The organism is Bacillus sp. JFL15 (assembly GCF_001184225.1).
In the GTDB taxonomy this organism is placed as follows: Bacteria; Bacillota; Bacilli; order Bacillales; family Bacillaceae; genus Bacillus; species Bacillus siamensis.
On the sequence record NZ_KQ236689.1, the window covers coordinates 3,025,280 to 3,082,950 of the forward strand.

Below are 57,671 nucleotides of genomic sequence, written 5' to 3' on the forward strand. Positions count from 1 at the left end.
TGCCAACATTGATCATATGATCACAGCGGGCGAAGAAGCCGCAGACCGCATGATCGGCCGGATTAAACAAGAAATAGAGAACTGGGAGGGCTAACTCATATGAAAGCAAAACATTTTCGCTGGGTGTTTATCATCCTGATCTTATTAATCGCTGTTACATTTATTAAGCTTCCGTTTTACATCACACAGCCGGGAGAAGCATCAGAGCTGAGGCCGCTGATTAAGGTGGACGGAGGATATCCTGAAAAAGGAAGCCTTTCCTTGATGACTGTCAAAGTAGGCCCAGCCAATCCGTATACATATCTTTGGGCGAAAGTGCATCCTTACGATGAAATCGTCCCGGATGAAAGCATAAAAGAAGAGGGCGAAACAGATTCAGACTATATGAAGCGCCAGCTGCAGATGATGAAAAGCTCTCAAGAAAACGCGGTCATTGCCGCTTATCAAAAAGCCGGCAAACAGGTAAAATACTCATTTAACGGCATTTACGCCAGCTCAGTCGTTTCCGGCATGCCGGCAAAAGGAAAAATAGAGGTCGGTGATAAAATCATCAGCGCGGACGGAAAAAAATACGAATCCGCTGAAAAGCTGATTGATTATATCAGCAGCAAAAAAGCGGGGGAGAAAGTCACGTTTCACATTGAACGGGACACGAAAGAAAAGACCGTTGACATTGGGCTGAAATCATTCCCGGATGACCCGAAAAGAGCGGGTATCGGTGTCGCGTTATATACGGATCGGAACGTGAAAGTGAAGCCCGATCTACATTTCAGCATTGAAAACATCGGCGGGCCTTCTGCAGGTCTCATGATGTCTTTAGAAATTTACAACCAGCTGACAAAACCTGACGAAACAAAAGGCTACAATATAGCCGGAACGGGAACAATCGACGTTGACGGCAAAGTCGGGCCGATCGGCGGAATCGATCAGAAAGTCGTCGCCGCAGACAAAGCGGGGAAAGATATTTTCTTTGCGCCGAACCAAAACGGTGCTGAAAACTCTGATTATAAAAATGCGGTAAAAACGGCAAAAGCTATCAAGTCCGATATGAAGATCGTTCCGGTCGACACCATGCAAGACGCACTTGATTATTTGGATAAGCTGAAAGTAAAAAGCACCTGATACAGTCAGGTGCTTTTTTTACGCATTCAAAAAACGTTTTTCGTCTTCATCATAGCGGATCGGCGCTTGTGAAAATTCCTGTTTCTCAAACCATGTGCGTTCAGGTTCTTTTATCGGCAGGCTGTAAACCCGTCCCGCCGATATGTCCAGATCCAGGGCGGGATGGGAGAAAGAAGAGAGCTTGCTGACGAGCGGCGCGGTAAGCTCTTTTTTCTTTGCCGACAGGTATGCCTGTCCTTTTTTCGTCATTCCGAGAAGACGGATATAAGGTGCGCTTGCTGGCTTTAAAAGCCGGTGCATGTCTTCTTTCTTCGTCCGTGTCAGAATGTGCGTATTCATCCGCTGCAGCCTCGTCCACGTGTAGCGTTTTGTTTTCAATAGTTCCATCATTTCCTGGTAGGATCGGGCTTGTCTGATGGTGCGCAGAATTCTGTGCTCAAGGCCTTCTTCCACTTCATAGATTCGGCTTAATTCTTCAGCAGACAGAGTGCTGAGACTGTATTTTACATATGAAAAATAGTCTTCCGTACTATGCCATAATCCGTATGAGTTTCTGTATGCGTCCAGCTCGCGCACAGACGCTTCAGGGAGAAAGCTCTTTACGGCCGCCGTTCCCTCTTCTATCAGCGCTTTTCTGATGCTTGTGGCGCTGGCTATCCGGCTGTCATCCCCGGGAAGCTCGGCGTCATGATACCCGGAAGCGACCCTGGCTGTCGTATAAGGCTTCATGGCGGAACCGGAGGCGTGTATCGCTTTGACGTAGTGAAAACCGAGAATATTATTCGGCTTAGACAAATCAAGCATGTCCTGTCCTTTGAATATGTGTGAAAAAGCTTTTGAGGCGGCGGCCGGATAGCTGAGCCCCTTTTTCAGCTCTTCTTTCAGAATCTGGCTGCAGTCAACTTCCTTTCGGCTGAACGCTTCAGCGGCTTCAATAAAGGGGTCAATCCGTCCGTTTTCACTGCCGAAAAATAAGCTGCTGCATCCTAATTGGTGAAGAAGCGAAACACTGCCGCGCGCGAATAATTCCGCTTTTTGTACGGCATATATATAAGGGAGCTCAATGACGATATCCACGCCGTTTTCCAGCGCCATTTTTGTCCGGGCCCACTTTGAGACGGCGGCCGGTTCCCCGCGCTGCAAAAAAGGGCCGCTCATTACCGCTGCCGCGACGCTGCTGTCTGTCTTGATTTTTGCTTGTTCCGCATGATAGCGGTGTCCGTTATGAAAGGGATTATATTCAACAACCAGGCCGACTGCTTTCATATTTGTTCCGCCTTTCTTGCTATGTTTTGCTTCGTATGGTACATTTGCAAATGAAGTGCATATTTTCGTCCGTTTCGTTTAGTGTATGATTAGCCTATCCGGCTGTCAACGATTGCATGACGGCGGCATTATGCTGTAAAGAAAAAATATTGACAAAAACATTCTGAAAAGCTATAATCATGTTTGTTGCTTTCCTGAGGTGATACAAATGAAATGGACGATTTATCAGCTTCATCAAATGGCGAAAAAGAGCTTTGAATTTGATGAAACAGTTGAGTTGAATGAGCTGACAAAATTGAATTCTGATATCCGCCGCATTTCTCCCGTCCGGGTGAAGGGCCGCGCGGAGATTGAATCCAAGCAGGTTTCGTTTGACTTTACGATTTCAGGCGAAATGGTTTTGCCGTGCTCAAGAACTTTAGTTGATGTGCCGTATCCATTTACAATCGCGACAAAAGAACTGTTTAGATTTCATAAGACGGATGATATAGAAGATGAGGACGTTCATATTGCTGAAGACGATACCGTCGACTTGACTCCGATCGTAAAAGAAGAGATTCTTTTAGAAATTCCTATGCAAATCTTTTGTGAAACTGAACAAAAAGAAGGGGCCGCTCCCCAAGTGGGAAAGGATTGGCAAGTGATTTCTGAGGAAGAGAAGAAAAATCAGATCGACCCCAGACTTGCGGATCTGAAAAAGCTCTTAACACAAGATGATGAATCTTAACTCTTTAAGGAGGTGGGAATAATGGCTGTACCTTTTAGAAGAACTTCTAAAATGAAAAAAAGATTGCGCCGTACACATTTCAAACTAAATGTACCTGGTATGACAGAATGCCCGTCATGCGGAGAGATGAAATTGTCTCACCGTGTATGTAAAGCATGCGGATCATACAACGGCAAAGACATAAATGTAAAAAGCAATTAATGTATGAAGAAAAGCGCGGGAATTTCGGTTCCTGCGCTTTTCTTTTTTTCTCCCTCCGGCCTGCTGCCGCCGAAAAAATTGTGAGCGCCAATAGTCTATCTAATCTATCAGCGGCATATGTATGAGGTAAATGAGCAAATATGGAGGGAGATACGATTGACGATTACGAGACAAGATGCGTGGACGCAAGATGAAGATTTGCTGCTGGCCGAGGTGGTGCTCAGGCACATACGGGAAGGCGGGACCCAGCTATCCGCTTTTGAAGAAGTCGGCAGAGCGCTGACGAGAACGGCTGCCGCCTGCGGGTTCAGGTGGAATTCTTATGTCAGGAAACAATATCAGTCAGGGATAGAACTGGCGAAAAAACAGCGGAAGGAATTAAGAAAGCAAATCGGGGTGCATTCCGCCAATCTGCCGGGAACCGTCAAGCAGCCCCCGATCCGCAGGGCGGAAGGAGAAAAAGAGCTGTCCATTGATGATGTGATTTTGTTTCTGCAACAATTTAAAGAGTCGCCGGCCGCAGCGGATGTGCGTCATGAAAAAGAAAAACTCACAGAACAGCTGACCGCGCTGCAAAAAGAAGTCGAGGATCTGCGTGAGGAAAACGAAAGCTTGAGAAACAAGCTGGAGATGACAGAAGAAGATTACAAAGCGTTAATTGATATTATGGACAGGGCGAGAAGGATGGTCAATTTGAAAGATGATGAAAGAAAATCGGCGCAGAGCCTGTAAAATCAACCGGCCTGAGGGCATTGTCCCGGCCGGTTTTTTATTATGCCGTTTCCCCGGATGTCATTTCACCATCCATATCAGGATGCCAGATGTAAGGGTTTTCTCCTTTGTCACGCGCCATATCATATTTAACGGGCTCGAAATTCATCTTATCCCAGAATTCTGCTGATTTCATGCGTGAATTCGTCCTGATCGGCATTCTGAAGGATTTTGCAAAATCGACAAGCGCTTTGCCGTATCCGTTGTTTTGATAGCCAGGAAGAACCTCAAGCTTCCATAGTTCCAAAAAGTCCTGACGCTGATCAAAATACGGATTCGCGCTTCCGCTTACCTGATATAAACTCATTCTCGCCACTAGTTTATCCCCGAAGTAAATCCCGTAAAAAGGCGAGGTGCTGTCATTTTCAATGATATTATCCTGCAGATCTTCAAGCATGGACAGCTCCTGCATCCCGTATTCTTTAAACCTTTTAAATTCTTCGAGTGTCTTAAAGTTGATGAGCAGGCGCTCTATTTTCAACACAAACTCCCCCTTTGTTGTGTTCTACTTATTATTGTAAACGCTTTAATTGAAAATTCCAACTATAATATGTTCGTCTGTCATTTTGTTCAAAACGAAATTGAAGTAATTTGCGGCGGCTTCTGCTATGATAATATGGAAAAAAGCAGATATAGGGTGTGAAAGTGTGAAAATCGGAATTATCGGCGGCGGAGCGGTGGGCCTTTTATGTGCTTACTACTTATCGTCCCGCCATCAGGTAACGGTCATCACGCGGCGGACGGAGCAGGCTGATGCGATTAACTCAGGCGGTATACGGCTGGTGAAAGACGGAAAAGAATTTACGGCGTCATGCAGAGCGCAAACAGGCATCACTTCCGGATTCGATCTCTTAATCGCAGCTGTTAAACAGCACCAGCTCAGCGTTGTTTTGCCGGATCTTGAGACAATAAAAGGGACGAATGTGCTGTTTTTGCAAAACGGCATGGGACACATACATGACATCAAAGATTGGCATACAGATCATTCGCTTTATGCCGGCACGGTTGAGCACGGGGCAAAAAGGATATCAGATCATGCCGTTGAACATACTGGGACCGGTGCCGTAAGATGGAGTGTATTCCGCGCATCCCGGCCGGAAACGCTCAATACCATCTTTTCCGGCATGCACCGGGATTTTCCCGTATATGATGAAAACGACTGGTATCAACTGTTGACGGGAAAACTGATCATAAATGTATGCATCAACCCGTTAACTGCATTGCTGCGCGTGAAAAACGGAGAGCTGTTAACAAATGCCGCTTACAAAAAATATATGAGAAACGTGTTTGAAGAAGCGGAGACAATACTTGGCCTCGCGGATAGAGAGGAAGCGTGGAACAGGGTTTGCGAAGTTTGCAGCCGGACGGAAAAAAATCATTCTTCCATGCTTGTCGATATCTTGGAGGGAAGACGGACGGAGGCCGATGCGATTATCGGCTACCTTGTGAAAGAGGCGGAGAGCCGGGGATTGCCGGCCGTTCATCTCCCGTTTTTACACCGCAGCATAAAAGCGTTAGAAAGAAACTGAAACAAAGTCTTTTGAGGTTTTCCGCTAACATGCTATACTCATTTCGGAAACCTAACTATTTATTGGAGAAAGGAAGTTCCAGACAGATGCAGCTAACTGAACTTTCCATCAAAAGTCAAAATACGTTTGTGCAGCACTATATAGATGGAGAAAACATGTCTTCATTTTTTGATTATGATATTCATTCTGAGGATGTATGGCAAAAGCGGCTTCATGACCTGTCTTCAAGGCCGTTTGCCAGAGAGGAATTAGCCGATTACCTATCCTCGTATCACGAAAAATTTAACTCCGCCGCCATGCAGGCCTCCATCAAAAAACTGAGAGATCCAAAAAGCGCAGCAGTTGTAGGCGGACAGCAGGCCGGTCTTTTAACAGGACCCCTTTACACCATACATAAGATTATCTCCATTATCGTACTTGCCAGACAGCAGGAAGAGGCGCTCAAGATTCCTGTCGTTCCGATTTTCTGGGTGGCGGGTGAAGATCACGATCTGGAAGAAATCAATTATGTGCATACGTCAACAGAGAAAAAAGGCCCGGTGAAACAGAAGCTGCCGCAGTCTTACTGGAAAAAAACATCGGCGGCCAATACCTCTCTTGACCAGGAAAAATGTGCGGCGTGGATTGATGAAGTGTTCGCTTCTTTTGAGGAAACGGATCACACAAACGCACTCCTTCAAAATGTGAAGCGATGTTTACGCTCATCAGAGACATTTACGGACTTTTTTGAACTGTTGATTGCCGGCTTGTTTCAAGAAGAAGGACTTATTCTGATCAATTCCGGAGATCCCGGGATTAAAAAGCTGGAAACGGTAATGTTTCAGCAGATTTTAAAGCACAATAATGAACTTGCCGAAGCAGTGTCAAATCAGCAGCGTCTTATGCGGGAAGCCGGTTATCACCCGATTATTGAATCGGACAAAGAACAGGCCAACTTATTTTACGAGTATGAGGGAGAGCGCTTCTTAATTGAAAAAGAAAATGGCGTTTTTGTCATTAAAGAGCTTGACCTCAAGTGGACGGACGACGAACTTCATACCCATATGGAAGAAAAACCGGAATGTTTCAGCAATAACGTTGTGACAAGGCCGCTGATGCAGGAATTTCTCATCCCGACTCTTGCGTTTATCGCAGGGCCGGGGGAAGTCAATTATTGGGGCGAGCTGAAGCAGGCTTTCTCATTAATGGGCTTTTCTATGACTCCGGTAGTGCCGAGATTAAACATTACGATTCTTGAGCGCCATATTGAAAAGAAGCTTTCGGAACGGAATATCCCGCTTCAGGAAGCGATCGAACAAGGCACCGGACATCTGAAGGAGACTTATTTTAACGAGCAGATTCCTGAAGAATTTTCTTCTGTGATGGAACAGGCGAAGTCACAGATTGAAGCCGCCCATAAAAAAGCAAGGGACGAAGCCCTTAAAGTCGATTCAAGCCTTGAGCCGCTCTTACAGAAGAATGCCGCCTTCATTCAAGATCAGCTTTTGTTTCTAGAACGGACGGTAACAAAAAGAATTGAAGAAAAAGAAGGTTTTGTGCTTCGTGACTATGAAAGAATCCAAAACAGCATCAGACCGCTCGGCGCTCCGCAGGAACGGATCTGGAATGTAATGTATTATTTGAACCGTTACGGTCCAAAATTCTTCACAACCTTCAAACATCTGCCATTTTCTTTTCAAAACCAACATCAGATTGTCAAACTTTGAAATAAAGTTTTAAAGAACCCTGAATAGTTCAGGGTTTTTTTTTATGTTTAAACAGTGTAAAATGAGGTTGTGGAGAGAAGTGGCGTATAGTGGTGAGTTTAGGGGAGAAAGTGGGGGTCCTTATCATGTTTATGGGTGAATACCAGCATACAATTGATGCAAAGGGCCGCATGATCGTACCCGCAAAATTCAGAGAAGGCCTCGGTGAGCAGTTTGTGCTGACAAGAGGACTTGACCAATGTCTTTTCGGCTACCCGATGAATGAATGGAAGCTGATCGAAGAAAAGCTGAAGGCGCTGCCGCTCACCAAAAAAGACGCCCGCGCATTTACCCGTTTCTTTTTTTCCGGTGCGACCGAATGCGAACTGGACAAGCAGGGAAGGGTTAATATTGCGTCATCTCTTCTGAATTACGCAAAACTGGAAAAAGAATGTGTTGTCATCGGGGTTTCCAATCGAATTGAATTGTGGAGTAAGGTAATCTGGGAACAATACACAGAAGAGCAAGAAGATTCATTCGCTGAAATTGCTGAAAACATGATTGGATTTGATATATAATGGATCTTCGTGCATCACAGCAACTGATAATTCAATTCATTCCTGATAAAGGTGGGACCGACACAAATGTTTCAGCATAAGACAGTACTTCTACGTGAAACCGTCGACGGTTTAAATATCAAACCGGACGGAACCTATGTGGACTGCACCCTGGGAGGCGCCGGGCACAGTACATATTTATTGCAGCAATTATCGGAAAAAGGGCGTTTAATCGCCTTTGACCAAGATGACACGGCGCTTGAAAACGCAAAGCAAACATTGTCTGAGTACAAAGGACAGCTCATTTTGGTGAAAAGCAACTTTCGTTATTTAAAAGAATGTTTACACGAACACGGCATTACGAGTGTCGACGGAATTTTATTTGATTTAGGAGTATCCTCACCGCAGCTTGATACACCGGAACGGGGATTCAGCTATCATCATGACGCACCGCTGGACATGAGGATGGACCAGTCGGCCGCCCTTACGGCGAAAGAGGTCGTAAATGAATGGCGGTATGAGGATCTTGTGCGGATTTTCTTTAAATACGGAGAAGAAAAATTCAGCAAGCAAATCGCCAGAAAAATTGAAGAGGCGAGAGAGAAATCGCCTATTCAAACAACCGGCCAACTGGTCGATCTAATAAAGGACGCGATACCGGCTCCGGCGAGAAGAAGCGGCGGTCATCCGGCCAAACGCGTATTTCAGGCGATTCGAATCGCCGTAAACGATGAGCTTCAAGTATTTGAAGAGGCTCTCTTGCAGGCGATAGAGATGCTGAAGCCGGGCGGAAGGGTATCTGTGATCACTTTTCACTCACTGGAAGACAGAATGTGCAAGACGACATTCAAGGAAAAATCATCACTTCCCGAACTGCCTCCGGGTCTTCCTGTGATACCGGAAGAATTTGAACCGGAATTAAAACTGATTACGAGAAAACCCATTACGGCATCAAAAGAGGAGCTTGAAGAAAATAACCGCGCCCGCTCAGCGAAGCTCCGCATTGCGGAGAAACGAAAATAACGGGCAGCAAATGACAACATAAAGGAGGTCATCAGCCTATGAGCAACTTAGCTTACCAGCAGGAAAAACAACAACGGCCAGTGATAAGTCCCGAAAAAAAGGTGATTGTCAAAAAAAGGGCTTCCATTACACTCGGGGAAAAGGTGCTGCTCGTCCTGTTTGCCATTGCCGTTCTCTCCACTTCAATGTTTATCGTATCAAAGGCATACGCGGCGTACCAATCCAATATTGAGGTGCAAAAACTGGAGGAGAAAGTATCAGAGAAGAATAAGCAGATCGGTGATCTCCAAAAAACGGCGGGTGATTTAAGCCAGCCGCAGCGATTGATGGATATCGCCAAAAAGCACGGTTTGAACCTGAAAGATAAAAAAGTGAAAAACATACAGGAATGATAACCCATGCCTAAAAAAAATAAGTTTATGAACAGAGGAGCAGCGATACTGAGTATTTGTTTCGCTCTCTTTTTCTTTGTCATTCTCGGGAGAATGGCGTACATTCAATTAACCGGTAAAGCTAACGGGGTGGAACTTGCAACAAAAGCGACCGAGCAGCACGAAAAAAAGCGGACGATAGAAGCGAGCCGCGGCTCCATTCTTGACCGGAACGGCAAAGTGCTCGCTGAGGACACGGCGACTTATAAGCTCATTGCCGTGCTTGATAAAAAGATGAAGCCTCAGTATGTCAAGGATAAAGAGAAAACAGCGGAAAAGCTTGCGAGTGTTATTAAACTTGACAAAAGCGAGATTCTTGACATTTTAAACAGGAATGGCGCGAAGCAGGTGGAATTCGGTTCAGCCGGCCGCGATATCTCTTATGCGAAAAAGCAAAAGATCGAAAAAATGAAGCTTCCAGGTATTTCTTTCTTAAGAGATACGAAGCGCTACTATCCGAACGGTGTGTTTTTATCAAATGTTCTCGGCTATGCCGATGTAAATGAAAAAACAAACCAGATACAAGGATCTTTAGGGCTGGAAAAAATACTGAACAGCTATCTGACGGAACGCGACGGATCCGTCACGTATGAAAGTGATAAATCCGGCTGGAAACTTCCGAACAGCAAAGAAAAAATCACCGCACCTAAAAACGGTGACAATGTATATTTAACCATTGATCAGAAAATTCAAACCTTTTTAGAAGACAGCATGACGAAAGTGGCGGAAAAATACAAACCGAAAAAAATCATGGCGGCTGTCGTAGAACCGAAAACAGGCAAAGTGCTTGCGATGGGTCAGCGTCCGAGTTTTGACCCGAATCTCAGAAACGTCACCAATTATTACAACGACTTAGTGTCGTACGCGTATGAACCGGGATCGACGATGAAGATCTTTACGCTTGCCGCAGCGATTCAGGAAAACGCGTTCTCTGCAAACGAGAAATATAAATCAGGAACATATAAAGTAGGCGGAAAACCAGTTAAAGATTGGAACGACGGAGCCGGCTGGGGCATGACAAGCTTCCATGACGGCCTCATGAGGTCGTCAAATGTTGCTTTCGCCAAGCTGGCAAATGAAAAACTCGGGTTTGACAGGTTTAATGAGTATCTGCACAAATTCGGGCTCTATCAAAAAACAGGGATTGATCTGCCCGGTGAAGTATCAAGTAAAATTAACTTCAAATATGATTTTGACAAAGCGTCTACGGCTTACGGCCAAGCATCGGCGATAACGCCGATTCAGCAGCTTCAGGCAGTCACCGCGATTGCCAATAACGGCAAAATGATGAAGCCTTACGTCATTGACCATATCGTCGACCCTGATACGAAAAAAGTCGTCAAGCAGACAAAGCCCGAACAAGCAGGCACGCCGATTTCGGCTGATACGGCCAAACAAGTCCGGGACCTGCTCGGAGAAGTCGTGACATCAGACATCGGAACGGGAAAACCTTATAAAATTGAAGGTTTTGATGTTGCGGGGAAAACGGGAACCGCGCAAATCGCGGGGACGGGCGGATATTTAAAAGGAACGAGCAACTATGTGTTTTCATTCATGGGCATGGCGCCGAAAAATGATCCTAAGCTCGTCATCTATGTAGCCGTGCAGCAGCCGCAATTAAAAGCGGGCCAAAGCAGTTCCGATCCTGTCGCGGAAATCTTTAACCCGACGATGAAAAACAGTTTGCATTATTTGAACATCGAGCCGACGGAAAAGTCAGATTCCGGCCAGGAAGAAACGAAAAGCCAAAAGATGCCTGACCTGACAGACAAGACGGTTACGAATGCTGAGAAGGAAGCGAAAAATGAACATCTCACACCGATTGTCATCGGCAGTGATGTTGCCGTAAAAGAGCAGTATCCGAAAGCCGGGGAAGATGTGATTACCAATCAGAAAATCTTCTTAAAAACAGACGGAAAGATGACGATGCCGGATATGTCCGGATGGTCGAGACGGGAAGTGCTTCAATTCAGCAAGGTATCAGGCATTCACATTGATGTGAGCGGCGAAGGTTACGCTGCCAGCCAAAGTGTCAAAAAAGGCAAAGAACTGAAGGGAAATACCGTGATCAAGGTGAAATTTAAAAATCCTGATTAACGGGACAGAGAAGTCCGCGGATGCCCGCGGGCTTCTTTTTTATGCGCGCCGTTCTATGTGTCCAAGCTGAGGCATAAAATGAAACAAGCCTAAATAAGGAGTGGACGGTCCCTTGCGCGTTTCAAATGTAACGGTTCGAAAACGTTTATTACTGGTTTTGCTTTTTGGCGTGATCATTTTTTTGATCATTGACAGCAGATTAGGCTATGTCCAATTTGTAATGGGGGAAAAGCTGACTTCGCTGGCTAAGGATTCCTGGAGCCGGAATTTGCCGTTTGAGCCTGAGCGGGGAGAGATCCTTGACCGGAACGGCGTGAAGCTGGCTACTAATAAAAGCGCGCCGACCGTCTTTGTCGTACCGCGCCAGATTCAAAATCCCATAAAAACGGGCAAGCTTCTCGCGTCAGTTTTAAATATGTCGGAAGAGAAGGTCTACAAACACATTACAAAGAAAACATCCATAGAAAAAATCTCACCCGAGGGCCGGAAAATTTCAAATAAAAAAGCGAAAGAAATCAAAGCGCTCGATTTAAAAGGGGTTTATGTAGCTGAAGACAGCATCCGTCATTATCCGTACGGAAGTTTTTTATCCCATGTTCTCGGTTTTGCCGGTATTGATAACCAGGGCCTTCTCGGACTGGAGGCTTATTATGATGATGACTTGAAAGGTGTAAAGGGCTCCGTGAAATTTTATACGGATGCCAAGGGGAAGAAAATGCCTGATGAAGCGGATGATTACACCCCTCCGAAAGACGGACTTGATATGAAATTGACGATTGACGCTAAGGTTCAGACGATTATAGAACGAGAGCTCGACAATGCAGCGGCGAAATACAACCCGGACGGAATGATTGCGGTCGCAATGAATCCGAAAAACGGGGAAGTGCTGGGAATGTCAAGCCGCCCTGATTTTGATCCGGCTGACTATCAATCAGTGGATCCGTCCGTTTACAACCGGAATCTGCCGGTATGGAGCACGTATGAACCGGGTTCGACCTTTAAGATTATTACGCTTGCGGCGGCGCTCCAAGAGCAAAAAGTAAACTTGCAAAGAGATCATTTTTATGACAAAGGATTTGCCGAGGTGGACGGCGCCCGCCTCAGATGCTGGAAAAAGGGCGGTCACGGTTCGCAGTCTTACCTTGAAGTCGTTCAAAATTCCTGCAACCCTGGGTTTGTACAGCTTGGGGAACGGCTCGGAAAACAAAAACTGTTTCAATATATTAAGGACTTCGGATTTGGAAAGAAAACAGGCATCGATCTGCAGGGGGAAGGAACGGGGATCTTATTTCCGCTTGACAGAGTCGGCCCGGTCGAACAGGCGACAACCGCTTTCGGACAAGGGGTTTCCGTCACGCCGATTCAGCAGGTGGCAGCCGTATCCGCAGCAATAAACGGCGGAACGCTTTATACTCCGTTTATCGCCAAAGAGTGGGTTGATCCCGTTACGAAAAAAACCGTTAAGAAACAATCGCCGATTGCGAAAAGACAAGTTATTTCCCAGGAAACGTCAAAGCAGATCAGATACGCTTTAGAAAGCGTCGTCGCGCAAGGAACGGGGCGGAATGCCTTTGTAGAAGGATATCGCGTCGGCGGAAAAACAGGAACGGCGCAAAAGGTCAAAGACGGCAAATATCTCGAAAACAACCATATCGTCTCCTTTATCGGTTTTGCGCCGGCTGATGACCCGAGCCTTGTCGTATATGTCGCGGTTGATAATCCGAAAGGCACGATTCAATTCGGGGGAACCGTCGCCGCGCCGATTGTCGGAAATATTATGAGAGACAGTCTGCCGGAGCTCGGCGTTAAACCGCGAAAAAATCAAATCGAGAAAAAATATCAATGGAACGACACAAAAACAATAGAGGTTCCGAATGTTGTAGGGATGTCTGTCTCTGATCTTGAGTCGCTGCTTGTCAATTTGAATATAGACTCCTCAGGAAAAGGAAGCAAAATTGTGAAGCAATCACCTGCAGCCGGAACGAAAGTAAAAGAAGGCTCGAAGATCCGTGTTTACTTGAGTGAAGAATGAGTCTTTTTGAGGCAGCCGATTGTTTTCGGCTGCCTTTTATCATAAAGAGAAAAAAAGAAGATAACTTTTAAGATTAACTGGATGTATCCTTTTATTTACGCTAAAATATGAACTGTATGTTTAAAAGCCATTCTGACTTTTATAAACAATTATCATGATAAAAGAATGAATAGAATTTCTGAGAGGTTTGATACAATGAAACTTACAAAGCTGCTTACATATTTAATGGCCGAACCTGTTCAAAATGACTTTCATGACCCTGATATAACTTCAATTGAGATGGACTCCAGGGAAGTGAGAAAAGGGAGTCTTTTTGTGTGTATAAAAGGGTATACGGTGGACGGACATGATTTCGCCCAAAAAGCGGCAGAAAACGGCGCAGCGGCCATCGTCGCCGAGAAAGAGCTTGACGTCGATATTCCTGTCATTATCGTCCGCCGGTCACAGCGGGCGCTCAGCGTTCTTTCTGACGCGTTTTACGGGCAGCCGACAAAGAAACTTCAGCTTATCGGCATCACCGGCACAAACGGCAAGACATCAACGACGCATATGGTGGATGAGATTTTCAAAAAAGCGGGAAGACAGACCGGTTTAATCGGAACGATGTACATTAAAATCGGTGATGAGACATTCCCGGTCAAAAATACAACACCCGAAAGTGTCACACTGCAAAAAACGTTCAAGAAAATGAATGACGAGCATGTTGATACAGCTATTATGGAAGTATCTTCTCACGCTCTGTCACTCGGCAGGGTTCACGGCTGCGATTATGATATCGCCGTGTTCACGAATCTGACGCAGGACCATTTAGACTATCACAAGACGATGGAAGACTACAGACAGGCTAAAAGCCTCCTGTTTTCGCAGCTGGGCGGCTCTTTCAACCATGAAAAGCCGAAGCGGGCCGTTTTAAACGCAGATGACAAAGCCAGCGCTTATTTTGAAAGAGTAACGGCGGCGCACATCCTTACATACGGAATCGAAAACGATGCCGATGTCATGGCGAAACAAATTGAGATCTCTGCGCAAGGCACAAGCTTTGAACTCGTTACGCCAAAAGGAACAAAGCAGATCACGGTTTCACTCGTCGGCCGGTTCAACGTGTATAACGTACTGGCTGCAGCGGCGACAGCGATCGCAGCAGGTCTCCCGTTCGATACGATCACAAGCGCTCTTGAAGAGCTGAAAGGTGTCAGAGGCCGGTTTGAGCTGGTGAATCACAATCAGCCGTTTCCTGTTGTCGTCGATTACGCGCACACGCCTGACAGTCTGGAAAACGTCCTGAATACATGCAAAGACATGACAGAAGGCAAGCTTTTCGTCGTCGTCGGCTGCGGCGGTGACCGGGACAAAACAAAACGCCCGAAAATGGCGGAAATTGCGGTGCGGATCGCCGACGAACCGATCTTTACCTCAGATAACCCGAGAAGCGAGGACCCGCTGGCCATATTAAGAGATATGGAAAGAGGAGTAGAAGGAACTTACTATCACAGTATCGCCAACCGCGAGCAGGCCATCTTTTTTGCCATTGCCAACGCGAAAAAGGGTGATGTGGTCCTGATTGCCGGAAAAGGGCATGAAACCTATCAGCAGATCGGCAATGAAACATTCGACTTTGATGACGCCGAAGTAGCGGGAAGAGCTATCGTTGAGCTGAATAAAAAGTAAAACAGGAAAGAGTGTTAGAATGAGGGAAATGAAAAGAATTACGGGGAAACAATGTGAATATGATAAATACGTATGTCGTTTGAACGAAACGGGAGGAGAAAAGAGCAATGCTTGAGCAAGTGATTTTATTTACAATAATAATGGGATTTTTAATCAGTGTTCTGATATCTCCGATTCTTATCCCGTTTTTAAGACGTTTAAAATTCGGCCAGAGTATCAGGGAAGAAGGGCCGAAATCACATATGAAAAAATCAGGGACGCCGACGATGGGCGGGGTCATGATTATCGTATCCATCGCCATTACGGCGATTGTCATGACGCAGAAATTTTCGCATTTGAGCGCGGAAATGTTTCTTCTGCTGTTTGTCACGATCGGATACGGCCTGCTCGGCTTTTTGGATGATTATATTAAAGTGGTGATGAAACGGAATCTCGGATTAACGTCGAAGCAGAAATTGATCGGCCAGATCATTATTGCCATTGTATTCTACGGAGTATATCATTACTGCCATTTTTCAACCGGCATCAGGGTGCCGGGAACACATCTGTCAATCGATCTCGGCTGGGGATACTTTATCCTCGTTCTCTTTATGCTTGTCGGAGGTTCAAACGCCGTCAACCTGACAGACGGTCTGGACGGTCTCTTGTCCGGTACCGCTGCTATCGCATTCGGCGCTTTCGCCATCCTTGCGTGGAACCAGTCACAATATGACGTTGCGATTTTCTCGGTTGCCGTTGTCGGCGCCGTTCTCGGTTTTCTTGTATTCAACGCCCATCCCGCCAAAGTATTTATGGGGGATACCGGTTCGCTTGCGCTCGGAGGAGCGATCGTGACCGTTGCCATTCTGACGAAGCTTGAAATTCTGCTCGTCATCATCGGCGGAGTTTTTGTTATTGAGACCTTATCTGTTATCTTACAAGTCATCAGCTTTAAAACGACAGGAAAACGAATCTTTAAAATGAGTCCGCTTCACCACCATTACGAATTGGTCGGGTGGTCTGAATGGAGAGTTGTCGTCACATTCTGGACTGCGGGACTGCTGCTTGCCGTTTTAGGAATTTACATCGAGGTGTGGTTATAAGTGGAAAACGAACTTTTTTTGCAAAAACAAAACTTTCTGGTCCTCGGACTGGCAAAAAGCGGATATGCGGCTGCGTCGATTCTTCATGAAAAAGGCATTAACGTCGTCGTAAATGATCAAAAAGTCTTTGAAGAAAACGAACCTGCCCAAAGGCTTTCAGAAAGAGGAATTGAGGTTATCTGCGGTGAACATCCGACATCACTTTTTGATCAGCATGATATAACCATTCTGATCAAAAATCCCGGAATCCCGTATGAAAATATCATGGTGGAGGAAGCGCAAAGAAGAGGCATCCCGGTCTGGACGGAAATCGAGCTTGCGTATTATATCACCAATGCAAAATTCATCGGCATTACAGGCTCGAACGGGAAAACAACAACGACGACCCTGGTTTACGAAATGCTGAAGGCTGACTCGATAAAGGCGCTGATCGCGGGGAATATCGGCACTGTCGCCAGTGAAGTGGCTTATCATGCTGACGGTGATGAATGGATCGTCACGGAGCTTTCTTCGTTTCAGCTGATGGGGACTCATGCGTTCAGACCTGAAATCGGCCTGATTTTAAATGTATTTGACGCTCATTTGGATTATCACCACAGCCGTGAAAATTACGAAAAAGCCAAGCAGAAGGTGTATCTGCATCAGCTTGAGAGCGATACGGCCATCGTGAACCAAAACGATGAAACAGTCGTGCGGCTTGCCGAAGGCGGCAAAGCCGGCACCGTTCCGTTTTCAGTTCATCAGGAACTGTCCAGCGGCGCATTCATTAAAGACGGAATGCTGATGTTCGGCGATGAAGCGATTCTGCCTGTTGATGACATCGTACTGCCGGGCGCGCACAATTTAGAAAATATTCTAGCCGCTGTAGCCGCGGCAAAAACGGCGGGCGCATCCAATAAAGCGATTCAGAAGGTGCTGACAAGCTTTACCGGTGTTAAACACCGTCTGCAGTATGTGACTGCGATTCAAAATCGTAAATTTTATAATGACAGCAAAGCGACGAATATTTTAGCCACAAGCAAAGCGCTTTCTGCGTTCAAAGCTCCGGTTATACTGCTTGCAGGCGGACTTGACCGCGGCAACGGCTTTGACGATCTGAAACCGTATATGGACAATGTCAAAGCGGTCCTTACGTTCGGCCAGACGGCGCCGAAGATAGAAAAACTGGGCAATGAGCTGGGAATACAACATGTCAAACGTGTCGATAATGTTGAACAAGCAGTATCTGCGGCGTTTGCGCTCTCAAATGAAGGAGACGTCATCCTCTTGTCACCTGCGTGTGCAAGCTGGGATCAGTTCAAAACATTTGAAGAACGCGGTGACATGTTTATAGATGCCGTGCATATGCTTAAGTAAGGGCTTGTCTCTGTTCATCGGCAGCCCTAAATGACTTATGCTTGGGGTGTCGATTGCTTTGACTACTAAAAAAACAGCGCCTGATTTGTTATTAGTTATTATTACGTTATTGCTTTTAACAATAGGATTAATTATGGTTTACAGTGCAAGTGCGGTTTGGGCGGATTATAAATTTGACGACTCGTTTTTCTTTGCGAAACGGCAGCTGCTGTTTGCGGGAATCGGCGTCATTGCCATGTTTTTCATTATGAATGTGGATTATTGGACATGGCGCACATGGTCGAAGCTGCTTCTGATCATTTGTTTTTTCCTGCTTGTGCTTGTACTGATTCCGGGAGTCGGAATGGTGCGGAACGGTTCAAGAAGCTGGATCGGAGTGGGCGCGTTCAGCATTCAGCCTTCGGAGTTTATGAAACTCGCGATGATTGCGTTTCTGGCTAAATTTCTTTCTGAAAAACAGAAGAACATTACGTCATTCAGACGCGGATTCGTTCCCGCGCTCGGAATCGTGTTTTCTGCATTTATTATTATCATGTGCCAGCCCGACCTTGGAACGGGGACGGTGATGGTGGGCACGTGCATCGTGATGATATTTGTTTCCGGTGCGCGAATCGCTCATTTCGCGTTTCTGGGACTCATCGGTTTAAGCGGATTTGCGGCGCTTGTTCTGTCCGCTCCTTATCGGATTAAACGGATCACCTCCTACTTAAACCCGTGGGAGGACCCGCTTGGAAGCGGATTTCAGATCATTCAGTCGCTCTATGCCGTAGGTCCGGGCGGTCTGTTCGGAATGGGGCTCGGCCAAAGCCGGCAAAAGTTTTTTTACCTGCCGGAGCCGCAAACCGATTTCATTTTTGCTATATTATCTGAGGAACTCGGCTTTATCGGCGGCTCGCTCATATTGCTGCTGTTCAGTATTTTATTATGGCGGGGCGTCAGGATTGCGCTCGGCGCTCCGGATTTATACGGAAGCTTTGTCGCCATCGGCATTATTTCTATGATTGCTATTCAAGTCATGATTAATATCGGCGTTGTGACGGGGCTGATCCCGGTAACAGGAATTACGCTGCCGTTTTTAAGCTACGGAGGGTCATCATTGACGCTGATGCTTGCAGCGGTCGGCGTGCTTTTAAATGTCAGCCGGTACTCGAGGTATTGATCTGTATCTTGCCTCATCACTCATGATATATTCATCATTTATAAAAAAACAGACAACATCAATAACCCTGTCCTAAAAAACAGGGTTATCGCTATGTGATTAAGGGGGACATACGAATGCGTATTGCAGTAAGCGGGGGCGGAACCGGAGGACATATTTATCCGGCTTTGGCCTTTATTAAAGAAGTTCAGCGCCGGCACCCGGACGTGGAATTTTTATATATCGGAACAGAGAACGGTCTTGAGAAAAAAATTGTTGAAAGGGAAAATATCCCGTTTCGTGCCATTGAAATTACAGGTTTCAAACGAAAACTTTCTTTTGAAAATGTAAAAACCGTCATGCGTTTCTTAAAAGGCGTGAAGAAAAGCAAATCGTATTTAAAAGAATTTAAACCAGATGCCGTTATCGGCACAGGCGGCTATGTATGCGGTCCAGTTGTATACGCGGCGGCAAAAATGGGAATTCCGACGATCATTCATGAGCAAAACAGCCTTCCGGGCATCACGAATAAGTTTCTCTCGAAATATGTTAATAAGGTGGCGATTTGCTTTGAAGAGGCAAAATCGCATTTTCCTGCTGAAAAAGTTGTTTTTACGGGAAACCCGAGAGCCTCTGAAGTCGTCTCAATTAAGACAGGCCGCTCGTTAACTGAATTCGGGCTGAAAGAAGATCAAAAAACGGTGCTCATTTTCGGCGGAAGCAGAGGTGCGGCTCCTATTAACCGTGCCGTTATTGATATGCAGGAAGAATTGAAAACGAGACCTTACCAAGTGCTTTATATTACCGGGGAAGTGCATTATGAGAAGGTAACGGCTGAGCTGAAAGGCGGAAAAGCCGCTGATAATATGGTGACAAAACCGTTTTTGCACCAAATGCCGGAGTACTTAAAATCAATTGATGTCATTGTGGCCAGAGCCGGGGCGACAACGATTGCGGAAATCACCGCACTCGGCATTCCGAGTGTGCTCATTCCGAGCCCGTACGTGACAGCCAATCACCAGGAAGTCAATGCGAAGGCGCTCAGCCAGCATGACGCTGCAATCGTACTGAAAGAAACCGAGCTCAGCGGAGAAAAACTGATCGCTGCGCTGGACAAAATCGTAATGAATGACGAAACGTTAAAAGACATGAGTGAGCGGACAAAATCACTCGGTGTTCCCGATGCGGCAGCCAGACTGTACAGTATCATGGAAGACATTAAAAAATAGAGCAAATGGAATGCGGAGGTTTACGATGGAGAACGTAATTCAGGAATTAAGAGACCGCGAAGTCGGCAAAGTGCTGGAACAAGAACCGCTCGCGAATCATACAACGATGAAAATCGGCGGTCCGGCGGACATTTTAATCATCCCCAACCGTGTGGAAGCGGTCAAAGATATTATGGATATTGTGAAGAAACATGACTTGCCATGGACGGTTATCGGCCGCGGTTCAAATCTGCTCGTGCTTGATGAAGGCATAAGAGGAGTTGTTATTAAGCTGGGAGCGGGTCTCGATCATTTGGAGATTAACGGCGATCAGGTGACAGTCGGAGGCGGTTATTCAGTCGTCCGTCTTGCGACTTCGATGAGTAAAAAAGGAATGTCCGGACTCGAATTTGCAGCAGGCATTCCAGGATCAATCGGCGGAGCCGTCTATATGAATGCGGGGGCGCATGGATCTGATATGAGTGAGATTCTTGTGAAAGCCCGTATCTTATTTGAAGACGGCACGATCGAATGGCTGACGAACGAAGAGATGGACTTCAGCTACAGAACGTCTGTATTGCAGAAAAAACGTCCCGGCGTGTGTCTTGAGGCAGTTCTAAAGCTTGAGCAAAAGGAACGGGAAGCCATCACGGCGCAAATGCAGCAAAACAAAGATTACAGAAAAAATACTCAGCCGTACTCAAGCCCCTGCGCCGGAAGCATATTCAGAAATCCGCTGCCGGATCATGCCGGAAACCTCGTTGAAAAAGCGGGATTAAAAGGATATCAGATCGGCGGAGCGAAAGTGTCCGAAATGCACGGGAATTTTATCGTCAATGCCGGCGGGGCGACTGCTAAGGACGTCCTTGACCTGATTGAGTATGTGAAAAAGACCATCCGTGAGCAGTATGATGTTGACATGCATACAGAAGTTGAAATCATCGGCGGGAATCGCTAAAAGGTTCTCTGATTTCCGTGAGCTCATGTGATATACTTTTAACAAATGTCAAACGGCATCACAGCATGCCGTTTGTTTTTCAATCAGACGAATGTCAAGCTGTTTCATTCTTAGCGAGGTGGACAGGCAGTGAACCCGAATCATGAAAGAGAAAAAATCGTAAATATTGAAGAACGGATTCCGAAAATCAAAGAGCAGCGGAAACAAAAAGCAAACCGCCGGCTGATTTCATTCATTGTGCTCTTTTTTATGATGGTTTTAATCATCGTGTATTTGCAGATGCCGATCAGCAAAGTCTCTTCTGTCACCGTTTCCGGAAACGAAAACGTGCCTGTAAAAGAGATCAGCGCGCTTTCTGATATACATAACGGACAGACCGAGTTCTGGAGTCTGAACAAGAAAAAAACAGAAGAAAAGATTGAGCAGAATAAGCTGGTGAAAAAGGCGGAGCTTTCAAAAGCATTTCCTAACAAAGTCAGAATTCACATTGAAGAATATAAGACTATCGCGTATCTGCAGCGGAATGATGTGTATTATGAAGTGCTGGAGAACGGCACCGTGCTGCCGAATGAAGTCACGCCCGATGACGCGGGTCCGATTTTGGTAGACTGGACAAACGCGAAAAAGCGGGTCAAAATGGCAGATCAGCTTGATAAGCTTTCAGGTTCGTTAAAGCAGTCGATTTCTGAAATCTACTACACGCCGGTAAAAATGGATCAGGACCGGATTAAGCTGTATATGAACGACGGATATGTGGTGACCGCTTCGATTAAAACGTTTGCCGCCCGGATGAAGACCTATCCTTCTATCGTTTCTCAGCTGGACGGCGGAAAAAAGGGAATTATCCACTTAGAAGTCGCTACATATTTTGAAGAATTTAAAAAAGGTAAATCCGGCAAGAAAAAAGAAACTGATCAATAGTTCTAAAGAACTAATTTTAAGGTGATTCAAAAGGGACTGTTACAATCAGCATGGCAGCCGATATAACCGATAGCGGAATAGTTATGACTATGTTTGTTTTTTGCCGGGGATCCGGCTGCCGGACAAGCGGAAAATTCTTAATGCAATGGGCGTGTCTTCTTCAGTGATCATTGCATTTGGAATTTTCCTCCTGTTTCTTCTTTTTTCGGATGTTTCTGGCAATATCTATCGCTTTTCTGAAGGTTCATCTTAGTGTAGACTAATGGAAAGCGGGTATATTTGCATCTGGATTGCACAGGATGACCCCTTGACAAGAAATCTTACGGTAAGGTGGGCCATCTCTAAAAAAAATAAAAAAAATGCGATATAAAAGAGGATATACATAGAATATAACGAATAGTTTCATTAAACATAAATTGTGAGAAATCAGATGAAAATTTGTTGATGCTGTTGTTTTTGTTACACACTTGTAAAGCCACATCCATTGTATTGTTGTTCCGCAAATAATAGAATAGAATTTGATCGAAATGTGAGGAGGTGCCATAGAATGAACAACAATGAACTTTACGTCAGTCTTGACATCGGTACGTCCAATACAAAAGTGATCGTCGGAGAAATGACAGATGATTCCCTTAACATTATCGGAGTGGGAAATGTACCGTCTGAAGGGTTGAAAAAAGGCTCAATCGTTGATATAGATGAAACCGTTCATTCTATAAGAAAAGCGTTTGACCAAGCTGAAAGAATGGTAGGTTTTCCGCTGAAAAAAGCCATTGTCGGCGTTAATGGAAATTATATTCATATTCAAGATACGAACGGCGTTGTCGCTGTTTCCAGTGAAAACAAAGAAATTCACGTTGAAGACGTCCGCAGGGTAATGGAAGCGGCACAGGTCGTGTCAGTTCCGCACGAGCAGCTGATCGTTGACGTTGTTCCGAAACAGTTTATCGTTGACGGAAGAGACGAAATTACCGATCCGAAAAAAATGCTCGGCGTGCGCCTGGAAGTAGAAGGCACGCTGATTACCGGCTCCAAAACGATCTTACATAATTTACTTCGCTGTGTGGAAAGAGCGGGCGTTGAAATTACTGATATCTGCCTGCAGCCGCTTGCGGCCGGTTCAGCGGCTTTGTCAAAAGACGAAAAAAACCTCGGAGTCGCCATGATTGATATCGGCGGCGGCTCGACGACGGTGGCGGTATTTGAACAGGGGCACCTGAAGGAGACAGCCGTCATTCCGCTCGGAGGCGAAAACATCACGAAAGATGTATCGATCGGATTGCGCACTTCCACCGAAGAGGCTGAAAGAGTAAAAAAACAATTCGGACATGCATTCTACGATGAGGCTTCAGAAGATGAAGTATTTGAAGTCACCGTCATAGGAACGAATCAAAAGCAATCTTTTACACAGCAGGAAATTGCCAATATTATTGAAGCAAGAGTGGAAGAGATTCTTGAGATTGCCGCAGCCGAAATTGAGCATATGGGAATTACAGATCTGCCCGGCGGCTTTGTGCTGACCGGCGGACAGGCCGCAATGCCCGGCGTGCTTTCATTGGCACAGGAAGTGCTGAGGCACAATGTTAGGGTCGCAAGCCCGAATTATATCGGTGTAAGAGACCCTCAATATATGACGGGTGTCGGCTTGATACAATTTGCCTGCCGAAATGCCAGAATTCAGGGAAGAAAAATAGGCTTTCATATGCCGGAAGAAGCCGTGCAGGAAATCGCGGTCTCTCACGAAGAAGAACATCATCAGCGGCCTGAGGCGCAGCAGCGTCCAAAAGCAAAACAAAAAACACAAGCCGAACACAACAAACCGAGCAAAATGAAAAAACTATTAAGCATGTTTTGGGAATAGATTGATAGTCATTCGGCAGATTAGGAGGATTTAGCATGTTGGATTTCGAAACAAACATAGACGGCTTAGCATCAATTAAAGTAATCGGAGTAGGAGGCGGCGGTAATAACGCGGTCAACCGAATGATTGAAAACGAAGTACAGGGTGTAGAGTACATCGCGGTAAATACGGACGCGCAAGCTCTTAACCTGTCAAAAGCAGAAGTGAAAATGCAGATCGGAGAAAAGCTGACCCGCGGTCTCGGAGCGGGAGCAAATCCGGAAGTCGGCAAAAAAGCCGCTGAAGAAAGTAAAGAACAAATCGAAGAAGCGTTAAAAGGCGCTGACATGGTGTTCGTTACAGCCGGAATGGGAGGCGGTACCGGAACGGGAGCCGCACCGGTTATTGCGCAAATCGCAAAAGACTTAGGCGCTTTGACTGTCGGAGTCGTAACAAGACCGTTTACATTCGAAGGACGAAAACGCCAGCTGCAGGCTGCAGGCGGTATCACGGCGATGAAAGAAGCCGTTGACACGCTGATCGTTATTCCGAATGACCGGATTTTAGAAATTGTCGATAAAAACACACCGATGCTTGAAGCATTCCGTGAAGCTGATAACGTGCTTCGCCAAGGGGTGCAAGGTATCTCAGACCTTATCGCGACGCCCGGTTTAATCAACTTGGATTTTGCCGATGTAAAAACCATCATGTCCAACAAAGGTTCAGCATTGATGGGTATCGGGATCGCTACAGGCGAAAGCCGTGCTGCCGAAGCCGCTAAAAAGGCCATCTCCAGCCCGCTTCTTGAAGCGGCAATTGACGGAGCGCAAGGTGTTTTAATGAACATTACGGGAGGTACAAATCTGAGCCTCTACGAAGTGCAGGAAGCAGCCGATATCGTCGCTTCTGCGTCTGATCCTGATGTGAATATGATTTTCGGTTCAGTTATCAATGAAAATCTGAAAGATGAAATCGTCGTTACCGTCATCGCGACCGGTTTTATCGAACAGGAGAAAGACGATTCAAAACCGCAGCGCCCGACTTTAAACCAAGGCTTGAAGTCTCAAAGCCAGCCTGCTGCGAAACGTGAGCCGAAACGAGAAGAAACACAGCATCAAAACACGGTAAACCGCCATACTTCACAGCCGGCGGATGATGCCCTTGATATTCCTACATTTTTAAGAAACCGCAACAAACGCGGCTGATGCAAAAAGGACAAAACCACATGGTTTTGTCCTTTTTCTTTTTTCGCTCAGTCTTCCTGCCTATCCTCATGATCTATACAATGAAAATAGAAACTTTATACCTATGACCAATTGATTGTTTTCTAGTTTCGTCCGGATTTCTGACAGAATGTGACAATATCTGAATGGAAGATTGTCTACATTTAACGTACAGCATCGAAATGACAAACCATTCCAATTGAGAGGGGAGGAATACAAATTTATATTGCGTTTCCAAATAAGGGGGGATACGATTGAAGAAAAAAATGAGAAACAGATGGACAGGCTCCGTTTTAAGCGCGATTGTCGTCAGTTCACTGCTGTTTCCGGGTGCAGCCGCAGCGGAGACCACACCGGGAACAGTTTCTGCCACCAAAGATCTTTCTTCCTCTAAGAGCATTCAGCATAAGATTTCCGATTCAGTCAAGAAGCGTTTTGAGAAAAATGATAAAGTCACATTTCTCATCAAATTTAAAGAGAAAGCCGATACGAAAAAAGCGGTTAAAGAAGCAGAGAAAAACGCCAAGTCCCAATCGCTTTCCGCAGCAAAAACAGAATATCAAAAGCGGTCAGCGGTCATCTCTTCTTTAAAAGTAGCGGCTCATAATGCACAGCAGAATATAAAAACATATTTGGAAAAACAAAAAAAGAAAGGCAAGGCGGAGCGCATCCATTCCTATTATATTGTCAACGGAATGGCAGTCACGGCTTCGAAAGAGGTGATGGAGAAAGTTGCCTCATTTCCTGAAGTAGAAAAAGTTCTCCCGAATGAAAAGCGTCAGCTTACTCAATCAAAAGCTCCTTTTCAATTGAAGAAAAAACAAAAAGAGATCAAGGCAAAGGGAGGCGTTGAATGGAACATCAGCCAAATTGATGCGCCGAAGGCCTGGGCCTCAGGATACGACGGCACCGGTACGGTTGTCGCCTCGATTGATACAGGGGTTCAGTGGGATCACCCGGCGCTTAAGGAAAAATACCGGGGGCACGATCCTGAAAATCCCGCAGCGCCGAACCATGAAATGAACTGGTATGATGCCGTGTCTAAAAAAGACACGCCCTACGATGATCTTGAACACGGCACTCATGTAACAGGCACCATGACAGGTTCAGAACCTGACGGCTCAAATCAAATCGGTGTCGCTCCGGGCGCGAAATGGATCGCAGTAAAAGCATTTTCAGATGACGGAGGAACCGATGCCGATATTTTGGATGCCGGTGAGTGGGTGCTCGCGCCAAAAGATAAAAACGGCACTCCGCATCCCGAGATGGCGCCGGATGTTGTCAATAATTCCTGGGCAGGCGGTTCAGGAATGGACGAGTGGTACCGCGATATGGTGAATGCATGGAGAGCAGCCGAGATTTTTCCGGAATTCTCTGCGGGAAATGAAGACTTATTTACACCGGGAGGACCTGGTTCAATCGCAAATCCGGCCAATTATCCGGAAGCATTTGCGACAGGCGCGACTGACATCGACAAGAAACTTGCTGATTTCTCCCTTCAAGGCCCCTCACCGTATCATGAAACTAAGCCGGATATTTCGGCTCCGGGAGTGAATATCCGTTCCTCTATTCCTGGGGGGACATATGAAGGCGGCTGGAACGGAACTTCAATGGCCGGGCCGCATGTGGCGGCGACGGCGGCTTTGTTAAGGCAGGCAAACGCTTCTATTACGGTTGATGAAATGGAAGACGTTTTGACGCGCACCGCTGAAAAGCTGACAGACTCCGTTTTTCCGGAATCACCGAATAACGGCTACGGCCACGGTTTAGTCAATGCTTTTGACGCCGTTTCTGCTGTCACAGACGGAATCGGAAGCGTAGAAGGCAAAGTATCTTCTGCGGGCGAAGATCACAATCCGCCCAGCTGGCATCATGAACCCGTCCAAGTAGCTTACAAAGGGGCAAATCTGCCGTTAACGGTTACAGCAGAAGACGATGTAAGCGTAACTGAGGTGTTACTTTCCTATCAATTTGATAAAGGAGAGTGGAAAACGATCGCCGCCGTTCAAAAAAGCGGTGATGAAAAAAAGGGACTCTACCAGGCAGAAATTCCGCACGTAACGGGCAGCACGGTAAGTTATAAATGGATAATAAAAGATTTCGGGGGTCATTCTGCAGAATCTGATACGTACCGGGCTGACGTAAAACCGAGCATTACGGCGGGGTACAAAGAAGATTTTGAATCACAGCCGGCCGGCTGGTCCAGTTACGGGACACATGACCAATGGGAATGGGGGATTCCGAGTTCAGGCCCCGGCGCTGCATTTTCCGGAGATAAAGTGTATGCGACGAATCTGTCCGGACCGTATGCCGATTCGGCCAATATGAATTTAGTGATGCCTCCGATCCAGGTTCCGGATTCAGGACGGATGTTTTTGCAATTTAAAAGCTGGCACAAGCTTGAAGAATTTTTTGATTACGGGTACGTGTTCGTTCTGCCGGAAGGAAAATCGAATTGGGAGCAGGCAGCTGTTTACAATGGTGACTCCGCAGGGTGGAATGATGAAGAAGCAGACTTATCCGCGTATAAAGGCCAAAATATAAAGCTTATGTTTAATATGCAGTCAGACGAAGTACTCAATGAAGACGGATGGTATATTGATGACGTCCGGCTTTCAAGCAGTCCTCTCGGCAAGGCGGCCAAAAAAAGTAAACACAATAGACAAACACCGCCCGGCCATCTGAAGAAAAAAGCCGTCAGTCCGAAACTGGCCAAACCGGCGGTGAAATCATCCGGAAAACCGGTGAAACGTGAAACGAATCTCCTGCCGCTCAGAGCGCAAATCAGTGTCGCCGAGACGGGGAAATCCGTGTATTCCGACCCCGCAACCGGAAGCTACAGCCTGTCTCATAAAGCGGGAAACTATACGCTGAAAGCCGAGGCATACGGATTTAAACCCGCTGCAAAACAAGTTTCTGTTCAAGCGGACAAAACCGCACAGGCAGACTTTACACTGGAGCAAATGCCGTCCGGCACGCTAAAAGGAACCATCACCAATCAGTCGACAGGCGAACCGGTGGAAGGGGCCGCGCTTTATGTAGTGGAGGACGCTGCAATTGAGCCTGCGGTGACAAATGATAAAGGGGAATATTCGCTTCGGGCGTACGAAGGCTCATACACCATTAAAGTAGCCGCAAAAGGCTTTTACAACAGCGAATTTTCTGTTGACATCAAAGGGGATGCTGAAAAAAACGCCAAGCTTAAGCCGTATATCGGCTATGAAGGGGAAATTGCCTATGATAACGGGACTGAAGAAGCCGGACTGTCCTATTTTAAGGCAGGCAGCAAATCTGCCGTTAAGATGACGCTTAAAGACGGAAAAGAACACGGTATGCTGACAGGAGGCCTCTTTAAATTTTGGGGCGCGGACTGGCCTGATCCGGGCGGTACCGAATTTCAAGCAGAAGTATATGATGCATCCGGCCCTGACGGGAGCCCGGGCAGCAAAATTGCCGGCCCGTTCCAAGCTGAAGCGCTTCGAAACGGAGAATGGACCAAAGTGGATCTCAGCTCAAAAGGAATCGAGGTCGGAAAGGATTTTTATCTTGTGCTCCGCCAGACGAAACCCGATCCTTATTCACCTGCCCTGTCATCTGACGACGGCAGTCCGTATTCGAACAGAAACTGGCAATACCTCGACGGCAGCTGGTCAAAAGCCGATAAATCAGACGGAAATTTTATGATCAGGGCTTTAGTCGACTACGAAGCTTCCGTGCCTGAGATCACGTCGCCTGATGACCGGTCATTTACAAACAAGAAGTCAATCACGGTGAAAGGAACGGCTTCGCCAAGAACCGCAGTCCGCCTGACCAATAACGGTAAAACCGCCGCTGAAACGAAAGCGGATGCAGACGGCCATTTCCAGGCTGATGTTACGCTGCGTAAAGATGCCAATCGGCTGACGGCGGCATCTGTGACGGACAAGGGATCAACCGATGAGTCACGCCCTGTCACGGTCATACTCGATCAGGATAAGCCGGATGTGACGATTGACAGTCCGGCAAACGGAGATAAAACAAATAAAGAAGCGGTGACTGTAAAAGGAAAAGCTTACGACGCCCATTTAAAATGGGTGAAGGTGAACGGCAAAAAGGCCGAGTTGAGTGACGGCTCTTATCAAGCAAGAATCCTCCTGGAAAACGGCAGCAACGAAATCAAAGTCACGGCCTCAGACGAAGCGGGTAACAAAACAACGAAAAAGACGGTGATTGATGTCAATTATCACGCTCCCGTCATCTCCGGATTGGTTCCCGGAGCGGATAAAGAATTAAAAGCCGGAGAATCAGTGAAAATCGCTTTTTCAAGCGGGAAGAAATTAGACGCCTCATTCGTGATCCGTATGCCTCTGACAAACGCCCGGGCAGGGACCCAAAACGCGACGGAGCTTCCGCTGAGAGAAATTTCTCCGGGACGATATGAGGGTTACTGGACGGCGACTTCTTCCATCAAAGCAAGCGGAGCAAAAATTGACGTTATTGCAAGAGATGACTATGGAAATGAAACGAGACAGACAGCAAAAGGAAAACTTTATATCAATGAGTAAAACAGAGCGCTGCCGGGACACGGCAGCGCTTTTTTGGCTGAGACGGTCAATAGGAAATCAATCTCTTCGATCCTCGACAAATAAAACGGTTATCCCTTAAAAATTGTACTTTCCCCTCAACATTAATTGACAGACTTTCCCACAGAGCTTGCTTTATACTTATGAAACAAGAGAGAGAAACAGATATGTAAGACAAAAGAGGAAAGGGGTCAGATGTGAAAATCTATCTGGATGTCATTTGGCTGTTGAACTTTTGTTTTGATTCTCTTTTGCTTTTATTAACCGCCTTTATTTTAAAACGCCAGGTAAAAAAAAGAAGAGTGGCCGCCGGCGGTTTCATCGGATCAGCCATTGTGCTTCTGATGTTTACGCCTGTTTCTCCCTTTGTGGAGCATCCGGCGGGAAAAATGGCATTTTCAGTTGTCATCGTGCTTACGGCTTTTGGCTTTAAACGGTTTCGGTACTTTTTTCAAAATTTGTTCGCCTTTTATTTCGCGACCTTTCTCGTCGGCGGGGGAATGATCGGCGTACATTCCCTGCTGCAGACAGAATCAATTGTAAAACACGGCGCCATGGTTACGAGCCAGACCGGCTTCGGCGATCCGATCAGCTGGATATTTGTTGTCATCGGATTTCCGGCCGTATGGTTTTTTTCGAAAAAGAGAATCGAAGACATCGAGACGAAGTCCATTCAGTACGATGAACTTGTCATGGTTCAGGCAGAATTCAGCGGACAGACAATCCGCGCAAAAGGCCTGGTGGATTCCGGGAATCAGCTGTATGACCCGCTGACAAAAACGCCGGTCATGATCCTTCACATTGACAAATTCGCTCCGATTCTCAGTGAAAAGGAAACGGACATCATCAAATCTGCCAGTCCGCTTGAAGTGATAGAGCAGCTTGATGATTCGTTCCGTCATGCGGATAAGCTGAGGCTCATTCCATACAGGGGCGTCGGCCAGGACAATCAATTTTTACTCTGTTTAAAGCCGGATTACGTCACGATTATAACGAAAGACGAGATGATTGCATGTGAAAAATGCCTGATCGGCATCAGCGCGAAACAATTATCAGCGGACGGTGAATTTGACGGAATCGTTCACCCGAAGATGCTGACCGGGAAGGCTGTGAAGCATGTATCCTGACGAAAAGTCTGTTATTCATCATACTCAAAATGCATTGTATTTAGAAGGGGGAGGAAGATGAAAAAACTTAAGCTGCGTCTGACATATTTGTGGTATAAATGGCTGATGAAACTCGGACTGAAAAGTGATGAAGTATATTACATAGGAGGAAGCGAAGCGCTGCCGCCGCCTTTGTCTAAAGAAGAGGAGCAGGTGCTCTTATTAAAGCTGCCGAGCGGGGATCAGGCGGCGCGGGCCATCCTGATTGAGAGAAACTTACGCCTTGTCGTTTACATTGCCCGCAAATTCGAAAACACCGGCATCAATATCGAGGACTTAATCAGCATCGGCACAATCGGTTTGATCAAAGCGGTAAATACTTTTAATCCGGAAAAGAAAATCAAACTCGCAACCTACGCGTCGCGATGTATTGAAAACGAAATTTTAATGTACTTGCGCCGAAACAATAAAATCCGTTCAGAGGTGTCCTTTGATGAACCGCTGAACATTGATTGGGACGGAAATGAACTGCTGCTTTCGGATGTGCTCGGCACAGATGATGATATTATTACAAAAGACATTGAAGCCAATGTGGATAAAAAACTTTTGAAAAAAGCGCTTGAGCAATTAAATGATAGAGAAAAGCAGATCATGGAACTGCGATTCGGGCTTGTCGGTGAAGAAGAAAAAACACAAAAAGATGTAGCCGACATGATGGGGATTTCACAATCTTATATCTCCCGGCTCGAAAAGCGGATTATTAAAAGACTGAGAAAAGAGTTTAACAAAATGGTGTAAAATTTTTTCCATCTGACGGTCCTTACTGCTGCAAGGATTGCCGGCGCCGGATGTTTATTTCTGTAAAATAGCGGTGCATATTTTTCCCACCCGAGGAGATACTTAACGTTGTACAGCAGCTCCTAGTGGGAGGGAAAAACGTGTCAAGAAATAAAGTCGAAATTTGCGGGGTGGATACCTCCAAATTACCGGTGCTCAAGAATGAAGAGATGAGAAAGCTGTTTAAGCAATTGCAGGATGAGGGCGATGATTCAGCGAGGGAAAAGCTTGTAAACGGCAATCTGCGCCTTGTCTTAAGCGTCATTCAGAGGTTTAACAATAGAGGAGAGTATGTTGATGACTTATTTCAGGTCGGCTGCATCGGACTAATGAAATCCATTGATAATTTTGACCTAAGCCATAATGTTAAGTTTTCAACATACGCTGTACCGATGATTATCGGAGAAATCCGCAGATATTTGCGGGATAACAATCCGATCCGCGTCTCGAGGTCGCTTCGCGATATCGCATATAAAGCGCTTCAAGTAAGGGAGCGGTTAATCAGTGAGACAAGCAGGGAGCCGACAGCAGAGGAAATCGCCAAAGTTCTTGAAGTGCCCCATGAAGAAATTGTGTTTGCCCTTGACGCCATCCAAGATCCGGTATCACTGTTTGAGCCGATTTATAATGACGGCGGCGATCCGATTTACGTGATGGACCAGATCAGCGATGAGCGCAATAAGGATACACAATGGATTGAGGAGCTCGCTCTGAAAGAAGGCATGAGAAGACTGAACGAACGGGAAAAAATGATTTTGCGAAAGCGCTTTTTCCAGGGGAAAACCCAAATGGAAGTCGCAGAAGAAATCGGCATATCCCAAGCTCAGGTCTCAAGGCTTGAAAAGGCAGCCATTAAACAAATGAATAAGAATATCCATCAATAACGGAGAAAGCCTTTAAACATTGTTTTAAAGGCTTTTTTCGTGCGCCGGTTTACGTTTGCGAAAAAGTGATGTATTCTAATGTGTAAAAGTTTTAAGAAAATTGAAACAAATAAACGGGGGAACTGCAATGATTTTACAGCTGGACAATGTGTCATTAAAAAGAAACGGCCAATGGATTTTGAAAGATATCAACTGGCGCGTTGAGAAAAACGAAAATTGGGTGCTGTTCGGACTGAACGGAGCCGGAAAAACAGCCTTGCTGAATATGTTATGTTCTTATTACTTTCCCACTACAGGAGAGATGCAGGTGCTCGGCCATCAATTCGGCAAAACAGAGCTCGGTGACAGGCTCAGAAAAAAAATCGGTCTTGTTTCAGCGGGTCTGCAGCACAAATTATATGCCGCGGATTCCGCTTTTGAAATCGCCCTCAGCGGCGCGTACGCTTCAATCGGGCTTTATGAAACACCGAGTGAACAAGTGAGGGAAAAAGCGATCGGTCTTCTGAAGGATTTAGGCGCCATTAGTTTCGCGGACAGACGGTATGAAACGTTATCTCAGGGGGAAAGGCAAAGAGCGCTGATTGCGCGGGCGCTTATGGCTGATCCGGAACTGCTGATTTTGGATGAGCCCGTGACGGGTCTCGATTTTATGGCAAGAGAGCAGCTGCTGGACACGATAACGTCGATCGCTGAAAAAGAAAATTCGCCGTCCATCCTTTATGTCACTCATCATGCTGAAGAAATTCTGCCGGTATTTGATCAGGCGCTGCTTTTAAAACAAGGCGAGGTGTTCGCTGCCGGGAAAATCAAGGACATGCTTTCTGACGAGCGGCTTACAGCATTTTTCGATATGCCTGTCAATGTCTTATGGAACAACGGCCGTCCATTTTTAACGCGTGCAAAAGCGGCATCATCCGTCAAATAAAATCAATTCACCCTGGGGGTGCTGCTTACATGCAGCTGAGAGAGACGTTGGTCTCAACCCTTACGGACCTGATCCGGATCATGCCGGCGGAGGGAAGCGGTGAAAAAAAGCGGAGGAAAATCCGTTTTTACCCGTTTCATTTGATGAAACGGGTTTTTTTAATACAGCAAAAGGAGAGATGTTCAATGAACCAGCTTGACATGCTGCTGCAGCAGGCGGATAAACGGCGGGACGATTTAATACATATTGCTGAAAGGTTGATTGCCTTTCCGACACCGGCTCCGCCTGCAAGAAATACAGCAGAAGCTCAGAAGTGGGTGGCCGGATTTTTAAAAGAAATGGGCTGCTCGGTCGATATGTGGGATGTGTACCCGGAAGACCCGAACGTAGTCGGTGTTTTAAAAGGGACAGATTCAAGCGGGCATCAAAGCCTGATTTTAAACGGACACATTGACGTAGCCGAAGTCAGGGATGAAGACTGGGACTCTGACCCGTTTCAGCCGCTCGTTAAAGCCGGCATGCTGATCGGAAGAGGCGCCGCTGATATGAAAGGCGGATTGGCGTGTGTTCTATTTTCTCTGAAGCTGATACATGATGCAGGCATTGAGCTTGCGGGCGACCTCATTGTACAGTCTGTGATCGGAGAAGAAGTCGGCGAGGCGGGGACGCTGGAATGCTGCAAACGCGGCTATCACGCGGATTTTGCGGTTGTCGCGGATACGAGCAGCCTGCATATTCAAGGGCAGGGCGGAGTCATCACCGGCTGGATAGAATTGAAAAGCAAACAAACATTTCATGACGGCATGAGGCGCAATATGATTCATGCGGGCGGAGGCACATTCGGAGCGAGCGCAATCGAAAAAATGGCGAAAATCATCACTGCCTTGGGAGAGCTGGAACGCCACTGGGCGGTAACGAAAAGCTATCCCGGCTTTGCGCCAGGCACCAATACGATCAACCCCGCCGTTATTGAAGGGGGAAGGCACGCAGCGTTTGTCGCCGATGAATGCCGATTATGGATTACCGTCCACTTTTACCCGAACGAAACGCACGAACAAGCTGCTGCAGAAATCGAAGACTATATCAATCGTGTCTCTGACGGTGATCTGTGGCTCAGGGAAAACAGGCCGGTGTTCAAATGGGGCGGATCTTCCATGATTGAAGACAGAGGAGAGGTGTTCCCGGCGCTGGAAATCGACCCGGACCATCCGGCCGTTTCTGTTCTGGCGGAATCGCACTCAGCCGTCAAACAACAGGAGCCCGTCATTGATGTTTCCCAAACCGTAACAGACGGAGGATGGCTTTATCATGCCGGGATTCCGAGCGTCATATACGGCCCCGGCGATTTAAAAAACGCCCATTCCGTAAACGAAGAAGTATCCGTCGATGAGCTGATGGACTATACGAAAATCATGCTGAGATTTATCCACACCTGGTGCAGCCGCAAAAAAGATTGCCCGATGTGACAAGGTTCAGCCCGGCCGCTCATATAATAGGAAAAAGAACGGGCAAAGGGCGTGATACAAATGATCAGCATATCTGAATTTCAAATAAAAGATGTAGTAAACGTGTCGAACGGAAAAAAACTCGGAAGCATCGGTGATATTGATATTAACGTGACAACGGGAAAAATTCAGGCGATTATTTTAGGCGGCAGCGGAAAAGTTCTCGGTTTTTTCGGAAAAGAAGAGGAAATGATCATTCCTTGGCGAAATATAGTTAAAATTGGGGAAGATGTCATCTTAGTGCGTGTAAACGAACCAAAGGGGGGAGCATAAACCTCCCTTTACTTGTAAAAAGCCGGAAATCTCAATGTTTCCGGCACATTTATTTATCTCATTTTTCAATCAGCCGCTAAACGTATGCTTAAAATTGTGTTAAAATGAGTGGGAAATTCGCTTTTTAATGTTTGTCGAAAGGTTGGATCTTCATGAATACATATCACCCGTTTAGTTTTACCACCCCCTCGGCACTCATGATAGAAGACTGGAACCGTGTGAATCAGCATAACACAAAGGTCATCGCCGGATTCACAACGAAAAACGGCGGTGTCAGCAATCCTCCGTATGAGTCATTAAATACCGGATTGCACGTCCGGGACGAAGCTCATGATGTTGTGAAAAACCGTGAAATCATAGCGTCCTTATGCGGTACTGATCTGGATTCCTGGGTATTCGCCGATCAGACACATGAAAACCGCATCCGATGCGTGACAGCGGGAGATAAAGGAAAAGGGGCGAGAGACTATTCCTCCGCATTCCGCGGGACGGACGGGCTCTATACGAAAGATACGGATCTTTTTTTGGCCCTGTGTTTTGCAGACTGTGTGCCTTTGTATTTTTATGACCCGGTGAAATCCATGATCGGCGCTGCCCATGCCGGATGGAAGGGGACGGTCAGACAAATCGGGCGCATCATGACGGAACGCTGGGTAACCGAAGAAGGCTCCCGCTTAACAGATATTCAGGCCGTCATCGGTCCGTCCATCAGCGCGGACAGCTATACCGTCGACGACCGCGTCATCAATGAAGTCCGGGCGCTGCCGTTTTCCGCAGAATCCGCCATCCGCGAAACGGAAAAAGGCCGGTATCAGCTTGATTTAAAAGAGGTCAACCGCCTTCTTCTGATACATTGCGGCATTCCGGAAGAAAACATTTCAGTCAGCGGTTTATGCACCGAACAAGAGCGTGAACTATTCTTTTCACATCGCCGCGACAAAGGAAAAACGGGACGCATGATGTCCTTTATCGGAATGAAGGAGGCTTAAGTTATCTTGCGTGTTGCTGATCAATTACGACATATAAACGAAAGAATAAACGAAGCATGTAACAGATCGGGCCGAAGCCCCGAAGATGTAACTGTCATCGCGGTTACAAAATACGTATCAGCCGAAAGGGCTCAAGAGGCCGTGGATGCCGGTATTACAAGTCTGGGAGAAAACCGGGATGCCGAGCTTATCCGTAAGCAGGATGTCATTAAAGGCAGCCCCGTGTGGCACTTTATCGGCAGTCTTCAGTCCAGAAAGGTGAAGACCGTCGTTGACCGTGTATCTTATATACATTCCTTAGACAGACTGTCATTGGCTAAAGAAATTGAAAAACGGGCGCAGCATGCGGTTCGCTGTTTTGTGCAGGTGAATACTTCGCTTGAGCCGTCTAAGCACGGTTTGAAAACAGAGGAGGTCATCCCCTTTATCAGAGAGCTTTCTGAGTTTAGAAACATTTCTGTAGAGGGCCTGATGACGATGGCTCCCCTGACAGACGATACAGAAACGATCAGAGCCTGTTTCCGGCAATTGCGTGATCTGAGGGACCAGGTGCAGGAGCTGAACCAGACAAACGCACCGTGCCGGGAACTGTCAATGGGCATGTCAAATGATTATGAAATCGCTGTTGAAGAGGGCGCTACTTTTATCAGAATCGGCTCTTCATTAGTCGGAAATGAAACGGGGGGTGTAAACAAATGAGCATGAAAAATAAACTGAAAAACTTTTTCTCGATGGATGAGGAGGAGTACGAATACGAATACATTGAAACGGAGCAGGATCGTCCGGAAGAGCATGAACAGCAGAAAGATAAACAGAATGCCTACGCTCAGAAGCCTGCGGGCAAACAGAACGTAGTAAGCTTGCAAAGTGTTCAGAAATCCTCTAAAGTGGTGTTGAGTGAACCGCGTGTATATGCGGAAGCGCAGGAAATCGCCGATCATTTAAAGAACAGGCGGGCGGTTGTCGTCAATCTTCAGCGCATCCAGCATGATCAGGCGAAAAGAATCGTCGACTTTTTAAGCGGAACCGTCTATGCCATCGGCGGCGACATTCAAAGAATCGGTTCGGATATTTTTCTGTGCACGCCTGATAATGTCGATGTTTCCGGCACGATTTCGGAGCTTATAAATGAAGACGAACATCAGAGGTGGTAAAGCAGGATGATTCTTTATCAAATTTTTTCCGTTCTGAGTTATTTAATTTACATCTACTCGTTTGCCCTGATTATCTACATCTTTATGTCATGGGTGCCGAGTACGAGAGAAACGGCGGTCGGACGGTTTCTCGCATCGATTTGCGAACCGTATTTAGAGCCGTTCAGAAGGATCATTCCGCCCATTGCCATGCTGGATATATCCCCGATTGTAGCGATTATCGTGCTTCGGTTTGCCACGACGGGACTTTGGGGCCTATACCGCATGATCGCAATGTATACTTGAATGCGACAGTTTGATACGGGCTTGGCACCAGCCAAGCCTCTTTACATAGAAAGGAAAGAACATGAGCGATATTTACCAGCACTTCAGACACGACGAGCGGCCTTTTATCGACCAGGCGCTTGAATGGAAAGAGATTGTCCTGGACCAATATCGGATGAAGCTGACCGATTTCTTAGATCCGCGGGAACAGGTGATTGTAAAAGCCGTCATCGGCGATGCGTGCGGTCTTGCCTTTTTCGGGGGATATGACAGAGCTGAGCGCAAACGCGCGATTTTATACCCTGAATATATGGAACCTGGACAAGATGATTTTGAGCTTCAGGCCTTTGACGTTCAATACGCTGAAAAATTCGTCAGCATCGATCACCGCTCTCTTCTCGGATCATTAATGGGGATCGGGTTAAAGCGGCAGAAATACGGCGACCTGATTTTCTCAGAGGAAGCCGTGCAGCTTATCGTTTCCGGTGAAATCGCTGATTTTGTCGGCACTCAGCTGACCAAAGCGGGCAAAGCGCCGGTAAAGCTTGAGAAAATCGCACTTTCAGCCCTTCACATTCCCGCTTCAGATGTCGAAATAAGGGATGACACGGTTTCTTCATTGCGCCTCGACGCCGTCTGCGCTTCAATGAGCAGGCAATCCCGGCAGAAAGCGCAGACCCTTGTGAAGAACGGGCTCGTTAAGGTGAATTGGAAAGCCGTTGAGGATCCGTCCTATCAGGTTGCTGAAGGGGACATGCTCTCGATTCGGGGCTTCGGACGATGCAGTTTGACAAAAGTAGACGGAAAAACGAAAAAAGACAAATGGAAAGTCACATTCGAACGGCAAAAATGAGTCGTTTTTTCAGATTTTTTCTCCATCTATGGCCGTATTTGTTTTATAATGTGAACTAGATAACCGTACTGAAATGTAAAAATGGAGGTGGCAATATGCCATTAACACCGAATGATATCCATAACAAAACGTTTACAAAAGGTTTTCGCGGATATGATGAAGATGAAGTAAATGAATTTTTAATGCAGGTCAGAAAAGATTACGAAATCGCACTCCGTAAAAAAACGGAGCTTGAGGCGAAAGTGAACGAGCTGGATGAAAAAATCGGCCACTTTGCCAATATTGAAGAAACGCTGAATAAGTCAATTCTCGTAGCTCAAGAAGCGGCAGAAGACGTAAAGCGCAATTCGCAGAAAGAGGCGAAGCTGATCGTCCGTGAAGCAGAAAAAAATGCTGATCGAATCATCAATGAGTCGCTTTCTAAATCAAGAAAAATCGCAATGGAAATTGAAGAGCTGAAAAAACAGTCTAAAGTGTTCAGAACGCGTTTCCAAATGCTGATTGAGGCGCAGCTCGACCTGCTGAAAAACGATGATTGGGATCATCTGTTAGAATACGAAGTCGACGCGGTATTTGAGGAAAAAGAATAATTTTCAGATTTTCTTGACATTCTCCGGCCCGTTCGAATATAATACGTTCATAAATTCAGATGAAAAGACGATGAAAGGGACCGGCGTGACTCAAAGCAGGCCATAAAGCGAACCGGGGAAGGTGAAAGCCCGGGATGGCCGGAATCATGCAGATCAGCCCTTTAGTTTCCTTTCTGAACCGAGAGTAGGAAAGGACGTTCCATCACGTTACGATGTTCGAGAGGAAAAGACGGATGATCCGTTTTTTCTAAAAGGGTGGTACCGCGAGATAAGCTTTCTCGTCCCTTATGGGATGAGAGGGCTTTTTTTATTTTCTGAAAAATGTTGTGGAGGAATGAAAATGGATTACAAAGATACGCTGTTAATGCCGAAAACAGATTTTCCGATGCGCGGAAATCTGCCGAACCGTGAGCCGGACATGCAGAAAGAATGGGAGGAGCAGGATATTTACCGTCTTGTTCAAGAACGGACGAAAGACCGCCCGAAATTCGTACTGCATGACGGACCTCCTTATGCAAACGGAGACATCCACATGGGTCATGCCCTGAATAAAATCCTGAAAGATTTTATCGTCCGCTATAAATCAATGAGCGGCTACAACGCACCGTATGTGCCGGGATGGGACACGCACGGTCTGCCGATTGAAACGGCACTGACAAAAAACAAAAAAGTGAACCGGAAAGAAATGTCCGTAGCCGATTTCCGCAAGCTTTGCGAAGAATATGCATGGCAGCAGATCGAAAGACAGCGCGAACAATTCAAGCGTCTCGGCGTAAGAGGCGATTGGGAAAACCCTTATGTTACGCTTCAGCCTGAATTTGAAGCGCAGCAGATCCGCGTTTTCGGCGAAATGGCGAAAAGAGGCTATATTTATAAAGGCCTGAAGCCAGTCAACTGGTCGCCTTCAAGTGAATCTGCCTTAGCAGAAGCGGAAATTGAATATCAGGACAAACGTTCGGCATCCATTTATGTTGCATTTAAGGTGAAAGACGGTAAAGGTGTTCTCGAGAACGGAGAAAGCTTTATTATCTGGACGACGACGCCGTGGACAATGCCTGCCAACCTCGGAATTTCCGTTCATCCTGATCTTGAATACAATGTCATCAAGGTTGGAGACAAGCGTTATGTAGTAGCGGCTGAATTAATCGAAAGCGTAGCGGAGGCATGCGGCTTTGAAAATCCTGAAGTTGTCGCATCGTATAAAGGCAGAGAGTTAGAATACATCACTGCAGAACATCCGCTGTACGGCAGAGATTCACTCGTCATGCTCGGTGACCACGTCACAACCGATGCCGGAACAGGCTGTGTTCATACGGCTCCGGGGCACGGGGAAGATGACTTTATCGTCGGCCAAAAGTACGGCTTAGAAGTACTTTGCCCTGTCGATGAAAAAGGCAACATGACCGACGAAGCGCCGGGCTTTGAAGGAATGTTTTACGATAAAGCCAATAAACCGATCACGGAGAAGCTTGAAGAAAACGGCGCGCTCTTAAAGCTCGAGTTTATTACACACTCTTATCCGCATGACTGGAGAACAAAAAAACCGACTATCTTCAGAGCGACAGCGCAATGGTTTGCGTCAATTAAAGATTTCAGACCGGAGCTGCTTGATGCCATCAAACAAACGAAGTGGGTGCCGGAGTGGGGCGAACAGCGCCTTTACAACATGGTGCGTGACCGCGGCGACTGGTGTATTTCAAGACAGCGTGTCTGGGGCGTTCCGATCCCGGTATTTTATGCTGAAAACGGTGAGCCGATCATCACCGACGAAACGATTGAACACGTTTCTGAGCTGTTCAAACAGCACGGCTCAAACGTCTGGTTTGAAAGAGAGGCAAAAGACCTTCTGCCGGAAGGATTTACACATCCGGGAAGTCCGAACGGAATCTTCACGAAAGAGCAAGACATTATGGATGTATGGTTTGATTCAGGTTCTTCTCATCAGGCCGTTCTTGAGGAACGTGATGATCTCGTCCGCCCGGCTGATTTATACCTTGAAGGCTCTGACCAATACCGTGGCTGGTTTAACTCATCTCTTTCAACCGCCGTTGCAGTCACCGGCAAAGCGCCGTATAAAGGCGTATTAAGCCATGGATTTACACTTGATGCAAACGGCCGTAAAATGAGTAAATCACTCGGCAATACGATTGAGCCGACAAAAATCGCAAAACAGCTTGGAGCTGAAATTCTGCGTTTATGGGTTTCTTCCGTAAACTATCAGGCCGATCACCCGGTTTCTGAAGATATTCTGAAGCAGGTCGCGGAAGTATACCGGAAAGTCCGCAACACGTTCCGTTTCCTTCACGGCAACCTGTTCGATTTCGATCCAAGCGTCAATGCCGTTGATGTAAAAGATCTTCGTGAAGTGGATCAATATATGCTGATCAAGCTGAATAAGCTGATCGATAAAGTGAAAAAAGCGTACGATGAATACGAATTTGCGGTTGTTTATCACAGCATTCATAATTTCTGTACGATCGAGCTCAGCTCTTTCTATCTTGATTTCGCAAAAGATGTCGTGTACATCGAGCATGCGGATCATCCGGACCGCCGCAGCATGCAGACCGTCTTTTATGAAACGCTGCTGGCGTTAGTGAAGCTGACTGCGCCGATTCTCCCTCATACGGCGGATGAAATGTGGTCTCACTTATCATTTGTTGAAGAAGCGAGCGTGCAGCTTACAGATATGCCGGAAACCATCTCTGTTCCGGACAGTCAAGCGACAGAAGAAAAATTCGACCGCTTCATGGAGCTTCGCAATGACGTGCTGAAAGCTTTGGAAATGGCCCGTAACGAAAAAATTATCGGAAGATCATTGGAAGCGAGTCTGACTTTGTATCCGAACAAAGAAAACCGCGACCTCTTGTCATCCATTAAAGAAAATATCGCACAGCTGTTTATCGTCTCGGAACTGACAGTAAAAGACGAAAGCGAAGCGCCGGAAAACGCGCAAAGCTTCACAACAGGAAAAATGACCGTAGAAAAAGCGGAAGGTCAGATGTGTGAGCGGTCCCGCGTGATTTCTAAAGATGTCGGCGCCAATCCGAAGTATCCGACATTATCACTGCGCAATGCGGAAATCGTTGAAAAATATTATCAAAATTAATGAATGAGAAAGCGCCCGGCTGACAGCCGGGCGTTTTTTTTTACATGCCACTAATGTCATCGATTAGAACGATAGGAAAAATCTTATGGGCTTCAAATGGCGCTCTGGGGGCAACAATAAAGCTATAAATCAAGAGCAGGAGTTGTGATGAATGAATGATCAACTGACCGCAATCCACACGGAGCTTCTCATGATGAAAGAAGAACTTCAATCAAGATTATTCGAATATTCTTGCTTTCAAATGTCAGCATCTGTTGAACCTTCAATGAACGACCAAGAAGCAACTCTGATCTATCATATAAAAGAAGAACTGCAGGATGTTCTTCTTGCCCTGTCTAAGTTTGAAAACAATACGTACGGTTATTGTGAAAAAACAGGCGACCCCATTCCGATTGACAAGCTTGCGGTATTGCCGACGGCCAGAACCGCTGATGATTTTTATTATCCCGCTCAATTTGAAAAGAAAACCCTTCCATACTGGGTACCCGGAGACTATGCATATGATCAGGCGCTGTATGAGTGACAGCGTCTGTCTTCATGCCCTTATGATCTGCCTTTACTCCGGCATCTTTTACTGATAAAATTCATAAAGGATAAAAGTAACTGTATACTGGAGGAACGTGTGTGCTTTATTATCTTATCGCTCTTTTTATTATTATTGCCGACCAATTAACCAAATGGCTTGTCGTCAGCCATATGGAATTGGGACAAAGCATACCTGTCATCGATCAGGTGCTTTATATCACCTCTCATCGCAACACGGGAGCGGCATGGGGAATTTTAGCCGGCCAAATGTGGTTTTTCTACGTCATTACCATCGCCGTGATTATCGGAATCGTTTATTACATACAGCGTTATGCAAAAGGGCAGATGTTACTCGGAATTTCTCTCGGCTTAATGCTGGGGGGTGCAGCCGGAAACTTTATCGACCGGGCAGCACGCCAGGAAGTAGTCGATTTTATTCACGTCATCATCGTGAATTATCACTATCCGATTTTTAATATCGCGGACTCCTCACTGTGCGTCGGCGTCATACTTTTATTTATTCATATGCTGTTTGACAGCGGGAAAAAGAAGGAGCAATAACATGAATCAATTTGAGATAACCGTTCAGCCTGAACAAAAAAGCGAACGGATTGATAAATTTTTGGCCGCAGCAGGAGAAAACTGGTCACGCACTCAGGTGCAGCAATGGGTGAAAGAGGGACTGGTAACCGTTAACGGCAAATCCGTCAAAGCCAACTACAAAATGCAGCCCGGCGATCAGGTAACCGTCACCATTCCTGAACCGGAAGAACTGGACGTGCTTGCAGAGCCGATGGATCTGGATATTTACTATGAGGATCAGGACGTCTTGGTTGTGAACAAACCGCGGGGCATGGTCGTACATCCGGCGCCCGGCCATGTGACAGGGACGCTCGTAAACGGACTGATGGCTCACTGCAATGATCTTTCAGGCATTAACGGCGTCATGCGCCCGGGAATCGTCCATCGTATTGATAAAGATACCTCCGGCCTGTTAATGGTCGCCAAAAACGATATGGCGCATGAATCACTCGTTAATCAGCTCGTCAATAAAACCGTGACGAGAAAGTACACAGCGGTTGTGCACGGGTTGATTTCACATGATGACGGAACGATTGACGCTCCGATCGGAAGAGATAAGAAAGACCGTCAAAGCATGACCGTAACAAGAGAAGGCAGCAAAAACGCCGTCACGCATTTCCACGTGCTTGAGCGTTTTCAGGACTTCACGCTCGTAGAGTGCCGTCTTGAAACCGGAAGAACGCATCAAATCCGCGTTCATATGAAATATATCGGGTTTCCTTTGGCAGGCGACCCGAAGTACGGACCGAGAAAAACCATTGATTTCAACGGTCAGGCGCTTCATGCCGGAATATTAGGTTTTGATCATCCGCGGACGGGCGAATACATGGAGTTTGAAGCGCCCCTTCCTGAAGATATGAAAAAACTCATTGAACATTTGAGAAATAGCCATTGACAGCGACTTTCTTTTCTGAAATAATAAAAACAAGCTGAATAGATTCTTTAACACAGTCCAGAGAGGCTGAGAAGGATAACGGAAAGGACAGAAGAGATACGTGTGTGTCTTCGTCCTGGAAAGGAACCCCTCTATGCTCTGGCAGGAGGGGTTTTTTCTTCTTATATACGAATGGAGAGGTGTCACGAGTGAATCAAAAAGCTGTTATTCTCGACGAACAGGCCATCAGAAGGGCGCTCACAAGGATAGCCCATGAAATGATCGAACGGAATAAAGGAATGAATGACTGCATTCTTGTAGGGATTAAAACAAGAGGCATTTATTTAGCAAAGCGGCTGGCGGAACGGATCGAACAGATTGAAGGAAATCCGGTCACCGTCGGAGAAATTGATATTACCCTTTACCGTGACGATCTCACAAAAAAAACGAGCAATGAGGAACCGCTTGTAAAAGGCGCGGACATTCCGGCTGATATCACAGACCAAAAGGTCATTGTGGTCGATGATGTGCTTTTTACCGGCCGGACGGTGAGAGCGGCGATGGATGCACTCGTTGATGTCGGACGGCCGTCATCGATACAGCTTGCCGTGCTTGTTGACAGAGGGCACCGGGAGCTGCCGATCAGAGCGGACTATATCGGGAAAAACATCCCGACTTCAAAAGCTGAAAAAGTGATGGTTCAGCTGAGCGAAGTTGATCAGACTGATATGGTCGCCATATACGAAAATGAATAATCACCCTTTTTAAATGCATTCCAGAGAGTCTGCAAAGAGGATTTTAAAACACAAAGCCGGGCGGATCGACGCGGCCGGGTTTTGTATGCCTCTTTGCGTATAAGCAAAGAGGTTTTTTTATACCATTTGAAAGTCAACCGGGAGGAAAACGCCATGAGTAAGAAAAAAGTAAACCTGGGAGTCAGGGACGTCCCCAATCCATTGTCCTGGCTGTCATTCAGCCTGCAGCATTTATTCGCCATGTTCGGCTCAACCATACTCGTGCCGAAACTGGTCGGAATGAGCCCGGCAGTGGCGCTTGTCACGAGCGGAATCGGGACACTCGCCTATCTCTTGGTGACAAAAGGGCGGATTCCCGCTTATCTCGGCTCATCATTCGCTTTTATATCACCGATTATCTTGGTGAAAGCGGCGGGAGGGCCGGGGGCTGCCATGGTCGGCGCCTTCCTGGCGGGAATTGTGTACGGCCTGATCGCACTGCTCATCAGGCAGCTTGGAACGGGGTGGCTGATGAAGCTGCTGCCCCCGGTGGTCGTCGGACCGGTCATCATCGTCATCGGCCTCGGATTGGCGAGTACAGCCGTCAATATGGCAATGTATGCCGATCCGAATGCGAAGGAACTCGTCTACAGCCTGAAACATTTCAGTGTAGCCGGCGTCACTTTGGCCATCACCATTATCTGCGCCATCTTTTTACGGGGATTTTTAAGCCTGATTCCGGTACTGATCGGCATTATAGGCGGCTATCTGTTTGCGCTGACACAGGGCATCGTCAATTTCCAGCCGGTCATTGATGCAAAATGGTTCGCCGTTCCTGAATTTATCATCCCTTTCAAAGACTATACGCCGTCAGTGACGTTGGGCATTGCGGCTGCGATGGTGCCGGTCGCTTTCGTGACAATGTCAGAACATATCGGCCATCAAATGGTGCTGAGTAAAGTTGTCGGACAGGATTTCATTAAAAAGCCGGGACTGCACCGCTCCATAATGGGGGACAGTGTTGCGACGATCATCGCTTCGTTAATCGGCGGCCCGCCGACGACGACATACGGTGAGAACATCGGAGTACTGGCAATTACGAGAGTGTTCAGCGTCTTTGTCATCGGCGGCGCCGGCGTGATTGCGCTGTGCTTCGGATTTATCGGCAAAGTTTCGGCGCTGATCAGCTCTGTTCCCTCAGCGGTTATGGGAGGCGTTTCCTTCCTGCTCTTCGGAATCATCGCCTCCAGCGGCTTGAGAATGCTGATTGACAACAACATTGATTATGAAAACAAGCGAAATTTAATTATCACATCCGTCATCCTCGTGATCGGCGTCGGCGGTGCGTTCATTCAAGTATCAAAAGGCGGGTTTCAAATATCCGGCATGGCGCTTGCGGCAATCGTCGGAGTCATTCTGAACCTTGTCCTGCCGCACATAAATGACGAAGAAACGGACGTAACGGAAAAACAAAATCATATGTAAACCTTTTAAAGAAAGTCCAGAGAGGCTTGGAAGGGTTATAACGGGAAGAAGCTGTACGCCGCTTCTCTCTTTAACCGCACCCCGAGTCTATAGACCGGGGTGTTTTTTACGGCCTTCAAGCGGAAACGGAGGAGAAAAAACATGAATCATTTAACGGCGATGTCTGAACTGAGCGCGGCTGAAATTACAGAACTGCTGCGTGAGGCAAAAGCGATAAAAGAGGGTACAGTCCGCCCTGATCTCGCGGGAAAATTCGTTGCGAATCTGTTTTTTGAACCGAGCACGAGAACGCGGTTCAGCTTTGAAGTGGCGGAAAAGAAACTCGGAATGAACGTGCTCAGCTTAGACGGCACGAGCACAAGCGTTCAAAAAGGCGAGTCCTTATACGACACGGTCAGAACACTGGAATCAATCGGAGCGGACGCCTGCGTCATCAGGCACAGCACGGATGAATATTACAAAGATCTGATAGACAGAGTCAATATTCCGATCTTAAACGCAGGCGACGGCTGCGGCCAGCATCCGACTCAGTCATTGCTCGATTTAATGACGATTCAAGAGGAATTTGAGACCTTTCAGGGCCTGACGGTTTCTATTCATGGCGATATCAAACACAGCAGGGTGGCAAGGTCAAATGCCGAGGTGCTGACAAGGCTCGGCGCACGCGTGCTGTTTTCAGGGCCGCCGCAATGGCAGGATGAGAAAAACGCCTTCGGCACCTGTGTACAGACGGATGAAGCCATACAAGCTTCAGATGTCGTCATGCTGCTCCGCATTCAAAATGAAAGGCATCAGACAGAAGCCGACCAAAAAGGCTACCTGGGAGCATACGGGCTGACCGCAAAGCGGGCGGAAAGCATGAAGCGGCATGCCATTATCATGCATCCCGCACCGGTGAACAGAGGAGTCGAAATTGACACAACATTAGTAGAATGCGAAAAATCAAGAATCTTTAAACAAATGGAAAACGGTGTGTATATCAGAATGGCAGTCTTAAAAAGAGCACTGCAAACCAATGCGAAAAGGGGAGAAGCGGCTTATGTCTTATCTCATTAAAAACGGCTGGATGTTAAATGAACAGGGAGAAAAAGTGAAACAGGATATCCGGGTAACAGGAGAAATCATTGCGGAAACCGGCATTCTGACCGCGCAAGACGGAGAAACGGTGATTGACGCTGACGGACTGTTCATCTCACCGGGACTCGTGGACCTTCATGTGCACTTCAGAGAACCGGGCGGCGAGAAAAAAGAAACCATTGAAACTGGCTCTAAAGCTGCGGCGCGCGGCGGTTTTACCACAGTCGCCGCCATGCCGAATACAAGACCCGTGCCGGATACGAAAGAGCAGATGGAATGGCTGCAAAACCGGATCAAAGAAACCTCATCTGTCAGGGTTCTTCCTTACGCATCCATTACGATCAGACAAACCGGCCAAGAAATGACAGATTTTAAGGCGCTTCATGAAGCGGGCGCATTCGCCTTTACCGATGACGGCGTCGGCGTTCAGACGGCCGGAATGATGTATGAAGCCATGAAACGGGCGGCTTCAATAAATAAAGCGATTGTCGCTCATTGTGAGGATAACTCACTTATTTACGGCGGAAGCGTGCATGAAGGCTCTTTTTCAAAAGCGAACGGCCTAAACGGCATACCTTCCATTTGTGAAGCGGTACATATCGCCCGTGACGTGCTTCTGGCGGAAGCGGCGGGCTGCCATTACCATGTGTGTCATATCAGCACGAAAGAATCCGTCAGAACCGTAAGAGACGCAAAAAAAGCGGGAATCCGCGTGACAGCCGAAGTGTCGCCGCACCACCTGCTGCTTTGTGACGAAGATATCCCGGGGCTTGATACCAATTTTAAAATGAATCCGCCGCTTCGCAGCAAAGAGGACAGAGAGGCGCTGATCGAAGGGCTTTTAGACGGCACGATTGATTTCATCGCCACTGACCATGCGCCGCATACAGAGGAAGAGAAAAATACGGACATGAAGCTTGCGCCTTTCGGTATCGTCGGTTTAGAAACAGCCTTTCCGCTTCTGTACACACATTTTGTGAAAAACGGGACGTGGACGCTGAAGCAGCTGGTTGATTTCATGACAACAAAACCTTGCGAGGCGTTCGGTCTTCCGTACGGAACGCTCGCACAGGGGGCGCCGGCTGACATCACCCTGATTGATCTGGAAAAAGAAGCGGCCATTGACAAAGATACATTTTTATCTAAAGGAAAAAATACGCCATTCAACAAGATGAAGTGCTTCGGCTGGCCTGTTGCAACGATGGCTGCCGGTAAGCTTGCATATGAAGAAGGGAGACTCGTCAAATGAAAAGAAGACTAGTGCTGGAAAATGGAGCGGTATTTGAGGGTGAAGCATTCGGGAGCCTGGAGCATACCGCGGGTGAAGTTGTATTCAACACGGGAATGACCGGTTATCAGGAAATTTTATCAGACCCTTCCTACTGCGGGCAGATCGTGACGCTGACGTATCCTCTGATCGGCAACTACGGGATTAACAGAGATGACTTTGAATCCATCACTCCTTTTGTAAAAGGGCTGATCGTAAAAGAACTGTGCGAGCTGCCTTCCAACTGGAGATCTGCTTACACGCTTGACGAGTATTTAAAAATGAAAAATATCCCCGGCTTACAAGGGATCGACACGCGAAAGCTCACAAGAATGATCCGCACGGCCGGTGCATTAAAAGGAACATTTGCATCTTGCGAGGAGGATGTCGAAGCGGTTCTGACACGTCTGAAAGAAACGGAACTGCCGAGAAATCAAGTCGCTCAAGTATCGGCGAAAACGGCTTATCCAAGTCCGGGCCGCGGCAAACGCATCGTACTCGTTGATTTCGGCATGAAGCACGGCATTTTAAGAGAATTAAACAAACGAAAATGTGATGTCATCGTGGTGCCGTACAATGTAACCGCGGAAGAAGTGCTCCAGCTGAAGCCGGACGGCATCATGCTATCTAACGGACCCGGAGATCCGAAAGATGTACCGGAAGCGATTGAGATGATAAAAGGCATACTCGGGAAGGTGCCGTTATTCGGAATCTGTCTCGGCCATCAATTATTTGCGCTGGCGTCAGGAGCGGATACGGAAAAAATGAAATTCGGACACAGGGGCTCCAACCATCCGGTTAAAGAGCTTGCGACAGGGAAAGTCGCTTTAACCGCTCAAAACCACGGATATACAGTTTCTTCTATAGATGAGACGGAGCTTGAAGTGACACATATTGCGATCAATGACCAAACGATCGAAGGCCTCAAGCATAAAACATTGCCGGCATTTACGGTTCAGTACCACCCCGAAGCTTCACCGGGGCCGGAAGATGCCAATCATTTATTTGACAGATTCATTGACTTGATCGAAACAACTGAGAAAGAAGGGGAAGCGGTATGCCAAAACGCATAGATATTAAAAAGATTTTAGTGATCGGATCAGGCCCGATTATTATCGGACAGGCGGCGGAATTTGATTATGCGGGCACACAGGCGTGTCTCGCTTTAAAGGAAGAAGGCTATGAAGTCATTCTCGTCAACTCAAATCCGGCAACGATTATGACGGATACGGAAATGGCCGACCGGGTATACATCGAACCGCTGACGACGGAATTTCTCACGCGTATCATCAGAAAAGAGCGGCCGGATGCCATCCTGCCGACCCTTGGAGGGCAGACCGGACTGAATCTTGCCGTCGAGCTGTCTGAACTCGGGGTTCTCGAGGAATGCGGAGTGGAAGTGCTCGGCACAAAACTGTCCGCCATCCAGCAGGCGGAAGATCGCGACTTATTCCGTACACTGATGAATGAGCTGAATGAACCGGTGCCGGAAAGCGAGATCATCCGCACTTTGCAGGAAGCCGAGGAATTTGTCGGCCGGATCGGGTTTCCGGTTATCGTGCGCCCTGCTTACACTTTAGGCGGAACGGGAGGAGGCATCTGCTCGAATGAAGCGGAGCTGAAAGAGATCGTCGAAAACGGATTAAAACTAAGCCCCGTCCATCAATGCCTATTGGAAAAAAGTATCGCCGGCTACAAAGAGATCGAATATGAAGTCATGAGAGACAGCAGAGATCATGCGATCGTCGTCTGCAATATGGAAAATATCGACCCGGTCGGCATCCATACGGGCGACAGCATCGTCGTTGCTCCGAGCCAGACGCTTAGCGACCGGGAATACCAGCTTTTGCGCAATGTTTCATTAAAGCTGATCCGCGCGCTCGGCATAGAAGGCGGCTGTAATGTTCAGCTCGCGCTCGATCCCGACAGCTTCCAATATTACATTATCGAAGTGAATCCGCGGGTGAGCCGCTCATCTGCCCTCGCTTCAAAAGCGACGGGTTACCCGATCGCAAAGCTTGCGGCGAAAATCGCAGTCGGGCTTTCTCTTGATGAAATGATGAATCCCGTAACGGGAAAAACATATGCGGCTTTTGAGCCCGCGCTTGACTATGTCGTTTCTAAAATCCCGCGCTGGCCGTTTGATAAATTTGAGTCGGCAAACCGCAGACTCGGAACGCAGATGAAAGCCACCGGAGAGGTCATGGCTATCGGACGCACTCTTGAAGAATCGCTGTTAAAGGCGGTCCGCTCATTGGAAGCTGATGTCTATCACCTGGAACTGAAGGATGCGGAAGAGATTTCTGACGGACTTTTGGAAAAACGGATCAGAAAGGCCGGAGATGAACGGCTGTTTTACCTTGCAGAAGCGTTCAGAAGAGGCTACACAGTCGAGCAGCTTCATGAGTTTTCCGCAATTGACGTCTTCTTTTTGCACAAGCTCTGTAAGCTGGTCGCTTTTGAAACTGAGCTGAAAGCGGAAAAAGGAAGCCTCACCGCCCTGCAGACAGCGAAGGAACTCGGTTTCTCTGACAAATACATCAGCCGGGAATGGAATATGCCGGAACAAGAGCTGTACCAAATGAGAAAAGAAGCAGCCATCAAGCCTGTATATAAAATGGTGGATACGTGCGCGGCGGAATTCGAATCAGAAACCCCGTACTTCTACAGCACATATGAGGAAGAAAATGAATCTGAAGTGACATCAAGAAAAAGCGTCGTCGTCCTCGGCTCCGGTCCGATCCGCATCGGACAGGGCGTCGAATTTGACTATGCGACCGTTCACTCTGTCTGGGCGATCAAGCAGGCAGGCTATGAAGCGATTATTATCAACAACAACCCTGAGACAGTGTCAACTGATTTCAGCATTTCAGACAAGCTGTATTTTGAACCGCTGACGGTTGAAGATGTCATGCATATCATTGATTTGGAACAGCCGGAAGGCGTCGTCGTCCAATTCGGCGGCCAGACGGCGATCAATCTTGCGGAAGAATTGAGCGCCCGCGGCGTCAAGATTCTCGGCACATCACTTGAGGATTTAGACCGTGCGGAAGACCGGGATAAGTTCGAGCAGGCGCTTGAGGCGCTGAACGTGCCGCAGCCGCTCGGAAAAACCGCTGTGTCGGTGAATGAAGCGGTCAAAATTGCCGCATCCATCGGCTATCCGGTACTTGTCCGCCCTTCATATGTGCTCGGCGGCCGGGCGATGGAGATCGTCTATCACGAAGAAGAGCTGCTTCACTATATGAAAAATGCGGTCAAAATCAACCCGCAGCATCCGGTGTTAATCGACCGTTATCTGACGGGGAAAGAAATCGAAGTCGACGCCGTATCTGACGGCGAAACAGTCGTCATCCCGGGAATTATGGAGCATATCGAGCGGGCCGGCGTCCATTCAGGGGATTCAATCGCCGTCTATCCGCCTCAGTCTTTAAGCGGAGACATTAAGAAAAAAATCGAACAATACACTGTAGCCTTGGCAAAAGGCCTCAACATCGTCGGTTTGCTGAACATCCAATTCGTCCTGTCGCAAGGTGAAGTGTATGTGCTTGAAGTAAATCCGCGGTCAAGCAGAACCGTGCCGTTCTTAAGCAAAATCACAAAGATTCCGATGGCGAATCTGGCGACAAAGGTCATTCTCGGCCAAAAGCTTGCTGATTTCGGCTATCAAGAGGGACTGCAGCCTGAACAGCAGGGGGTATATGTGAAAGCGCCTGTCTTCTCATTCGCGAAGCTGAGAAGAGTGGATATTACATTAGGGCCTGAAATGAAGTCGACGGGAGAGGTCATGGGCAAAGATTCAACTCTTGAAAAAGCGCTCTATAAAGCACTGATTGCCTCTGGCATTCAAATTCCGAATTACGGCTCGGTGCTGTTGACCGTTGCTGATAAAGATAAAGAAGAAGGACTTCTGATCGCGAAGCGGTTCCATGCTATCGGCTATAACATCATGGCGACGGAAGGAACGGCCGCTTATTTGAAAGACGCTCAGATTCCGGCTCAGGTTGTCGGGAAAATCGGCGAAGAAGGGAAGAATCTCATCGACGTCATCAGAAACGGAGAAGCGCAATTTGTCATCAATACGCTGACAAAAGGAAAACAGCCGGCCAGAGACGGCTTCAGAATCCGCCGTGAATCCGTTGAGAACGGAGTCGCCTGCCTGACATCTTTAGATACGGCCGAAGCCATTTTGCGGGTGTTGGAAAGCATGACATTCCGGGCGGATCATATGCCGGCATCTGAAACCAATCAAAAGGCGGCCGTTACGGTATGAAGAAAGCGCACTTGACTGTTCAATCCAACTCAGAAATTGCCGACCGGATTTATAAGATGGTGCTGAAAGGAGAGCTTGTCCGGCACTTTACCGAGCCGGGACAATTTCTTCATCTGAAGGTAAGTGACGCGGTCACGCCGCTATTAAGAAGGCCGCTTAGCATTGCGGACGTCAATTTCGCCGCGGATGAAGTATCCGTTATCTACAGAGCTGACGGTGAGGGGACGCGTCTTTTGTCTGAGAAAAAAGAGGGCGGCAGGATAGACGTTCTCGGCCCTCTCGGCAACGGATTCCCCGTCCGCCGGATAGAATCCGGCAAAACCGCGCTGTTAGTCGGAGGCGGAGTCGGGGTTCCGCCTTTGCAGGAATTGTCAAAGCGCCTGACGGAAAAAGGCGTAAACGTTATTCACGTGCTTGGGTTTCAATCAGCAAAGGATGTTTTTTATGAACAGGAATGTCTCGCATACGGAGATACCTACGTGGCGACGGCTGACGGAACATATGGAGAAAAAGGATTTGTCACCGATGTCATCCGCGAAAAGCAGCTCGAATTCGATGTCCTGCTCAGCTGCGGGCCGACACCGATGCTGAAAGCGCTGAAGCAGCAGTACGGCCATAAAGAGGTTTACCTTTCGATGGAAGAGCGGATGGGCTGCGGAATAGGGGCCTGCTTCGCCTGCGTGTGCCGTACGGGCGAAAGCGATACGTCGTATGTAAAAGTCTGCCTTGACGGGCCGGTATTTAAAGCTGAAGAGGTGGCGCTGTAATGTTAGAGGTGAATCTGCCGGGTCTCCAATTGAAAAACCCGATCATCCCCGCTTCCGGATGTTTCGGTTTCGGGAAGGAATATGCCGGATTTTACGATTTATCATGCCTCGGAGGCATCATGATTAAAGCCACCACGAACGAAGCCCGCTTCGGAAATCCGACACCGAGAGTGGCGGAGACAAGCGCGGGAATGCTGAATGCCATCGGACTGCAAAATCCCGGTCTGGAGCATGTGCTCAATCATGAGCTGCCTTGGCTCGAACAGTTTGACACGCCGATTATCGCAAACGTCGCGGGTTCTCAGGTGGAAGACTATAAAGAAGTAGCCGAACGCATCAGCCAAGCGCCGAATGTGTATGCGCTTGAGCTGAACATTTCGTGTCCGAATGTCAAAACGGGCGGGATTGCTTTTGGAACTGATCCCGTCATGGCGGCCGATCTGACAAAAGCGGTGAAAGAAGTTTCCTCAGTGCCTGTGTATGTGAAGCTTTCTCCTAATGTCGCAAACATAACCGAAATTGCGAAAGCGATTGAAGCGGCCGGTGCTGACGGGCTGACGATGATTAATACACTCGTCGGGATGAGGCTTGATCTTAAGACGGGCCGGCCGATTTTAGCAAATAAAACGGGCGGACTGTCAGGCCCGGCGATCAAACCGGTCGCCATCCGGATGGTATACGAAGTCAGCCAGGCCGTTGAAATTCCGATTATCGGGATGGGCGGCGTCCAGACCGCAGAAGATGCATTAGAATTTCTTCTCGCCGGAGCGAGTGCGGTTGCCGTCGGGACGGCCAACTTCGTCAATCCGTTCGTCTGCCCGGAAATCATTGAACAGCTCCCTCATGTGCTGCGCCAATACGGTTATCAATCTGTAAGTGAATGCATCGGAAGGAGCTGGAAACATGCAAAACAACCTGCCCATCATCGCGCTTGATTTTGCATCAGGAGAAGAAACTTTAGCGTTTTTAGATTTGTTTGAAAAGGAAAAGCTGTTTGTCAAAACGGGGATGGAACTTTTTTATCAGGAAGGACCCGCCATCATTCACCAATTAAAAGAACGGAACTGTGATATATTTTTAGATTTGAAGCTTCATGATATTCCGACTACAGTCAATAAAGCGATGAAGCGGCTTGCGGGCCTCGGCGTTGATCTCGTCAATGTACATGCCGCAGGGGGCGGACGCATGATGCGCGCAGCTCTTGAGGGGCTTGAAGAAGGCACCCCGGCAGGCAAAAAACGCCCGTCATTAATCGCAGTCACCCAGCTGACGAGCACTTCAGAGCAGATGGCGAAGGAAGAGCTTCTGCTGCAAAAGCCGCTGTTAGAAACGGTTGTGCATTACGGCAAAATGGCTGAAGAGTGCGGGCTGGACGGCGTGGTATGTTCGGTTCATGAAACAAAAGCCATTTATGAAGCGGTCCGGCCGTCATTTCTGACAGTCACGCCGGGCATCCGCACGGCCAATGACGCCGCTGATGATCAAGTCCGGACGGCGACTCCGTCATTTGCGAAAGAAAACGGTTCGTCTGCCATTGTCGTGGGCCGTTCAATTACAAAAGCGGAAAACCCCGTTAAAGCATATGAAGCCATTAAACTGGAATGGGAGGGCGTTCGCCGATGAAACAGGCTATCGCAAAACATCTATTACACATTGAAGCTGTCTTTTTACGCCCGAATGAACCGTTTACGTGGGCGAGCGGCATTTTATCGCCGATCTATTGTGACAACCGTCTGACATTGTCGTATCCAAAAGTGAGAAATGATGTGGCGGACGGGCTCGGCAAACTGCTGAAAGAGCATTTCCCCGAGGCGGAGATGATCGCGGGCACTGCAACGGCAGGCATTCCGCATGCTGCGCTTCTCGCGGACCGTACAGGTGCTCCGATGTGCTACGTCAGAAGCAAACCGAAAGCGCACGGCAAAGGAAATCAAATAGAAGGCGCCGTTAAAAAAGGACAAAAAACAGTCGTGATTGAAGACTTGATTTCTACCGGGGGCAGCGTGCTTGAAGCTGCGGCGGCCCTTCAAAGAGAGGGCGCGGAAGTCCTCGGCGTCCTTTCTATTTTTACATACGGACTGCCGAAAGCAAGAGAAGCCTTTAAAAAAGCGGGTCTGCCGTACTACTCGTTAACAGATTATGACACGCTGATTGAAGTAGCGCTTGAAAACGGAACGATACATTCAGATGACATTGAGAAACTGAAATCATGGAAACAAAATCCCGAGTCAAAAGATTGGTTTAAAAAATAATGACAATAAAAACAGGCCTCAGGGCCTGTTTTATTATTCCTATCAAAAAACTCGGGTTGACTTCTGTTAGAATTGTGCTAAAATTTAGTACAAATCTAAAAAGCTTATCAAGAGCGGCTGAGGGACTGGACCGATGACGCCCGGCAACCTGCGTATCATGCAAGGTGCCGCATCCAGAAAAATGCACAGCATTTTGAAGATAAGGGCTATAACGGGTCACTGTCTTTCATTCCGCTGGATTGAAAGTTTTTTATATGAAAAAAGATTGAGGGATAAGACAACCGGCAGAAAACAACAGCTGTTTGATTGTCTCCGGGAGGAGGAAAGAAAAAATGCTAACGTATGACACATGGGAGGAACCGGCGATTACATTTCCGGAAGACGATTCCTATAAAGGCGCGCTGTCCGTTTTAAAATGGGCATACGGCCACTACGGAGACCAGCTTGTTTACGCGTGCAGCTTCGGGATTGAGGGAATCGTCCTGATCGATTTAATTTCTAAAGTGAAAAAAGACGCGGAAATCGTGTTTCTCGATACAGGACTTCACTTTAAAGAAACATATGAAACGATCGAAAAAGTGAAAGAACGTTACCCGGGACTGAACATCATCCTGAAAAAGCCCAGCCTTACTCTTGAGGAACAGGCCGAGGCTCACGGAGATAAACTGTGGGAAAGAGAACCGAACCAGTGCTGCTTCATCAGAAAAATTCTGCCGTTAAGAGAAGCGCTCGCCGGGCGTCCGGCATGGCTGTCCGGTCTCCGACGCGATCAAGGGCCGAGCCGGGCGAATACGAATTTCCTGAATAAAGACGATAAGTTTCAATCTATTAAAGTATGCCCGCTGATCCACTGGACGTGGAAAGACATCTGGAGATATACATCCAAGCATGAGCTGGATTACAACATTCTTCATGATCAGGGCTATCCGAGCATCGGCTGTGAACCGTGCACTTCACCTGCGTTTACTGCAGAAGACTTGCGGAGCGGCAGATGGAACGGAATGGCGAAAACAGAATGCGGACTGCATGAATAAAGGAGCTGCACAATGGAATTAGCCGCTATTTTATTCTGCCTGTTTTTCGCCATGAATATCGGAGCCAGCGGAGCCGCGGCTTCAATGGGAGTCGCTTACGGGTCCGGCGCCGTTAAAAAGAAAACGTATGCGCTGATCATCTGCGCGGCTGGCGTCCTGTCAGGGGCGGTTATCGGCGGCGGAGAAGTCGTTAAGACGATCAGCGGCGGAATCATTCCCGAACAGACCATTACGCTCACCATTGTCTGCATTATTATCGGAGCTGCGGCGTTATCGTTATTCACGGCGAATGTGCTCGGCATTCCGCTGTCGACGAGCGAGGTCACCGTCGGGGCGATTGTCGGGGTCGGAGTCGCGTACAAAGTATTGTTTCTGCAGCATCTTTTGGTCATCGTGATTTTTTGGGTGCTCGTTCCGTTTGTCGCGTTCTGTTTCACGTTTCTCGTATCGAAGGTATCCAGTTCTCTGAATATTCGAGTCATTTCGAGCCGGAAACAGAAGGTTTTGGGGATTGTCTTGCTTATTGCGGGGTTTTGGGAAGCTTTTTCAGCCGGAATGAACAACGTCGCAAATGCGGTAGGGCCTTTAGTTGCCGCCGGCGTGCTCAGCGTGTCCAAAGGGACGCTGTACGGAGGTATCTTTGTCGCTCTCGGCGCTCTGCTTTTAGGACGCAGAGTGCTTGAAACCAACGGGAAAAAGATTACGAGATTTTCCGCCGGCGAAGGCATACTGCTTTCCGGAACCGGGGCCGGGCTTGTCATTATCAGTTCCGTGTTCGGTCTGCCGGTTCCTTTGGCGCAGGTGACATCATCATCAATCATCGGTATCGGAATGGCCAAAAACGGGCCGAACGTTTTTCATAAAGAAGTCGTGAAAACGATGCTCAAAGTATGGGTCGTTTCGCCGTTTTTGTCACTG

52 protein-coding genes, 2 riboswitches and 1 other annotated feature (2 of these 55 running past the window's edge) are annotated in these 57,671 nt (G+C 47.3%); of the genes, 50 read left to right on the forward strand and 2 right to left on the reverse strand.

Annotated elements, in window-relative coordinates; all coding sequences use genetic code 11:
* Both AD710_RS15255 and AD710_RS15260 read left to right on the forward strand, forming a co-directional pair.
* Positions 1 to 94 carry the end of a patatin family protein gene (locus AD710_RS15255; RefSeq protein ID WP_014304961.1) on the forward strand. Its footprint begins 686 nt before the window's first position, so the window shows 94 of its 780 coding nt (coding positions 687-780); the start codon falls outside the window, past its left edge; its stop codon occupies positions 92 to 94.
* A 5-nt stretch (positions 95 to 99) separates the two neighbouring features.
* Positions 100 to 1,122: a SepM family pheromone-processing serine protease gene (locus AD710_RS15260; RefSeq protein WP_016936220.1), complete on the forward strand. Its 1,023-nt coding sequence runs from the start codon at positions 100 to 102 to the stop codon at positions 1,120 to 1,122.
* An 18-nt stretch (positions 1,123 to 1,140) separates the two neighbouring features.
* On the opposite strand, the gene AD710_RS15265 is transcribed toward AD710_RS15260, so the two are convergent.
* Positions 1,141 to 2,388: a nucleotidyltransferase gene (locus AD710_RS15265; protein WP_049628422.1), complete on the reverse strand. Its 1,248-nt coding sequence runs from the start codon at positions 2,386 to 2,388 to the stop codon at positions 1,141 to 1,143.
* A gap of 208 nt (positions 2,389 to 2,596) precedes the next feature.
* Here AD710_RS15265 and AD710_RS15270 point away from each other — a divergent pair, with 208 nt between their 5' ends.
* The 3 genes from AD710_RS15270 (at position 2,597) to gerR (ending at position 4,048) form a co-directional block, all read left to right on the forward strand.
* A complete protein-coding gene (locus tag AD710_RS15270; RefSeq protein WP_016936218.1) occupies positions 2,597 to 3,115 on the forward strand; it encodes a YceD family protein in 519 nt (172 codons plus the stop codon).
* 21 nt (positions 3,116 to 3,136) lie between these two features.
* Complete coding sequence (rpmF, locus tag AD710_RS19325) at positions 3,137 to 3,316, forward strand: 50S ribosomal protein L32 (RefSeq protein ID WP_003154457.1); 180 nt, start codon at positions 3,137 to 3,139, stop codon at positions 3,314 to 3,316.
* A gap of 156 nt (positions 3,317 to 3,472) precedes the next feature.
* The gene (gene gerR / locus AD710_RS15275) at positions 3,473 to 4,048 is read left to right on the forward strand and encodes a sporulation-specific transcriptional regulator GerR (protein WP_016936217.1); all 576 of its coding nucleotides are present in this window, start codon (positions 3,473 to 3,475) and stop codon (positions 4,046 to 4,048) included.
* Positions 4,049 to 4,088: 40 nt separating this feature from the next.
* Here the strand turns inward: gerR and AD710_RS15280 are convergent, their stop codons facing one another.
* Positions 4,089 to 4,571, reverse strand: coding sequence for an N-acetyltransferase (locus AD710_RS15280; RefSeq protein WP_049628423.1), 483 nt, complete (start codon positions 4,569 to 4,571; stop codon positions 4,089 to 4,091).
* A gap of 163 nt (positions 4,572 to 4,734) precedes the next feature.
* Between AD710_RS15280 and AD710_RS15285 the strand changes: the two genes are divergently transcribed.
* The 45 genes from AD710_RS15285 to AD710_RS15510 form a co-directional block, all read left to right on the forward strand.
* Positions 4,735 to 5,616, forward strand: coding sequence for a 2-dehydropantoate 2-reductase (locus AD710_RS15285; protein ID WP_049628424.1), 882 nt, complete (start codon positions 4,735 to 4,737; stop codon positions 5,614 to 5,616).
* A gap of 86 nt (positions 5,617 to 5,702) precedes the next feature.
* On the forward strand, positions 5,703 to 7,322 hold the full coding sequence (bshC, locus tag AD710_RS15290) for a bacillithiol biosynthesis cysteine-adding enzyme BshC (RefSeq protein WP_049628425.1): 1,620 nt from the start codon (positions 5,703 to 5,705) through the stop codon (positions 7,320 to 7,322).
* Positions 7,323 to 7,447: 125 nt separating this feature from the next.
* A complete protein-coding gene (gene mraZ / locus AD710_RS15295; RefSeq protein WP_013352164.1) occupies positions 7,448 to 7,879 on the forward strand; it encodes a division/cell wall cluster transcriptional repressor MraZ in 432 nt (143 codons plus the stop codon).
* A gap of 66 nt (positions 7,880 to 7,945) precedes the next feature.
* The gene (rsmH, locus tag AD710_RS15300) at positions 7,946 to 8,881 is read left to right on the forward strand and encodes a 16S rRNA (cytosine(1402)-N(4))-methyltransferase RsmH (protein ID WP_016936213.1); all 936 of its coding nucleotides are present in this window, start codon (positions 7,946 to 7,948) and stop codon (positions 8,879 to 8,881) included.
* 38 nt (positions 8,882 to 8,919) lie between these two features.
* Complete coding sequence (gene ftsL, locus AD710_RS15305) at positions 8,920 to 9,273, forward strand: cell division protein FtsL (RefSeq protein WP_016936212.1); 354 nt, start codon at positions 8,920 to 8,922, stop codon at positions 9,271 to 9,273.
* Between the two features lie 6 nt (positions 9,274 to 9,279).
* Positions 9,280 to 11,409 (forward strand): penicillin-binding protein 2B, encoded by a 2,130-nt coding sequence (pbpB, locus tag AD710_RS15310; RefSeq protein WP_049628426.1) that lies wholly within the window; start codon positions 9,280 to 9,282, stop codon positions 11,407 to 11,409.
* A 112-nt stretch (positions 11,410 to 11,521) separates the two neighbouring features.
* Complete coding sequence (locus AD710_RS15315) at positions 11,522 to 13,441, forward strand: stage V sporulation protein D (RefSeq protein ID WP_016936210.1); 1,920 nt, start codon at positions 11,522 to 11,524, stop codon at positions 13,439 to 13,441.
* Between the two features lie 195 nt (positions 13,442 to 13,636).
* Positions 13,637 to 15,109 carry a UDP-N-acetylmuramoyl-L-alanyl-D-glutamate--2,6-diaminopimelate ligase gene (locus tag AD710_RS15320; RefSeq protein ID WP_049628427.1) on the forward strand — a complete coding sequence of 491 codons (1,473 nt, stop codon included), beginning with the start codon at positions 13,637 to 13,639 and terminating at the stop codon, positions 15,107 to 15,109.
* A gap of 107 nt (positions 15,110 to 15,216) precedes the next feature.
* Entirely contained in the window at positions 15,217 to 16,191 is a 975-nt protein-coding gene (gene mraY / locus AD710_RS15325; RefSeq protein ID WP_007409707.1) for a phospho-N-acetylmuramoyl-pentapeptide-transferase, read from the forward strand.
* On the forward strand, positions 16,192 to 17,547 hold the full coding sequence (gene murD, locus AD710_RS15330; protein WP_049628428.1) for a UDP-N-acetylmuramoyl-L-alanine--D-glutamate ligase: 1,356 nt from the start codon (positions 16,192 to 16,194) through the stop codon (positions 17,545 to 17,547).
* A gap of 58 nt (positions 17,548 to 17,605) precedes the next feature.
* A complete protein-coding gene (spoVE, locus tag AD710_RS15335; protein ID WP_003154430.1) occupies positions 17,606 to 18,706 on the forward strand; it encodes a stage V sporulation protein E in 1,101 nt (366 codons plus the stop codon).
* Between the two features lie 116 nt (positions 18,707 to 18,822).
* Complete coding sequence (gene murG, locus AD710_RS15340; protein ID WP_016936207.1) at positions 18,823 to 19,914, forward strand: undecaprenyldiphospho-muramoylpentapeptide beta-N-acetylglucosaminyltransferase; 1,092 nt, start codon at positions 18,823 to 18,825, stop codon at positions 19,912 to 19,914.
* Positions 19,915 to 19,939: 25 nt separating this feature from the next.
* Complete coding sequence (murB, locus tag AD710_RS15345; RefSeq protein ID WP_049628429.1) at positions 19,940 to 20,851, forward strand: UDP-N-acetylmuramate dehydrogenase; 912 nt, start codon at positions 19,940 to 19,942, stop codon at positions 20,849 to 20,851.
* A gap of 129 nt (positions 20,852 to 20,980) precedes the next feature.
* On the forward strand, positions 20,981 to 21,772 hold the full coding sequence (locus tag AD710_RS15350; RefSeq protein ID WP_047475117.1) for a cell division protein FtsQ/DivIB: 792 nt from the start codon (positions 20,981 to 20,983) through the stop codon (positions 21,770 to 21,772).
* A 547-nt stretch (positions 21,773 to 22,319) separates the two neighbouring features.
* Entirely contained in the window at positions 22,320 to 23,633 is a 1,314-nt protein-coding gene (gene ftsA, locus AD710_RS15355) for a cell division protein FtsA (protein WP_003154425.1), read from the forward strand.
* A 35-nt stretch (positions 23,634 to 23,668) separates the two neighbouring features.
* Entirely contained in the window at positions 23,669 to 24,817 is a 1,149-nt protein-coding gene (gene ftsZ, locus AD710_RS15360; protein WP_013352177.1) for a cell division protein FtsZ, read from the forward strand.
* 272 nt (positions 24,818 to 25,089) lie between these two features.
* On the forward strand, positions 25,090 to 29,379 hold the full coding sequence (locus AD710_RS15365) for a S8 family peptidase (protein WP_049628430.1): 4,290 nt from the start codon (positions 25,090 to 25,092) through the stop codon (positions 29,377 to 29,379).
* Positions 29,380 to 29,594: 215 nt separating this feature from the next.
* Positions 29,595 to 30,524: a sigma-E processing peptidase SpoIIGA gene (gene spoIIGA, locus AD710_RS15370; RefSeq protein ID WP_016936201.1), complete on the forward strand. Its 930-nt coding sequence runs from the start codon at positions 29,595 to 29,597 to the stop codon at positions 30,522 to 30,524.
* 57 nt (positions 30,525 to 30,581) lie between these two features.
* Positions 30,582 to 31,301 (forward strand): RNA polymerase sporulation sigma factor SigE, encoded by a 720-nt coding sequence (gene sigE / locus AD710_RS15375; RefSeq protein ID WP_016936200.1) that lies wholly within the window; start codon positions 30,582 to 30,584, stop codon positions 31,299 to 31,301.
* Between the two features lie 140 nt (positions 31,302 to 31,441).
* Positions 31,442 to 32,224 carry an RNA polymerase sporulation sigma factor SigG gene (gene sigG / locus AD710_RS15380; protein ID WP_013352181.1) on the forward strand — a complete coding sequence of 261 codons (783 nt, stop codon included), beginning with the start codon at positions 31,442 to 31,444 and terminating at the stop codon, positions 32,222 to 32,224.
* A 127-nt stretch (positions 32,225 to 32,351) separates the two neighbouring features.
* Complete coding sequence (locus tag AD710_RS15385; RefSeq protein WP_049628431.1) at positions 32,352 to 33,149, forward strand: ABC transporter ATP-binding protein; 798 nt, start codon at positions 32,352 to 32,354, stop codon at positions 33,147 to 33,149.
* 4 nt (positions 33,150 to 33,153) lie between these two features.
* Positions 33,154 to 33,261, forward strand: a riboswitch (TPP riboswitch).
* Positions 33,262 to 33,334: 73 nt separating this feature from the next.
* Complete coding sequence (locus AD710_RS15390) at positions 33,335 to 34,615, forward strand: acetylornithine deacetylase (RefSeq protein ID WP_049628830.1); 1,281 nt, start codon at positions 33,335 to 33,337, stop codon at positions 34,613 to 34,615.
* Positions 34,616 to 34,675: 60 nt separating this feature from the next.
* On the forward strand, positions 34,676 to 34,927 hold the full coding sequence (locus AD710_RS15395; RefSeq protein WP_003154415.1) for a YlmC/YmxH family sporulation protein: 252 nt from the start codon (positions 34,676 to 34,678) through the stop codon (positions 34,925 to 34,927).
* A 152-nt stretch (positions 34,928 to 35,079) separates the two neighbouring features.
* A complete protein-coding gene (pgeF, locus tag AD710_RS15400) occupies positions 35,080 to 35,916 on the forward strand; it encodes a peptidoglycan editing factor PgeF (RefSeq protein WP_049628432.1) in 837 nt (278 codons plus the stop codon).
* A gap of 6 nt (positions 35,917 to 35,922) precedes the next feature.
* Positions 35,923 to 36,615, forward strand: coding sequence for a YggS family pyridoxal phosphate-dependent enzyme (locus tag AD710_RS15405; protein WP_049628433.1), 693 nt, complete (start codon positions 35,923 to 35,925; stop codon positions 36,613 to 36,615).
* Positions 36,612 to 37,070 carry a cell division protein SepF gene (gene sepF / locus AD710_RS15410; protein ID WP_045926086.1) on the forward strand — a complete coding sequence of 153 codons (459 nt, stop codon included), beginning with the start codon at positions 36,612 to 36,614 and terminating at the stop codon, positions 37,068 to 37,070. The genes AD710_RS15405 and sepF overlap by 4 nt, the downstream gene beginning before the upstream one ends.
* Positions 37,071 to 37,076: 6 nt before the next feature.
* On the forward strand, positions 37,077 to 37,355 hold the full coding sequence (locus AD710_RS15415) for a YggT family protein (protein WP_016936193.1): 279 nt from the start codon (positions 37,077 to 37,079) through the stop codon (positions 37,353 to 37,355).
* Between the two features lie 61 nt (positions 37,356 to 37,416).
* Positions 37,417 to 38,187, forward strand: a complete 771-nt coding sequence (locus AD710_RS15420; RefSeq protein ID WP_049628434.1) for a YlmH family RNA-binding protein — start codon at positions 37,417 to 37,419, stop codon at positions 38,185 to 38,187.
* A gap of 95 nt (positions 38,188 to 38,282) precedes the next feature.
* Positions 38,283 to 38,777 carry a septum site-determining protein DivIVA gene (gene divIVA / locus AD710_RS15425; RefSeq protein WP_003154406.1) on the forward strand — a complete coding sequence of 165 codons (495 nt, stop codon included), beginning with the start codon at positions 38,283 to 38,285 and terminating at the stop codon, positions 38,775 to 38,777.
* Positions 38,778 to 38,838: 61 nt separating this feature from the next.
* Positions 38,839 to 39,066 (forward strand) — a binding site (T-box leader).
* Between the two features lie 51 nt (positions 39,067 to 39,117).
* Positions 39,118 to 41,883 carry an isoleucine--tRNA ligase gene (gene ileS / locus AD710_RS15430; protein ID WP_016936191.1) on the forward strand — a complete coding sequence of 922 codons (2,766 nt, stop codon included), beginning with the start codon at positions 39,118 to 39,120 and terminating at the stop codon, positions 41,881 to 41,883.
* A 151-nt stretch (positions 41,884 to 42,034) separates the two neighbouring features.
* Positions 42,035 to 42,406, forward strand: a complete 372-nt coding sequence (locus tag AD710_RS15435; protein ID WP_049628435.1) for a TraR/DksA family transcriptional regulator — start codon at positions 42,035 to 42,037, stop codon at positions 42,404 to 42,406.
* 101 nt (positions 42,407 to 42,507) lie between these two features.
* Positions 42,508 to 42,969 carry a signal peptidase II gene (gene lspA / locus AD710_RS15440; protein WP_016936189.1) on the forward strand — a complete coding sequence of 154 codons (462 nt, stop codon included), beginning with the start codon at positions 42,508 to 42,510 and terminating at the stop codon, positions 42,967 to 42,969.
* 1 nt (position 42,970) lies between these two features.
* A complete protein-coding gene (locus AD710_RS15445) occupies positions 42,971 to 43,885 on the forward strand; it encodes an RluA family pseudouridine synthase (protein WP_016936188.1) in 915 nt (304 codons plus the stop codon).
* A gap of 188 nt (positions 43,886 to 44,073) precedes the next feature.
* Positions 44,074 to 44,619 carry a bifunctional pyr operon transcriptional regulator/uracil phosphoribosyltransferase PyrR gene (gene pyrR / locus AD710_RS15450; protein ID WP_049628436.1) on the forward strand — a complete coding sequence of 182 codons (546 nt, stop codon included), beginning with the start codon at positions 44,074 to 44,076 and terminating at the stop codon, positions 44,617 to 44,619.
* Positions 44,620 to 44,772: 153 nt separating this feature from the next.
* Entirely contained in the window at positions 44,773 to 46,083 is a 1,311-nt protein-coding gene (gene pyrP / locus AD710_RS15455) for a uracil permease PyrP (protein ID WP_049628437.1), read from the forward strand.
* Positions 46,084 to 46,224: 141 nt separating this feature from the next.
* Positions 46,225 to 47,139, forward strand: a complete 915-nt coding sequence (locus AD710_RS15460; protein WP_049628438.1) for an aspartate carbamoyltransferase catalytic subunit — start codon at positions 46,225 to 46,227, stop codon at positions 47,137 to 47,139.
* A complete protein-coding gene (locus AD710_RS15465) occupies positions 47,123 to 48,409 on the forward strand; it encodes a dihydroorotase (protein WP_049628439.1) in 1,287 nt (428 codons plus the stop codon). Before AD710_RS15460 ends, AD710_RS15465 begins: the two co-directional genes overlap by 17 nt.
* The gene (locus tag AD710_RS15470; protein WP_049628440.1) at positions 48,406 to 49,500 is read left to right on the forward strand and encodes a carbamoyl phosphate synthase small subunit; all 1,095 of its coding nucleotides are present in this window, start codon (positions 48,406 to 48,408) and stop codon (positions 49,498 to 49,500) included. The genes AD710_RS15465 and AD710_RS15470 overlap by 4 nt, the downstream gene beginning before the upstream one ends.
* Positions 49,485 to 52,700, forward strand: coding sequence for a carbamoyl-phosphate synthase (glutamine-hydrolyzing) large subunit (gene carB / locus AD710_RS15475; protein ID WP_049628441.1), 3,216 nt, complete (start codon positions 49,485 to 49,487; stop codon positions 52,698 to 52,700). The genes AD710_RS15470 and carB overlap by 16 nt, the downstream gene beginning before the upstream one ends.
* The gene (locus tag AD710_RS15480; protein WP_045926094.1) at positions 52,697 to 53,467 is read left to right on the forward strand and encodes a dihydroorotate dehydrogenase electron transfer subunit; all 771 of its coding nucleotides are present in this window, start codon (positions 52,697 to 52,699) and stop codon (positions 53,465 to 53,467) included. The genes carB and AD710_RS15480 overlap by 4 nt, the downstream gene beginning before the upstream one ends.
* Positions 53,467 to 54,402, forward strand: a complete 936-nt coding sequence (locus AD710_RS15485) for a dihydroorotate dehydrogenase (RefSeq protein ID WP_049628442.1) — start codon at positions 53,467 to 53,469, stop codon at positions 54,400 to 54,402. Before AD710_RS15480 ends, AD710_RS15485 begins: the two co-directional genes overlap by 1 nt.
* Positions 54,371 to 55,090 (forward strand): orotidine-5'-phosphate decarboxylase, encoded by a 720-nt coding sequence (gene pyrF, locus AD710_RS15490; RefSeq protein ID WP_049628443.1) that lies wholly within the window; start codon positions 54,371 to 54,373, stop codon positions 55,088 to 55,090. The genes AD710_RS15485 and pyrF overlap by 32 nt, the downstream gene beginning before the upstream one ends.
* Complete coding sequence (gene pyrE, locus AD710_RS15495) at positions 55,087 to 55,719, forward strand: orotate phosphoribosyltransferase (RefSeq protein WP_049628444.1); 633 nt, start codon at positions 55,087 to 55,089, stop codon at positions 55,717 to 55,719. The genes pyrF and pyrE overlap by 4 nt, the downstream gene beginning before the upstream one ends.
* A 101-nt stretch (positions 55,720 to 55,820) precedes the next feature.
* Positions 55,821 to 55,925: riboswitch (SAM riboswitch) on the forward strand.
* A gap of 126 nt (positions 55,926 to 56,051) precedes the next feature.
* Positions 56,052 to 56,753 (forward strand): phosphoadenylyl-sulfate reductase, encoded by a 702-nt coding sequence (locus AD710_RS15505; RefSeq protein WP_047475086.1) that lies wholly within the window; start codon positions 56,052 to 56,054, stop codon positions 56,751 to 56,753.
* A 12-nt stretch (positions 56,754 to 56,765) separates the two neighbouring features.
* Positions 56,766 to 57,671: the 5' portion of a sulfate permease gene (locus tag AD710_RS15510; protein WP_016936176.1), read on the forward strand. The gene runs 159 nt beyond the window's last position; only the first 906 of its 1,065 coding nucleotides appear in the window; the start codon lies at positions 56,766 to 56,768; the stop codon falls past the right edge of the window.

What these genes read in the sequence shown, in the direction of transcription:
- AD710_RS15260 (WP_016936220.1), top strand. Translation starts at nt 100, where the DNA reads ATGAAAGCAAAACATTTTCGCTGGGTGTTTATCATCCTGATCTTATTA.
- AD710_RS15265 (WP_049628422.1), bottom strand. Translation starts at nt 2,388, where the DNA reads ATGAAAGCAGTCGGCCTGGTTGTTGAATATAATCCCTTTCATAACGGA.
- AD710_RS15270 (WP_016936218.1), top strand. Translation starts at nt 2,597, where the DNA reads ATGAAATGGACGATTTATCAGCTTCATCAAATGGCGAAAAAGAGCTTT.
- rpmF (WP_003154457.1), top strand. Translation starts at nt 3,137, where the DNA reads ATGGCTGTACCTTTTAGAAGAACTTCTAAAATGAAAAAAAGATTGCGC.
- bshC (WP_049628425.1), top strand. Translation starts at nt 5,703, where the DNA reads ATGCAGCTAACTGAACTTTCCATCAAAAGTCAAAATACGTTTGTGCAG.
- mraZ (WP_013352164.1), top strand. Translation starts at nt 7,448, where the DNA reads ATGTTTATGGGTGAATACCAGCATACAATTGATGCAAAGGGCCGCATG.
- rsmH (WP_016936213.1), top strand. Translation starts at nt 7,946, where the DNA reads ATGTTTCAGCATAAGACAGTACTTCTACGTGAAACCGTCGACGGTTTA.
- ftsL (WP_016936212.1), top strand. Translation starts at nt 8,920, where the DNA reads ATGAGCAACTTAGCTTACCAGCAGGAAAAACAACAACGGCCAGTGATA.
- pbpB (WP_049628426.1), top strand. Translation starts at nt 9,280, where the DNA reads ATGCCTAAAAAAAATAAGTTTATGAACAGAGGAGCAGCGATACTGAGT.
- AD710_RS15320 (WP_049628427.1), top strand. Translation starts at nt 13,637, where the DNA reads ATGAAACTTACAAAGCTGCTTACATATTTAATGGCCGAACCTGTTCAA.
- mraY (WP_007409707.1), top strand. Translation starts at nt 15,217, where the DNA reads ATGCTTGAGCAAGTGATTTTATTTACAATAATAATGGGATTTTTAATC.
- murG (WP_016936207.1), top strand. Translation starts at nt 18,823, where the DNA reads ATGCGTATTGCAGTAAGCGGGGGCGGAACCGGAGGACATATTTATCCG.
- murB (WP_049628429.1), top strand. Translation starts at nt 19,940, where the DNA reads ATGGAGAACGTAATTCAGGAATTAAGAGACCGCGAAGTCGGCAAAGTG.
- ftsA (WP_003154425.1), top strand. Translation starts at nt 22,320, where the DNA reads ATGAACAACAATGAACTTTACGTCAGTCTTGACATCGGTACGTCCAAT.
- ftsZ (WP_013352177.1), top strand. Translation starts at nt 23,669, where the DNA reads ATGTTGGATTTCGAAACAAACATAGACGGCTTAGCATCAATTAAAGTA.
- sigE (WP_016936200.1), top strand. Translation starts at nt 30,582, where the DNA reads ATGAAAAAACTTAAGCTGCGTCTGACATATTTGTGGTATAAATGGCTG.
- AD710_RS15385 (WP_049628431.1), top strand. Translation starts at nt 32,352, where the DNA reads ATGATTTTACAGCTGGACAATGTGTCATTAAAAAGAAACGGCCAATGG.
- AD710_RS15390 (WP_049628830.1), top strand. Translation starts at nt 33,335, where the DNA reads ATGAACCAGCTTGACATGCTGCTGCAGCAGGCGGATAAACGGCGGGAC.
- AD710_RS15395 (WP_003154415.1), top strand. Translation starts at nt 34,676, where the DNA reads ATGATCAGCATATCTGAATTTCAAATAAAAGATGTAGTAAACGTGTCG.
- pgeF (WP_049628432.1), top strand. Translation starts at nt 35,080, where the DNA reads ATGAATACATATCACCCGTTTAGTTTTACCACCCCCTCGGCACTCATG.
- sepF (WP_045926086.1), top strand. Translation starts at nt 36,612, where the DNA reads ATGAGCATGAAAAATAAACTGAAAAACTTTTTCTCGATGGATGAGGAG.
- AD710_RS15415 (WP_016936193.1), top strand. Translation starts at nt 37,077, where the DNA reads ATGATTCTTTATCAAATTTTTTCCGTTCTGAGTTATTTAATTTACATC.
- AD710_RS15420 (WP_049628434.1), top strand. Translation starts at nt 37,417, where the DNA reads ATGAGCGATATTTACCAGCACTTCAGACACGACGAGCGGCCTTTTATC.
- divIVA (WP_003154406.1), top strand. Translation starts at nt 38,283, where the DNA reads ATGCCATTAACACCGAATGATATCCATAACAAAACGTTTACAAAAGGT.
- ileS (WP_016936191.1), top strand. Translation starts at nt 39,118, where the DNA reads ATGGATTACAAAGATACGCTGTTAATGCCGAAAACAGATTTTCCGATG.
- AD710_RS15435 (WP_049628435.1), top strand. Translation starts at nt 42,035, where the DNA reads ATGAATGATCAACTGACCGCAATCCACACGGAGCTTCTCATGATGAAA.
- AD710_RS15445 (WP_016936188.1), top strand. Translation starts at nt 42,971, where the DNA reads ATGAATCAATTTGAGATAACCGTTCAGCCTGAACAAAAAAGCGAACGG.
- pyrP (WP_049628437.1), top strand. Translation starts at nt 44,773, where the DNA reads ATGAGTAAGAAAAAAGTAAACCTGGGAGTCAGGGACGTCCCCAATCCA.
- AD710_RS15460 (WP_049628438.1), top strand. Translation starts at nt 46,225, where the DNA reads ATGAATCATTTAACGGCGATGTCTGAACTGAGCGCGGCTGAAATTACA.
- AD710_RS15465 (WP_049628439.1), top strand. Translation starts at nt 47,123, where the DNA reads ATGTCTTATCTCATTAAAAACGGCTGGATGTTAAATGAACAGGGAGAA.
- AD710_RS15470 (WP_049628440.1), top strand. Translation starts at nt 48,406, where the DNA reads ATGAAAAGAAGACTAGTGCTGGAAAATGGAGCGGTATTTGAGGGTGAA.
- carB (WP_049628441.1), top strand. Translation starts at nt 49,485, where the DNA reads ATGCCAAAACGCATAGATATTAAAAAGATTTTAGTGATCGGATCAGGC.
- AD710_RS15480 (WP_045926094.1), top strand. Translation starts at nt 52,697, where the DNA reads ATGAAGAAAGCGCACTTGACTGTTCAATCCAACTCAGAAATTGCCGAC.
- AD710_RS15485 (WP_049628442.1), top strand. Translation starts at nt 53,467, where the DNA reads ATGTTAGAGGTGAATCTGCCGGGTCTCCAATTGAAAAACCCGATCATC.
- pyrF (WP_049628443.1), top strand. Translation starts at nt 54,371, where the DNA reads ATGCAAAACAACCTGCCCATCATCGCGCTTGATTTTGCATCAGGAGAA.
- pyrE (WP_049628444.1), top strand. Translation starts at nt 55,087, where the DNA reads ATGAAACAGGCTATCGCAAAACATCTATTACACATTGAAGCTGTCTTT.
- AD710_RS15505 (WP_047475086.1), top strand. Translation starts at nt 56,052, where the DNA reads ATGCTAACGTATGACACATGGGAGGAACCGGCGATTACATTTCCGGAA.